The organism is Mesorhizobium waitakense (genome assembly GCF_056431085.1).
The window spans coordinates 1-55499 of record NZ_JBWKME010000182.1 but is presented as its reverse complement, the minus strand read 5'-3'; the positions used below and the strand labels follow the sequence as shown (position 1 = coordinate 55499).

The following is a 55499-nucleotide window of genomic DNA, read 5'->3' as shown; positions in this document are numbered from 1 at the left end:
CGACGGCGTCAAGTTCGTGGTCGGCCACTTCAACTCGGGCGTCTCGATCCCGGCATCCGAAGTCTATGCCGAAAACAACATTGTCGAGATCACACCGGCTGCCACCAACCCGCAGTTCACAGAGCGCGGCCTGTGGAACGTGTTCCGCACCTGCGGACGCGATGACCAGCAGGGTAGCATTGCCGGCGCTTATCTCGCCGCAAACTTCAAGGACGCCAAGATCGCCGTCGTGCACGACAAGACCACCTACGGCCAGGGCCTTGCCGACGAAACCAAGAAGGCGATGAACGCCAAGGGCGTGACGGAAGTCATGTATGAAGGCATCAATGTCGGCGACAAGGACTTCTCGGCGCTGATCGCCAAGATGAAGGAAGCCGGCGTTTCCATCATCTATTGGGGCGGCCTGCACACCGAAGCCGGCCTGATCATCCGCCAGGCGGCCGACCAGGGCCTCAAGGCGACGCTGATTTCCGGTGACGGCATCGTGTCGAACGAGCTGGCTTCGATCGCGGGTGACGCGGTTGCGGGCACGCTCAATACCTTCGGCCCGGATCCGCGCCTGATCCCCGCGAACAAGGAACTCGTCGAGAAGTTCCGTGCGCAGGGCTTCGAGCCGGAAGCCTACACGCTCTACGCATACGCTGCCGTGCAGGCGCTTTCGGAAGCAGCGGCCGCCGCCAAGTCGAACGACCCGCAGGAAGTTGCCAAGGCCCTGCATGCGAATGGCCCGTTCAAGACCGTGCTCGGCGACCTGTCCTATGACGCCAAGGGCGACCCGACGCTGCCCGGCTACGTCATGTACGAATGGAAGAAGGGCGACGACGGCAAGTACACTTACATCCAGAAGATGTAAGCCTGTCGGCCTCGATCTTTACGGAATGCCCGGCGCCTCGTGCCGGGCATTTTTCTTTTGAGCCTCGCTCCCTTCCGGAAGATCCGGCAAGCCGATACAGCCGGCCTTTAGCCGGAAAAATGATCCGGCCTTGAATGGCAGCGCCGGGCGCTTCTTGCGCCTTCGACCGAATGCGACCGACTTTGGCGCAAAGATTCCGTTTCAATCGATTTAATCCAGCATCAATTTTGTTTGCACTGCAGCATTTTCGGGCTAATCATGACGCCCAGTTTCGTCCCCGACACTGTCCGGAGTTCGTCCTTGGCCATTACGAAGATCCTCGTCGCCAACCGATCCGAAATCGCCATTCGCGTCTTTCGCGCTGCCAACGAACTTGGCCTCAAAACCGTGGCGATCTGGGCCGAGGAGGACAAGTACTCGCTGCATCGCTTCAAGGCCGACGAGAGCTACCAGGTCGGGCGCGGACCGCACCTGACCCGCGACATGGGACCGATCGAAAGCTACCTGTCGATCGAGGAGGTGATCCGCGTCGCCAGGCTTTCGGGCGCCGATGCCATTCATCCCGGCTACGGGCTTTTGTCGGAAAGTCCCGAATTCGCCGAAGCGTGCGCGGTCGCCGGCATTACCTTCATCGGCCCTAAGCCGGACACTATGCGCCGGCTCGGCAACAAGGTTGCCGCGCGCAATCTGGCGATCGAGGTCGGCGTGCCGGTGATCCCCGCCACCGATCCGCTGCCGGACGACATTGAGGCGGTCAAGAAACTGGCCAGGGAGATTGGCTATCCGGTCATGCTGAAGGCATCGTGGGGCGGCGGCGGGCGCGGCATGCGCGCCATCCGCTCCGAGGCCGATCTTGCCCGCGAGGTCATGGAAGGCAAGCGCGAGGCGAAAGCCGCCTTCGGCAAGGACGAGGTCTATCTCGAAAAGCTGATCGAGCGCGCCCGCCATGTCGAGGTGCAGGTGCTGGGCGACACGCATGGCAATGCGGTGCACCTGTTCGAGCGCGACTGCTCGATCCAGCGCCGCAACCAGAAGGTCGTCGAGCGGGCGCCGGCGCCCTATCTCGAAATGTCGCAACGCGAGGAGCTTTGCGGCTACGCGCTGAAGATTGCGCGCGAGACCAGCTATATCGGTGCCGGCACGGTCGAGTTCCTGCAGGATGCCGATACCGCCAAGTTCTATTTCATCGAGGTCAATCCGCGCATCCAGGTCGAGCACACCGTCACCGAGCAGGTGACCGGCATCGACATCGTCAAGGCGCAGATCCACATCCTCGACGGCTTCGCCATAGGCACGCCGGAATCGGGCGTGCCGGCGCAGAAGGACATCCGGCTGAACGGCCATGCCTTGCAGTGCCGCATCACCACCGAAGACCCCGAGCACAATTTCATTCCCGACTACGGTCGCATCACCGCTTATCGTGGCGCCACCGGCTTCGGCATCCGCCTCGACGGCGGCACCGCCTATTCCGGCGCGGTCATCACCCGCTTCTACGATCCGCTGCTAGAGAAGGTGACGGCCTGGGCGCCGACGCCGGCCGAGACCATCGCCCGCATGAACCGGGCCTTGCGTGAGTTCCGCATCCGCGGCGTCGCCACCAACCTCACCTTCCTCGAAGCGATCATCAACCACCCGAGCTTCGCCGATAATTCCTATACGACCAAGTTCATCGACACGACGCCGGAACTGTTCCAACAGGTCAAGCGCCAGGACCGCGCCACCAAGCTCATCAACTATCTCGCCGACGTGTCGGTCAACGGACATCCCGAGGCGCGCGGCCGGCCGCAGCCGAAGGCCGACGCGGCCGCACCCATCGTGCCCTACCTCAACGGCAATGTGCCGGGCGGCAGCAAGCAGAAACTGGACGTGCTCGGACCGGAAAAGTTCGCCGCCTGGATGCGCGACCAAAAGGAGGTGCTGGTCACCGACACGACGATGCGCGACGGCCATCAGTCGCTGCTGGCAACGCGTGTGCGCACGCATGACATCGCCGGCATCGCCGGCACCTATGCGCGCGCCCTGCCGCAGCTTCTGTCGCTCGAATGCTGGGGCGGCGCCACTTTCGACGTCGCCATGCGCTTCCTCACCGAGGACCCATGGGAGCGGCTGTCGCTGGTGCGCGAGGCAGCGCCCAATCTGTTGCTGCAGATGTTGCTGCGCGGCGCCAATGGCGTCGGCTACACCAATTATCCCGACAATGTCGTGCAGCATTTCGTCAAGCAGGCGGCCAGCGGCGGTATCGACCTGTTCCGCGTGTTCGACTGCCTGAACTGGGTCGAGAACATGCGCGTCGCCATGGACGCGGTCGGCGCCGAGGGCAAGCTGATCGAAGCGGCGATGTGTTACACCGGCGACATACTCGACCCGGCGCGAGCCAAATACGATCTCAAATACTATGTCGGCCTGGCCGGCGAATTGCAGGCTGCCGGCGCCCACATCATCGCCGTCAAGGACATGGCCGGCCTTTTGAAGCCTTCCGCCGCACGGGTGCTGTTCAAGGCGCTGCGCGAGGCGACCGACCTGCCGATCCATTTCCACACCCATGACACGTCAGGCCTCTCCGCAGCGACGGTGCTGGCTGCGGTGGAGAGCGGCGTCGACGCTATCGACGCGGCGATGGATGCCTTCTCCGGGAACACATCACAGCCTTGCCTTGGCTCGATCGTCGAGGCGCTGAAGGGCACCGAGCGCGACCCGGGCCTCGATCCGCAATGGATCCGCAAGATCTCGTTCTACTGGGAGGCGGTGCGCAACCAGTACGCCGCCTTCGAAAGCGACCTCAAGGGACCGGCCTCGGAAGTCTACCTGCATGAAATGCCGGGCGGACAGTTCACCAATCTCAAGGAACAGGCGCGCTCGCTCGGGCTTGAGACACGCTGGCACGAGGTGGCGCAGACCTATCACGACGTCAACCTGATGTTCGGCGACATCGTCAAGGTGACGCCGTCGTCCAAGGTCGTCGGCGACATGGCATTGATGATGGTCAGCCAGGACCTGACCGTCGCCGATGTCGAAAATCCGGCCAGGGACATCGCCTTTCCGGATTCGGTCGTCTCGATGCTGCGCGGCGATCTCGGCCAGTCGCCCGGCGGTTGGCCGGCAGCGCTGCAGAAGAAGGCGCTGAAGGGCGACAAGCCGATCACGGTGCGGCCGGGCTCGCTGCTCAAGCCGGCCGATCTCAAGGCCAGCCGCAAGGAGATCGAGGAGAAGCTCGAGCGCAAGCTCTCGGAGTTCGAATTCGCCTCTTGGCTGATGTATCCGAAAGTGTTTTCCGACTTCGCCGGCGCGCAGGAGACCTACGGCCCGGTCAGCGTCCTGCCGACGCCGACCTATTTCTACGGCATGAAGCCAGAGGACGAGATCTTCGTCGACATCGAGAAGGGCAAGACGCTGGTGGTGCGCTGTCTGGCCATCGGCGATGTCGACGACAAGGGCATGGTCACCGTGTTCTTCGAGCTCAACGGCCAGCCGCGCCGCGTCAAGGTGCCCGACAGGGCGCATGGCGCGTCCGCCGCCAAGGCCCGCCGCAAGGCCGAGCCGGGCAACGAGGCGCATGTCGGCGCGCCGATGCCAGGCGTCGTCTCGGCGCTTTCGGTTGCCGCTGGCCAGGCCGTGAAGGCCGGTGACGTGCTGCTTTCCATCGAGGCGATGAAGATGGAGACGGCGCTGCATGCCGAGCGCGACGGCACGGTCGCCGAGGTGCTGGTTAAGGCCGGCGACCAGATCGATGCCAAGGATCTGCTGATCGCCTTCAACTGAGGTGTGCTGATATTCAGGTGATGCCGGCCTGCAAACGCTGGCTTCCTGCGCTTCCGGTGCTCACGTACCAAAGTACGCTCCGCTCCGGTTCTCGGAAGCCACCGTTTTCGGCTCGGCCTGACCTGAATCTCAACACACCTCGGGGCGTGCGCAACCCTTCATGCCGCATCGATACTATCTTGACCCGCCGCGCTTGGTCGGGCATCGAACCGGCTCAAATCCGTCACGGTCGGTTTCCGAGTCGTGACGCATAAAAGACGCGGAGAAGAAAACATGGCCGACGATATCACCGAGACCAGCCAGACTGTTGCCGCCGGCCAGCTGCGTGCCTTCATCGAGCGCATAGAGCGGCTCGAGGAGGAGAAGAAGACCATTTCCGACGACATCAAGGAAGTGTTCGCCGAAGCCAAGGGGACCGGCTTCGACACCAAGGCGATGCGCACGATCATCCGGCTGCGCAAGAAGGACCAGGCAGAGCGGCAGGAGGAGGAAACTATCCTCGACCTGTACAAGGCCGCGCTCGGCATGGTGTAAGACTAACCGGCCCGGCGCCCCATGCGGTTGCCGGAGATACGGTTCGAACCATGAGCGAATTCGACTTCGGCGCCCGCCGCGCCTCTGAATTCCGCCAGCGCGGTTTCTGGACGCTGTTCGAGGAACGGCATCCGGAGGAAAAGGCTCTGCTGGCGAGGCGCGGACCCTGGTTCTGGCAGCGCGGGCTGCCCGACTTCGCATTGGTCCTTTCCATGTATGTCGCGCCGGCGCAGAACCATGTCGGCGTCTTCTTTGGGCGCAACGAGAAGTTCGGCGCCACGGGAGCGTGGTCACGGTTGAAGCCGTTCCAGTCGGCGATCGAAGGCAAGTTGAAGCTCAGGCCGGAGCAGAGTTGCCAGGGCCTTGGCATCAATTCGATGTGGCGGGTGAATTGCTTTGCCGAGGACAACTGGCCGGCGATGGCGGACTGGCTGGTGACGGAGGCCTCACGCATCGAGCGCGCGGTCACCGAGGTTCTGGCGGACGGCGACCAAGCCTGAGCGTGAAATTCGCGCCTGCCGGCCGGCGATGCGACGAGCGTTTTGTGATCAGTTCGACGTCGCCGTATCGCGGCCGATCTCGTCCAGATGATGCTGCAGGGGCATATGGTCGAGCGTGCCCACCGGCAGATTGACGAACAGCGAGATGCGATTGCTGAGCATGCGAAAGGCATCGGCGAAGGCGAGGTGCACCTCGGCGTCGGTGCCGTGGGCCTTGGCCGGATCCGGTAGGGCCCAAAGTGCCGTCATCGGATGGCCGGGCCATATGGGACAGGCTTCGTTCGCGGTGCTGTCGCAGACGGTGAAGACGAAGTTCATTTCCGGTGCGTCGGGCGCGGCGAATTCGTCCAAGCTTTTCGAGCGGGCGAAGCCGGTGTCGAAGCTGAGGGTTTCGAGCAGTTGAAGTGCGTAGGGATTGACCGTGCCCTTCGGTTGCGAGCCGGCGGAAAAGGCCCTGAACCTGCCGGCGCCGATCCGGTTGAGGATGGCTTCCCCCATGATGGATCGTGCCGAATTGGCGTTGCAGAGAAACAGCACATTGTAGAAATTGTCGCTCATCTCAAGACCTCCCTGGCAGGCGAGTGGATGATTGAGCGGCAAATTCCGTTGGGACGTCGCCGCTTGGCAAAAGTATATCGAAAAGAAGCGGCGTAGAAAGGTTTCGCGACCGTGTGATGACATCCGGTCAGGTCACGATGTCCATCGTCGCCTGGTGTTGACAGTTTGTTGCGTTTGACGTTCCTGCCGACGCCGAAGCGAGGGTTGCGCCGATGAATGTTTCAAAGCTTCCCGAAGACGAGAACGACACGGCAAGCCGGGGCTTCTTCCGCGCACGCTGGCAAGGCCTGGTGCCGCTCGATCGGCTGTTCTGGCGCGACCTCGTCCTTGTCGGCACGGCGATCAATGTCGCATCTTCGGTGGCCGCGATCGTCCTGCTCGGACTGAAGCTGCCGCTCGCGCTGGTTCTGGCGGTGCATTTCGCGCCGGTGCCCTACAACATCTTCCTGACCTTTGCCGTATGGCGAACCACGGAAAAGGCCACCGGCGCCAAGGCCTCGCTGATGACGCTCGGCGCCACATTGTGGCTGATCCTGGTGGTGGTGGTCTGACAGTGCGGATACGGGGGCACCTATCGCGCAATGAAAAAGGGCGGCCGCAGCCGCCCTTTCCATTCATCCGAGGGGTTAGGCCGTCGGCTCGAATTTCAGCGCCACGCCGTTGATGCAATAGCGCAGGCCGGTCGGCGGCGGACCGTCCTCGAAGACATGGCCGAGATGGCTGCCGCAGCGGGCGCAATGGCATTCGGTGCGGACCATGCCGTAGCTGCGATCGACGGTGTTCTCGACCGAACCCGGCACCGGGTCGTTGAAGCTCGGCCAGCCGGTGCCGCTCTCGAACTTCAGCTTGGATTCGAACAGCGGCTGGTCGCAGCCGACACAGGAAAACGTGCCGGCGCGCTTCTCGTAGAGCAAAGCGCAGCTTCCCGGCCGCTCGGTGCCGTGGCCGCGCATGACGGCATATTGCTCCGGCGTCAGCCGGGCGCGCCATTCGGCGTCGGTGCGGGTGACGGGGTAGGTGTGGGTGTCCATTTGATCTCCTCAGCCTTGCCGGCTCGTTGTTGATTGCAACCTCATATTCGCACCAAGATAGGCATTTGTTACGAGGTTTGCCCGCATTTTCGATCGTGCCTTCACGCGATGGCTGCAAGATAGCGTGCGACCGATGTACCGAATGCCGCTTTTGCGTCCCCAATGACATTCTGGTTCCACCATGCGCCGTAGATGTGGTTGAACTGGAAGGGCTCCAATGCCTTCGCGATGCGGCGGACGGCGGCTGCGTTGAGCGGGATATAGTTGGGATAGCTGTACATGAAGCTGAGATGGCGGCGTGTCGGCGTTACCTGCAATATGTCGCCGGACAGCAGGACGTTGCCGTCATCGCGTTCCCAATGGAGCACCTGGCCGCCGGCAAAGTGGCCACCGCAGCGTATAAGTGTCAGTGAGGGGTTGATAGGCAACGTCTCGCCCTCCCAACTGACGATCGCCTTGTGCGGCCGCATGATCCATTGGCGGTCATCGGCGTGGAGAAAGATCGGCACACCGCCAAAAGCCTCGCTCCACTCGACCATCACCGAGTAATAGTGGCAGTGCGAGATGGCGATGGCTGTCAGCCCGCCGCGGCGGTTGATCTCGGCCACCGCCTCGTCGCTGACCATCGAGATGCAATCCCACAGCACATTGCCGTGCGGCGTCTGCGCCAGCAACGCGCGCTGGCCGATGGCGAAGCGCGGCTCGATGCCGAAGGCGAGAACGCCGACGTCGTCCTTGACCACGACCCGGTGTCCGTCAGCGAGCTCTTCCGGTGTGATCCACGCCTGGCCTTCCCAGCGCACATATTGCCGCTCGTCCTCGCAGATCGGGCAGCGGTTCGGCGGTGCCTCCGTTGCGGCGAACTGGACGCCGCATTGCAGGCAGAGAAAGCAGGTCATCGTTTTTCCTGTCTGTTCAGTGCTTCCTTGAAAGCTGCCTGGTCGCGCCTTCGAGCCCGGCCAGCGTCAGCGGGAACATGCGGCCGCCGAAGACGTCGCGGATCATGGCAATCGAATGGGTATAGCCCCAGTTCTTCTCGTTCTCGGGGTTCAGCCATACCGCGTTGGGCCATTGCTGCAGCAGGCGGCCGAGCCAGACGGTCCCGGCCTCCGGGTTCCAGTGTTCGACCGAGCCGCCGGGTAGGGCGATCTCGTAAGGGCTCATCGAGGCATCGCCAACGACGATCACCTTGTAGTCCGGCCCATATTTATGGATCAGGTCGAAGGTCGGGATCGTCTCGGCATGCCTGCGGCGATTGTCTTTCCACACGCCCTCATAGACGCAGTTGTGAAAATAGAAATATTCGAGCTGGCGGAATTCGGCGCGCGCGGCCGAAAACAGCTCTTCGACGCTCTTGATGTGGTCGTCCATCGAGCCGCCGACATCGAAGAACATCAAGAGCTTCACCGCGTTGCGCCGTTCGGGCCGCGTCTGCACGTCGAGATAGCCGTGCTCGGCGGTGGCGTGGATGGTGCCCGGCAGGTCGAACTCCTCCTCGGCGCCCTCGCGCACCCAGCGGCGCAGGCGCTTCAGCGCGATTTTGATGTTGCGGGTGCCGAGTTCGACGGCATCATCGAAGTTCCTGAACTCGCGTCTGTCCCAGACCTTCACGGCCCGGCGGTTGCGGCTTTCGTGCTGGCCGATGCGCACGCCTTCGGGATTGTAGCCATAGGCGCCGAAGGGTGAGGTGCCGCCGGTGCCGATCCATTTCGAGCCGCCCTGGTGCCGGCCTTTCTGCTCCTCAAGCCGCTGTTTCAAGGTCTCCATCAGCTTTTCGAAACCGCCGAGCGCCTCGACCAGTTTTTTCTCTTCGTCGGTCAGGTGCTTCTCTGCGAGCCGGCGCAGCCATTCCTCGGGAATATTGGCGACATCGACAGCGTCCGGCCCACCCAGCGCCTCAACGCCCTTGAAGACATGGACAAACACCTGGTCGAAGCGGTCGATGTGGCGTTCGTCCTTCACCAGCGCGGTGCGGGCGAGATAGTAGAAACCCTCGACGTCGTAGTCGACCAACCCGGCTTCCAGCCCCTCCAGCAGCGACAGATATTCCCGCAGCGAGACGGGAACACGCGCCGCCTTCAGTTCGAGGAAGAAAGGGATGAACATCGTCTATCTACAGCAGATCATACTCGATGAAGCCGGTCCGGCGCGCCACATAGTCGTAGAGCTTGCGCGCGGTGGCGTTGGTCTCGTGCGTCATCCAGTAGACATTCTTGACACCGATTTTTGCGGCTTCCAGCTTCACCGCCTTGATCAGCTCAGCACCAATGCCCTTGCCGCGCACGTCCGGATCGGCGAACAGGTCCTGCAGGTAACAGTTGTTCTGCTCCGCCCAGCAGGAGCGGTGGTAGAGATAGTGGGTGAGGCCGACCGCCTTGCCGTCGAGCGTGGCGATGAAACCCTTCGGCTCGAACTCGCCTGCCGTGAACAGCCGCTTCCAGGTGACGGCGTAGACCTCTTCCGGCAGCTTGGTCTCGTAGAAGGTCAGATAGTCGGTCCACAGGCGCCGCCAGTCGGCATGGTCGGACTGCGCAAGCGGGCGGATAGTGATCTCGGACATCGAATGTTCTCCCTTTGCGCGCCAGCATCAGCAACGCTCGTCAGACCTGCAAGAGACCACGAGCTAACGACCTTCTGATCCTGCCTGATCGCTCGACAAGAATTGGCTTGCGAAGACTTCAAAGCGAGCGGTGTTCTCGAGGGATTCAACAGATGCGCCGTCATCCGTGTCGATCTCCGCAATCGATCGGCCTTCCTCGTCATAGGATCGTGACAACACCAGGCAACGCAGGCCGCCTTTGCGCGGATATGTACTTTGGGTGGGCTGTGGCTCGTCATCAACCCAGCGCGTGATGGATATTTCTATCTCAGCGTACTCTTTTGACACCTAGCCCTGCCTTCTGGCCATGAAAGCCAGCCGCTCGAACAGATGCACGTCCTGTTCGTTCTTCAGCAACGCACCGTGCAGCTTGGGCAATGCGTTCTTCGGGTCGGCGCGCAGGTCTTCCGGCGCGATGTCGTCGGCGACCAGCAGGCGGATCCAGTCGAGCGCTTCCGAGGTCGACGGCTTCTTCTTCAGGCCGGGTACCTCGCGGATCTCATAGAACTGGGTCAGCGCCGCGCGCACCAGGTTCTGCTTGATGCCGGGATAGTGCACGTCGACGATTTTGTGCAGCGTCTCGACGTCGGGAAAGCGGATGTAGTGGAAGAAGCAGCGGCGCAGGAAGGCGTCCGGCAGTTCCTTCTCGTTGTTGGAGGTGATGATGACGATCGGCCTGACCGCGGCGCGGATGGTCTCGCCGGTCTCGTAGACGAAGAACTCCATCCGATCGAGTTCCTGCAACAAATCGTTGGGGAACTCGATATCGGCCTTGTCGATCTCGTCGATCAAAAGCACGACCTTCTTGGTCGTGGCGAACGCCTCCCAAAGCTTACCGCGCTTGATGTAGTTCCTGATGTCGTTGAAGCGCTCGTCGCCGAGCTGGCTATCGCGCAGCCGCGACACGGCATCGTATTCGTAAAGGCCCTGCTGCGCCCTGGTGGTCGACTTGACGTGCCATTCTATCAGGTCGAGGCCAAGGGCTGCCGCAACTTGCCTGGCGAGTTCGGTCTTGCCGGTGCCGGGCTCGCCCTTGACCAGCAGGGGCCGTTCCAGCGCGATCGCGGCGTTGACCGCCACCATCAGATCCTTGTCGGCGACATAGGCCGCCGTGCCTTCGAAACGCATTTTTGCTCCCTGGTTGGTCATGACGACCGTAAGGACGCTGATCTGCCTGTGCAAGGGTGGCTTGTTGGCGGCGGCGAGGGGGTGGATCCGCCTAGGGAAAGAATGCCCGTCTCACTGGCGCTTAGCCGACCAGCAGCCTATATTGGTCGGGACGGTCTGCGCTTCCCGGCAGGAGAACATTTTCCCCGGGGCCTTAACGATCCTTAGGGAGCTGTCCCTGGGAAGACCCGTGGGTTTTCTCACACGGCGCCCACCTACTTTGTAGGTTCCCGGGATCGCTCTCTCCACCGGTTGTGTGGATCGTCACTTTTCGCAACGCATCCATGTCTTTCGGTGGATGATGCGGTAGAAAACGTCGCTCCTAAAACTCCACCCAAATCTGACTTTTTCTATCGTCCGCGCATGACATCCTCAAAACACCTGAAAAAGCAGCTTCGCCTCGAGGCACTCGGGCGCCGCGACGCGCTCGATGAATTCTGGCGGGTGGAGATCGCCCTCGAAATGGCCGAGACGGCACGCGATCACCTCGCTGTCGAGCCGGGTCAGATCGTCTCGGGCTTCTGGCCGATGCGCTCGGAAGTCGACGTCCGGCCGCTGATGTTCGCCTTGCGCGAGAAGGGAGCCAGGCTTTGCCTGCCGGCGATCCTCGACAAGACCACCATAGTCTTTCGCGAGCTCGTGCGGGGCGCTCCGATGGTCGAGATGGGCTTCGGCACGGTCGGCCCGCATGAGGAGGCCGAGGTGCTCGACCCCACGGTGATGCTGGTGCCGCTCGCCGCTTTCGACGCGCGCGGCCATCGCATCGGCTATGGTGCCGGCTACTACGACCGCGCCATCGCCAAGCTGGTCGACAAGGGGCTGCCGCCCAGATTGATCGGCATCGCCTTCGACTGCCAGGAGGTGGGGCTGGTGCCAGATGAGGACCACGACGTCATTATCGCGGAAATACTCACGGAGAGTGGGTTGCGCCGCTTCGCGCCAAAATTGTAAATAAGCACAATGGACGCATGATCTTTTCACAGATGTCATGCAGCTTTTGCTTCGCTGACATTCGGTGCGGGATCATATGAGACTTCTCTTCCTCGGCGATATGGTTGGAAAAACGGGACGCACGGCAGTGTGGGAACAACTGCCGGGACTGATCTCCGATTTCAAACTCGATTTCGTCATCGTCAATGGCGAGAACGCCGCCGGCGGTTTCGGCATCACCGAAGAGATCTTTCGCGAGACGATCGCGGCCGGCGCCGATGTTGTCACCACCGGCAACCATGTCTGGGATCAGCGCGACGCGCTGGCCTTCGCGCCGCGCGAAGAGCGCTTTCTGCGCCCCTCCAATTTTCCCAAGGGCACGCCCGGACGCGGCTCCGGCGTCTACATCGCCAGGAGCGGCGCGCGCGTGCTGGTCGCCAACATCATGGGCCGGGTGTTCATGCATCCCGAACTCGATGATCCGTTCCAGGCCGGCGAACGGGAGCTGGCCGCCTGTCCGCTCGGCGAGCAGGCGGATGCCGTCATCATCGACTTCCACGCCGAGGCAACCTCGGAAAAGATGTGCTTTGCGCATTTCGTCGATGGCCGCGCCAGTCTTGTCGTCGGCACCCACACGCACCAGCCGACCGGCGATCATCAGATCCTCAATGGCGGCACCGGCTATATTTCCGACGCCGGCATGTGCGGCGACTATGATTCCTCGCTCGGGATGGACAAGGAGGAACCGCTCAACCGGTTCCTGTCGAAAGTGCCGAAAGGGCGCTTCGAGGCAGCGACCGGACCGGCGACATTGTGCGGCGTCGGCGTCGATATTTCCGACCGCACCGGGCTGACCGAGCGGATAGCGCCGTTTCGTCGCGGGCCGCGGCTGGAGGAAACCGCGCCGTCCTTCTGGTCGTGACATTGATATGGACGCAAGCAGTACCTAATTGCCGGCGACACTGCTCTAGATCGTAGATGGGACGACCTCCATGCAGCTTATCGAATTCCTGGCGCCGCATTTTCACTTTGTCTCCGATCCAACGGCCTGGGTCGCGCTGCTGACGCTGGTGGTGCTGGAGATCGTGCTCGGCATCGATAATCTGATCTTCATCTCGATCCTGACCAACAAGCTGCCGGAAGCGCAAAGGGCGCGTGCCCGCCGGCTCGGCATCTCGGCGGCGCTGATCATGCGGCTGGTGCTGCTGGCCACGATTTCGATCATTGTCCAGCTGACGGCGCCGGTGTTCACCGCCTTGGGTCACGGGTTTTCCTGGCGCGACCTGATCCTGATTGCCGGTGGCCTGTTCCTGGTCTGGAAGGCGACCAAGGAAATCCATCACACGGTCGATCCCGACGATCACCGGGACACGATGCTGGGTGAGACCCTGCAGATCAGCCTCGCCGGCGCGATCTTCCAGATCCTGCTGCTCGACCTCGTCTTCTCCATCGATTCGATCATCACCGCCGTCGGCATGACCGACGAGATCGCCATCATGTACATTGCGGTGATCGTCGCGGTCAGCGTGATGATGCTGGCGGCCGGACCGCTGGCAAACTTCATCGCCAAGAACCCGAGCATCGTCATGCTGGCGCTGGGCTTCCTGCTGATGATCGGCATGACGCTGATCGCCGACGGCATGGGTTACCATGTGCCCAAGGGTTACATCTATGCGGCGATGGGTTTTTCGGCCTTGGTCGAAGGGCTCAACATGCTGGCGCGGCGACGGAGAAAAGCGAAGTCCGGCGAGGGGCATTGAGGTTGGCAAGAGCATAGCCGCGTCACGAGACCTTGGAATTTGTCGCTGTCGCGTAGGATCGCTGGATCAGCCAGTATGCCACCCATGCGATCGGCATCATCGACCGGCTGAAGTCCGACCTGAAGGCGTGAGCGATTGCAGCGGCCTCGCGGCTGGACGAATTGAGCCGATTTATCTATAAGCCGGCCATTCCGACAGAGAACGCCGTGCTTCCACGAGTTGCACCTGGGACGCTCTGAAATTTTGAATTCGAGCATTTTGCAGAAGACGAGGTGAGATCGCCTCGCTTCGGGTTGCTCTAGCCGAGAAGACGACAGGGGTGCCATGGCTGGCCATTCACAGTTCAAGAACATCATGCACCGCAAGGGCCGCCAGGATGCGGTGCGGTCGAAAATGTTTTCCAAGCTGGCGCGCGAAATCACCGTTGCCGCCAAAAGCGGGACGCCCGATCCATCGATGAACCCGCGCCTGCGCCTGGCCGTGCAGAACGCCAAGGCGGTGTCGATGCCGAAGGACAACATCCAGCGCGCCATCAACAAGGCCTCGATGGGCGATGCCGAGAACTACGAAGCCGTGCGCTATGAGGGCTACGGACCCGGCGGCGTCGCGGTCATCGTCGAAGCACTGACCGACAACCGCAACCGTTCGGCCTCGAACGTGCGCGCCGCCTTCACCAAGGCCGGCGGGGCGATGGGCGAAACCGGTTCGGTGTCGTTCATGTGGGATCGTGCCGGCGAGATCTATTATCCGGCATCGGCCGGCAGCGCCGACAAGGTGATGGACGCGGCGATTGAAGCCGGCGCCGATGACGTGGAATCCGATGAGGAAGGCCACACGATCTACTGCGCTTTCGAGAATCTCGGCGAAGTGTCGAAGGCGCTGGAAGCCTCGCTCGGTGAAGCTGAATCGGTGAAGCCGATCTGGAAGCCGCAGAACAGCGTTCCGGTCGACGAGGATCGGGCACAGTCGCTTGTGAAGCTGGTCGCCACGCTCGAGGATGACGATGACGTTCAAAGCGTCTACGCCAATTTCGAAGTCGACGACGAGACCATGGCCAAGCTCAGCGCGGCATGAGCGGAGCTCAGCCAGAGACATGAGCGAAGCTCAGCTTCCCGCCATCCGCATCACCTATTGCACGCAGTGCCAGTGGCTGCTGCGTGCCGGCTGGATGGCGCAGGAGCTGCTGTCGACCTTCGGCACCGATCTGGGCGAAGTGACGCTGGTGCCCGGCACCGGCGGCATCTTCACCATTTCCTGCAATGATACGCTGGTCTGGGACCGCAAGCGCGACGGCGGCTTTCCGGAAGCGGCCAAGCTCAAGCAACTGGTCCGCGATGTCATCGACCCAGATCGCGATCTCGGCCATTCCGACCGCAAGGGTCATACGCAAAAAGACCCCGCCTGAGCAGGATCTTTTGCATTTCGCAGAACGCTTCTCTCTTTGTCTCGACGCAAATCCGGACGGCCACGCACTTTTCCTGGAGTTGCTTAGAGCAATGAGAGAATGAAGCAGGCCATCGCCATGATGGCGGTGATGGTGCGGACGTGGTTCCACATCACCCATTGGCTCAGATGGTTCGCCCACACAGCGGCGCCGTTGCTGCTGGCCGGGTCGACGGCGGCGAGCGCATCGTTGAGCGGCACGTTGAAGATCATGGTCACGATCGGATTGCCGATCAGGTAGATCACCGCGCCGGCAAGCAACCAGTACGAGCCGGACTGGCTCCAGCCCATGATGGCGGCGGCGATAAGCACCAGACAGAGCAGGCCGGTACCGAAAAGCGCCGTCATGAAGGTCGGGGTGATCACTGTGACGTTGATCGAATTCATCGCCGCGATGCCGCTGGGGACGGGCAGTCGAGCAAGCGCCGCCATGACGAAATTGGAAAAGGCGAAAAACACGCCGCCGACGACGCCCGAGCCGATTGCGGCAATGATGGTAAGGGTGGGAAGAAGCTTGATCATGTCAGTTGCTCCAGATGCCGGTTGCTGCGGTTTCATTTGCGTAGGTGGAGAAGTCTCTTGGCTGGCGGCCAAGCACGCGCTGGACGCCGTCGGCTAGCGTCTCGTTGCGGCCGTCAAGCACTTCGGTGAACAGCTCGTTGAGCAACCAGGCGAATTCGGGCGGTAGGTCGTGCGCGGTCACGGCGGCGGTGAATTCGTCATGCGAAATCCTGACAAAGCGGATGTCGCGCCCGGCGGCCTTTCCGATCTCGGCGACGGCGTCGGCGAAGCTCAGCAGCCGCGGCCCGGTCAGTTCGTAGAGCTGGCCGGCATGCCCTGCCTCAGTCAGCACGGCAAAGGCGACGTCGGCGATGTCATCGGCATCGACAAACGGCTCGCCGACATTGCCGACCGGCAAAGCCACTTCGCCCTCAGCCAAGGGCTCGACAAGGAAGCCTTCGCTGAAGTTCTGCGAGAACCAGGCGCAGCGCAGGATCGTCCAGTCGGCGCCAGAGGCCTTCAGCATCTCTTCGGAACGCTGGGCTTCCATCTCGCCACGCCCGGACAGCAGCACCAGCCGGGTGATGCCGTTTTGTACGGCAAGCCTGGCGAAGGCGCCGATCACCTCGGCGGCACCCGGCACGGCCAGATCGGGATAGTAGCTGATGTATACGGCGCTGACGCCTTGCATTGCCGGGCCCCAGGTCGCGGGGACTTCCCAGTCGAAGCGCGGGGTGCCCGAGCGCGAGCCGATGCGCACCGGCAGGCCTTGCGCCGTCAACCGCTCGGCAAGGCGGCGGCCGGTCTTGCCGGTGCCGCCGAGGATCAGGATGGGGTTTGGTGTCGTGTTGTTCATGGCTGTTTTCCTCTGTTTCAAAACATGAGTAATCCTCACATTTGCAAAACGTGATAAACCCTCGTATTTTGCGAGTCAAGCGATTTTGTTGGCACTGGAGACAGACATGGAAGACACCGCGCCGGTTTCGCCACAGGAGCAGATTGCTTCGCCGCGCCGGGCGCCAAGCCAGCAGCGCAGCCGCGAGCGGGTCGAACGCATGCTCGCCGCTGCCTCGGCGCTGATTGCCGAGCAAGGCAGCGACGCCATGCGCATGGGCGAAGTGGCGGAACGGGCAGGGGTGTCGATCGGCTCGCTCTACCAGTTCTTTCCGGACAAGCGGGCGATCGTCTGGGCGCTGGCCGAGCGCTACACCGCCGAAAGCCAGGCGTGCATCTCGGCGGCACTCGCCGATGTCGGCGACGCCGAAAGCCTGAGCCAAGCGTTTTCGGAGCTGGTCGATATCTACTACGGGCTGTTCCTGGCCGAGCCGGTGATGCGCGACATCTGGTCAGGCACGCAGGCCGACAAGGCGCTTCGCCAGCTCGAACTCGCCGACAGCCGGGCCAACGCCGAATTCCTCACCGCGGTGCTGAAGCGGCTGCGGCCGGCAGCCGATCCGACGGCGCTGGAAACCACGGCGTTCCTGGTCTGGCAGATGGGCGAGGCCGCCGTCCGGCTGGCGATATCGGTCGAGAGCCAAGAGGGCGACAGACTGGTCTCGGCTTACAAGCGGATGGCGCTGCGGGAACTGTTGGCGGAGTAGGACGCGATGGAAGGTGAGGAACAAAAAACCCGCCACAAGGGCGGGTTTTTCCGATCTGCGAAAAAGGTCGTCGGGCTTAGAGGCCGAAACCTTCGAAACGCTTCTTGAACTTCGACAGACGGCCGCCGCGGTCGAGCAGGGTCTGCTGGCCGCCGGTCCAGGCCGGGTGGGTGGTCGGGTCGATATCGAGGTTCATCGTATCGCCTTCCTTGCCCCAGGTCGAACGGGTCATGTATTCGGTGCCGTCGGTCATGACGACCTTGATGGTGTGGTAATCGGGATGGATGTCGGTCTTCATGGTTCGGTTCCTGGCTTGCCGGCGCTGCCGACGGGCATAAGCCTGCGTCGATGCGCCCCTTTTTAAAACTCGAAGCCGCAGCTATTGAAGAGCCACGGCTTCTAAAACGGTCGGCGAGCCTATACATCAGCCGGAATTGAATCACAAGGCCGCGGCAAGCGCATATATTGAGGCGCATAGCCAGAGGCGGCTAGAGGAAACGCAGGAATGGCGCAAACCAGCAGCGCAGACGAGCGCCGGCGCTCGCTCAAGCCGCTCAGGCGCCTGTTCCCGTACATCACGCATTATCGCACGCTGGTCGTCGGCGCGCTCATTTCGCTGGTCATCGCCGCGGCAACGACGCTGGCGCTGCCGCTGGCCGTGCGGCGGATGATCGATCATGGGTTCTCGTCGGCCAACACCATCTTCATCGCCGAATATTTCGCAGCCCTGGTGGCGATGGCCGCCGTGCTGGCGGCCGCTTCGGCCAGCCGCTACTATTTCGTCATCACGCTCGGCGAGCGCGTCGTCGCCGATATCAGGCGCGATGTCTTTACCCATGTGACGACGCTGTCGCCGTCCTTTTTCGACACCGCCCAGTCGGGCGAGATCGTGTCGCGGCTCGCCGCAGACACCACGCAGGTCAAGTCGGCGGTCGGGGCGACGGCCTCGGTGGCGCTGCGCAACGTCATTCTCGGCCTTGGCGCGTTGGGGATGATGGTCGTCACCAGCCCGAAACTGTCCGGTTTGGTTATTGCCGCCATTCCGGTCATCGTGCTGCCGCTGGTCGCCTTCGGCCGCTCGGTGCGGCGCAAGTCGCGGCAGGCGCAGGATACGCTTGCCGATGCCACCGCCTATGCCAGCGAGCAGATCGGCGCGGTGCGCACCTTGCAGGCCTTCACCAATGAAAAGCTCGTCACCGGGCATTTCTCCGGTGCGGTGGAAGCCGCTTTCGAGGCGGCGCGCTCCTCGATCTTCGCGCGCTCCTTCCTCACCTTCTTTGCCATTTTCACGATCTTCTCGTCCGTCGTGGCGGTGCTGTGGTTCGGCTCGCGCGACGTGCTCGACGGCAATCTGTCGCCAGGCACGCTCGGCCAGTTCCTGCTCTATTCGGTGTTTGCCGCCGGTGCGCTCGGCGCGCTGTCGGAGGTCTGGGGCGAGCTTGCGCAAGCGGCGGGTGCTGCCGAACGGCTGACCGAGATCCTGGCCGAGAAGCCGGCAATCCAGGCGCCGGCCGATCCGAAGCCGCTGCCTGCAGTCGCCAAGGGCGCGATCGCCTTCGATGACGTCTCCTTCTCCTATCCGGCAAGGCCCGACCGCGCTGCCGTGCACGGCTTGAGCTTTCAGGTCATGCCCGGCGAGACGGTGGCGATCGTCGGCCCATCAGGGGCCGGCAAGAGCACGGTCTTTTCGCTGATCCTGCGCTTCTACGATCCTGAAACCGGCAAGATCCTGATCGATGGCGTCGATGTGCGCGAAGCCGATCCGGTCTCGGTCCGCGAGCGCATCGCCATCGTGCCGCAGGACGTCACCATTTTCGCGGCAAGCGCGCGCGACAATATCGGCTTTGGCCGGCCGGGCGCCAGCGAGGCCCAGATCGAGACGGCGGCGAAGGATGCGCTCGCCGACGAATTCATCCTCAAGCTCGAGAAAGGCTATGACAGCCAGGTCGGCGAGCGTGGGGTGACGCTGTCCGGCGGCCAGCGCCAACGGGTTGCGATCGCTCGCGCCATCCTGCGCGACGCGCCGATCCTGCTGCTCGACGAGGCGACCTCGGCGCTCGACGCCGAAAGCGAGACGCTGGTGCAGATGGCGCTGGAACGGCTGATGCAGGGCCGCACCACCATCGTCATCGCCCACCGGCTGGCGACGGTGCTGAAGGCCGACAGGATCCTGGTCATGGATGGCGGCCGCATCGTCGAGGAAGGCACGCATCAGAGCCTCGTCGCCAAGGGCGGCATCTACGCGCGGCTGGCCAAGCTGCAGTTCGAAACCGGCGCCAGCGCCTTCAGGGGCGCGGCGGAGTAGTCGCAAACATCTGCCCCCGGATGTGCCGACAGCCCTTACGCGGCTCCGTATCGCTGCTTCAGATGGTTGACGAAATAGCTGGCGTCGAGCTTTTCGCCGGTGGCGCGTTCGAGCAGGTCCGGTGTCGACCAGCGAGACCCCTGCGACCAGATTTTTTCGCGACGCCAGGCGTTGATTGACGCGAAATTGCCTTTGGCGAGATCGTCATCGGCAGCAGGATGCTCGCGTGTCAGCGCCGCCCATTGCTGCGCCGCCATCATCGCGCCCAGCGTGTAGGAGGGGAAATAGCCGAAGGCGGCACCCGGCCAGTGCACGTCCTGCATCGGCCCGTCGGCCGGATTGTCGATGGTCGAGAGGCCGAGATAGTCGCGCATCTTGGCGTCCCAGGCTTCGGGCAGTTCTGCCACCTCCAGCCTGCCCGAGACGAGCTCCTGCTCCAGCTCGTAGCGCAGGATGACATGCAGCGGGTAGGTCACCTCGTCGGCATCGACACGGATCAGGCCGCGCTCGACGTGATGCACATGCGGCAGGATGTCGTCGAGCGACCAGGCTTCGCCGAGATGCTTTTCGACCACCGGCAGCGCCCAGTGCCAGAAGGCCGGGTTGCGGCCGAGCTGCTTTTCGACGAACAGGCTCTGGCTTTCATGCACGGCCATGCCGCGCGCCTTGCCGAGCGGCCAGTGCGCCCATGCCTTCGGCAGGTTCTGTTCATACAGCGCATGGCCGGTCTCGTGCAGCACGCCCATCAATGCCGACAGGAAGTCCGAGGTTTTGTAGCGGGTGGTGATGCGCACGTCGCTCGGCACGCCGCCGCAGAAGGGATGGTGCGACACCGACAGCGACCCATGCGTCAAGTCGAAGCCGACCGCCGTCATCATGGCAAGGCCGAGCTCGCGTTGCCGGTCGATCGCATAGGTGCCCGAAAGCGGCTTCAGCGGGCGCTTGCGCAGCCGCGCTTCCTGTATCGCCAGCGCCTCCGGTACGAAGCCTTTCAGGAAAGCCTTGAGGTCGGTGAAGACAGGCGTGATGTCGGCGGCGCGGTTGCCGGGGTCGTATTGCTCCATGAGCGCGTCATAAGGGGCAAGACCGAGCACGTCGGCACGCAGCGCCGCCTCTTCGCGCACCAGCGCCACCACGCCCTCCAGCGCCGGCAGGAAACCCGCCCAATCGTTCTTGGCGCGCAGGTCGCGCCACAGCTGCTCGCAACGCATGCGCGCGGTGGTCTGACGTTCGACGAACTCGACCGGCAGGCAGGTCAGGTTGGTGTACTGCCGCCGCAATTCGGCGACCGCGGCCCGTTGCTCCTCACTCAACGCTTCCTGTTCGGCCGCGGCGAGCCAGTCGGCGATTTCCGGCGTCGTTGCCCTGGTGTGGTACATGCCGGCCAGCGCCGACATTGCCTCGGCGCGCTTCTCGCCGCCACCGACAGCCATATGGGTGGCCTCGTCGGCGCCGAGAATGGCCAGCGCATGCTCGAGCGCTTCGAGCTTGTGGCCGAGATCATCGAGTTTCTGAAAGGACATGGCGGGTTCCGTGATTGAGGACGGCGCGAAAAGATACCAACGCAAAAGCGTTTGCAACCCTGCGGCCCTGTGCGGCGGGTGCATCTTGCACAGGTGAGGTCACGCGTGAAATGCTGCCGGCGACGCATGAAGGGGGAACAACATGATCGGCAACATCCTGGTCGGACTGGTGGCCTTGATCCATGTCTACATCGTCTATCTCGAAATGGTGCTTTGGGACACGCCGCGCGGGCACAAGGCGTTCAATCTGAAGCCGGAATTCGCAAGCGCCTCGAAGGTGCTCGCTGCCAATCAGGGTCTTTACAATGGCTTCCTCGCCGCCGGCCTGATCTGGGGGCTTTACCTCGGGACAGCCGGTTTTCAGGTCAAGGTCTTCTTCCTGTTGTGCGTGGCCATTGCCGGCCTCTATGGCGCGGCAACGGTTGGCCGCAAGATCCTGTTCATTCAGACCGTGCCGGCGGTCGTCGCCCTGATTGCCGTCTGGCTTGGTTCGTAGGAAACTGAGCTGGTAGCAAGCTGGGCTGAGGGAAAAAGGACGCCCGCGGGAGAGGGGGCCCCGAGGGCGCCAGGTGGTCCTTTCCTGGCGCAGGATCTCGGAAGGAATCATGCGCGAGATCGAAGTGCTAGAGCTTGGCGTTCAAGCTTTCAGCCGTTCGGATAGTTTCCGCCGTCGGAGCCATCGCCCATCAGGAAATCGCTGCCAATACCGACCCTCAGACGCTGGTCGACATTGTCGAGACGGCGCAGCAGCTCATGGTATTGCGCGGCCGGTATCCTGCCGTGATCCGATGCCGCTATCTTCTCGGCCGCCTGACTGATGCGGACCGTCCGCATTTCCAGGCGTTCGGCGACGGCGGGCGTGATGTTGTTGGCCTGCCTTGCATCGACTATGCCCTGGCGGACGCCTTGAACCTGTTGGATGAGGCCTTCGACGCGCGGCCCCGTAAAGTCGGTCGGATCGCCGGCGTCCAGAGCGCCTCTGTGATGGCCCGCGGCATAGGCGCCGGCAAGCGGAACGGCGATGAGGACCGCCGTGAGTGTTGCAGTTCTAAGCGAGGTGCTGGGAATAAAAGAGCGCATCGTCGCGTTCTCCTCCTGAAGAGGAAGGCGGCGATTGTCTCGCCTGCCCTCCGGCTGCGGGCCGTCCGGTTCCGTCGCGTCGCGATGGGGTTCATCGCCGGCGGTTCTCGGCCCAGGCGGGGAAGCTAGGACCGCAATACGACGATGTGTAATTAAAAAAAGATAATCTTTTCAGGCCTTGCCGGCCTCGCTCTACGCCCTAGAGTTGAGCCGGCGAACAAATTCGCGTGATGCCGCGTGATGATGGATCAACGTTCGGTGAGCTTCAGTTCAATACGCCGGTTCTTGTTGCGCGCCTCTTCGGTGTCGGCGGGGTCGAGCGGCTGGAACTCGCCGAAGCCGGCGGCGACCAGGCGGTTGGCCGGCACGCCGTTCTCGATCAGGAACTTCACCACCGAGGTCGAACGCGCCGTCGACAGCTCCCAGTTGTCGCGGTAGCGGCCGGTGCCGGAGAGCGGCTTGTTGTCGGTATGGCCGTCGACGCGCAGCACCCAGTTGATCTCGGGCGGGATTTCCTTCTGCAATTCGATGATGGCGTCGGCAAGTTTCTTCATCTCCACCTTGCCGGCATCGTTGATCACTTCGGAGCCGGTCGGGAACAGCACTTCGGACTGGAAGACGAAGCGGTCGCCGACGATGCGGATGTTCTCGCGGTCGGCGAGGATCTCGCGCAAGCGGCCGAAGAAGTCGGAGCGGTAGCGGTTCAATTCCTGCACGCGCTGCGCCAGTGCGACGTTCAGGCGGCGGCCGAGATCGGCGATCTTGGTGTTGGAATCGCGGTCGCGGGTTTCGGAGACGTTGAGCGCATCCTCGAGCGCACCGATCTGCTTGCGAAGTGCTGCAATCTGCTGGTTGAGAATCTCGACCTGGCTCAGCGCCTGCTGACTGATCTGGCGCTGGCTGTCGAGTTCGCCCGAAAGTGCTACGGCACGCTGGTTGGCGGCGTCTCCGGCGCCGGCACCTTGCGCCAGCAATTGTTCGAGCCGGCTCTTTTCCGCTTCCGCCGCCGACAGCGATGCCTGCAGATTGGCGAGCGAATCTTCCTTGTCCTGCGCCGTCGAGCGCTCCAGCGCCAGAAGCTGGGTCAGCTCGTTGATCTGCGAATTGAGTCGCGAGAGCGCCGTATCCTTGCCGGAGATTTCGCGGCCCAGCAGGAACTGCGCCAGCACGAAGACGGTGAGCAGGAACATGATCGCCAGAAGCAGCGTCGACAGCGCGTCGACGAAGCCCGGCCAGTAATCGATACGGCGATCGGTGCGCCGTCCACGCGCCAGCGCCACGTCAATGCACCCCGGGCTTCTTCAGGGCGTCGGCAATCTTTTCCAGCGTGTTGCGCATCGCCTTCTGCTCGTCGGACTGGGCCTCGACCCAGTCGCGCATGATCTGCTGCTCCGAGCGCATGTTCTTGACCAGGCCGGAAATGCCGTCGGCGAGATTGGCCATGGCGGTGGCGACGCGCGGATTGGAGCCGCCGCCATTCTCCTGCATGCTTCGCAGCCTTTCCGACAAGACCCGGATCTCGTCCGAGGATTCGGTCTTGGCCTGGTCGGAGACGACGATGTCGGACGACAGATCGGTGACCGAGGACAGCCAGTTTTCCAGTTCGGTGTAGAAGCGCGTCTGGGCGCGGCCGGCCTGCAGGTCGAGGAAGCCGAGCACCAGCGAGCCGGACAGGCCGAACAGGGAGGACGAGAAGGCCGTGCCCATGCCGGCCAGCGGCGCCGAAAGGCCTTGCTTCAGCGAATCGAGCACCGCGGCGGCATCGCCGGTACCCGGATCGAGCGATTCAATGGTCTCGCGGATCGAGGCGATGGTGTTCAACAGACCCCAGAAGGTGCCGAGCAGGCCGAGGAACACCAGCAGGCCGACGAGATAGCGCGAGGTGTCACGGCTTTCGTCGAGCCGCGTGGCAATGGAATCGAGCATGGTGCGCATTGAACTGGTCGAGAAGGCCGTCGCCGAGGAGCGGCCGATCATCGCCTTCATCGGCGCCAGCAGAACCGGTTCGGTGGTTTCCGAGCCGGCACGGAACGAATTCACCCAGCGCACTTCACGAAACAGCCGTCCGACCTGGGCGAAGGCCAAGAGGATGCCGACCACCAGCACACCGACGATCAGGCCGTTGAGGCCGGGATTGCTGCCAAAGGCGGTCGAGATCTGGCGGGTCAGGATGGCGGCGATGAAGGCGACGATGACCAGGAAGATCATCATGGTCAGCAGAAAGACCTGCGGGCTCGACAGTTTATGCGGATCGTAGATCAGGACATCAGAGCGTCTGCCCATGCCGAAGGATCTGAGAAAAGCCATCCGTGCCCCGTTTCCGATGCCGCCGCCGATCACGTAGACCGCGACTCTAAACGGAATTGTGACCAAATTGAATGGCGCTTGGCAATATTGCCGCGTCTATAAGCCTGTGTCAGAGGCGATTGATGACCAGACAGTCGACCATGGCGGCCAGATGCAGGCCGGCGCCGGTGACGACGAAGCCGTGCCACAGCGCATTGTGGAAGCGCAATCCCTTCCAGGCAAAGAAGATGACGCCGCAGGAATAGACGATGCCGCCGGCAACGATCAGCGCGATCGACGTCGTCGGCAGGGTCTGGACAAGCGGCTTTACCAGGACGATGCCGCTCCAGCCGATGGCGAGATAGAAGACGATCGCCAGCCGGTCGAAACGGCCGGGAAAAAACACCTTGATGGCGATGCCCAGCGCTGCAGCGGCCCAGACGAGGACGATCATCCAGCGCGCCAGCGGCGAGCCTTCGAGCTGAGCCAGGAAAGGCGTGTAGGTCGCGGCGATCAGGAGATAGATTGCGGCGTGATCGAAGCGCCGCAAGATCCATTTCGCCGGCGACGACACCGGCCACAGATTGTAGGTCAGCGACACAGACAGCACGGTGAGCAGCGAAACCACATAGAAGGCAGCGGCGATGTATTCGCCCGGCCCGACGCGAAACGCCGCCAGCGCCAGCAGCGCCGAACCCGCCGAGATCGCCAGCACGATGCCGACCGCATGGACGATGCCGTCGGCGATCATCTCGGCGCGCGAATAGTGCCAGCGTCCGATGAACGGGATGTCGTGGTGGGGCTTGATGTCGTTCACTGCCGGGTTCCTGCGCCGCGCACTATGATCTGGGCGCTTGCCGGGCAGTATTTCAAGCTTCCATTGCGGTTTTGCGACTGCGGCGCATCAGCGCGGCGTGTCAGTCAGCGTGCCGAGAGCGGCTTCTTCACGGCCTTCAGCAAAGCGCGCTGGATGACCTCGTTGCCGGCGACCACCGAGCCGTTGTCGAGCATGTCCTGACCACCGTCCATATCCGAAACGAAGCCACCCGCCTCGCGGATCAGCAGCAGGCCGGCGGCGACGTCCCAAGCCGACAGGCCGGTTTCCCAAAACCCGTCCATGCGGCCGGCGGCGACATAGGCGAGATCGAGCGAGACGGCCCCCAAGCGGCGCACGCCGGAGACCTCCGCCATGACGTTGCGCAGTTCGACGAGGAAATTGCCGTGGTGGCCGCGGCCGAGATGCGGCACGCCGCAACCGATCACCGTGTCGACCAGCTTGATGCGGCCGGCGACGCGCAGCCGGCGGTCGTTCATGAAGGCGCCGCCGCCGCGTTCGGCGGTGTAGAGCTCGTCCATTGCCGGATTGTAGATGACGCCAGCAACGATCTGTCCCTGGCGTTCCAGGGCGATCGAAACGGCAAAGAGCGGGATGCCGTGCAGGAAGTTGGTGGTGCCGTCGAGCGGGTCGACGATCCAGCGGTGCTGGCTGTCGTCGCCTTCGACCACGCCGCGCTCCTCCATCAGGAAAGCGTAGCCCGGCCGTGCCTTCGACAGTTCGGCAAAGACGATCTCCTCGGCCTTGCGGTCGGCCTGGCTCACATAGTCGCCAGGGCCTTTCATCGAGACCTGCAGGTTCTGCACCTCGCCGAAGTCGCGCGACAGCGATCGGCCGGCTTTCATTGCGGCCTGGACCATAACGTTGAGAAGGGCTGAGCGTGCCATCGTGCTTCTTCCTGCTGCTGCGCTTCAAGCGCTGTCTTGATGCATGTCGGTGACCCAAAACCGGGGCCACTCTTGGGCGACATGCATCAGTCTGCGCGGCGCACGTAAGTGATTTCGTTGGTGTCGACGATGATGCGTTCGCCGGCGCCGATGAAGGGCGGTACCAGCACACGGATGCCGTTCTCCAGTACTGCCGGCTTGTAGGAGGACGCGGCCGTCTGCCCCTTCACCACGGGATCGGCCTCGGTGATGGTCAGCGTCACATAGTCGGGCAGAGAAATGCCGATCGGCCGCTCTTCATAAAGCTGGACCGTGACCATCATGCCGTCCTGCAGGAAGGCGGCGCGATCACCGACGAAGTCCTTCGCCAATTCGAGCTGCTCGTAGCTCTGGGTGTCCATGAACACCAGCGCGTCTTCCTGCGCGTAAAGGAAGGAAAAATCCTTGAGATCGAGCCGGATCTGCTCGACCGTCTCGGCCGAGCGGAAGCGCTCGTTGAGCTTGGTGCCGTTGATGAGGTTCTTCAGTTCGACCTGGTTGTAGGCGCCGCCCTTGCCTGGCTTGACGGTGTTGGTCCTGACCGCCACCCACAGGCCGCCGTCATGCTCGATGACGTAGCCGGGACGGATTTCGTTGCCATTGATCTTGGCCATAGTGATCTGATCCGGGAATGAGATGTTCGCTGGGAAAGCGATTTCGGGCTCCCAAGACCACAAATCGCCAGAAGAGGCAAGGGAGCGGGCAGGCTGGGGCCAAGCGGCAGCGACGAAACACCCGGGTCGGGTCGGTGCAATGGCATGCAGGGTCAGTCGCCCCGTTGATCACCGCGCCGACGGATTCAGCGATGGCATCGGCGACTTTTGTCAGTCGATGGATGTGCGGCGAACGCATGACGACGACCCGGATGGACAGGTCGAGATCGCCTGTCTCGATGAGCATCACGCCCTTTGGCAGATGGTGACGCAGAAGACGCATGGGCATCAGGCCGAGCCCGTGACCCAGGCGCACCCACTCCATCTGCATGGCCGGGGCCTGGATTCCCGGTCAGGGCAGGCGGTTCGCCTTCTGCAGCGCCTGCTTGGTCTGGTCGTCGTCCAACCCCTGCAGGAAGTCGTCCATCTGCGGGTCGATGAGACCGGCGCGGCGGGCGACGATGTACCAGGCCGCGGCGAGGACAAGATCCGGATCGGTGCCGATGCCTTGCATATAGAGCTTGGCAAGGCGGTTCTGCGCGGCGACATTGCCGCCCTCCGCCGCTTGCTTCATCCAGCCGAAGGCGGATTTCAGGTCACGGCCGCCACCGCGTCCCTCGATCATCCAGGCTGCGAGATCGATCTGCGCGGTGTCGTAATTCTGGCGTGCAGCCTGCGCCAGCAGGCGCCTTGCCTGCGCGTCGTCGCGCGGCTTGCCGGCGACGCCATTGGCATAGATCTGCGACATTGCATATTGCGCGTCGGCGAGGCCGGTGGCGGCGGCACGCTCGTAGTAGGAGACCGCTCTGGCGAGGCCGGCGTCGCCGGGGTCCTGCTGGACCAGCATCTGCGCGAAATTGAACTGCGCCAGCTGGTTGCCGGCTTCGGCGGCTGCCTGCATCAGCGCATAGGCCCCTTTCTCGTCCTTCTTGACGTAGCGGCCATCGAGCAGCATCAGCGCGTACTGGAACTGCGATTCCGGCACGCCCTGCTCGGCGGCAAGCGCGTACCATTTCGCCGCTTCCGCGGCATTGAGCGGTACTCCCAGCCCGCGCGACAGGATCTCGGCGACCAGCGTCTGCGCCGCCGGGTCGCCGTCTTGCGCGCGGATCAACGCGAGATTGTAGGCCGTCTTGTAGAGACCACGCTGGAAAGCGCCATAGGCGGCGTCGGCAGGCTTTGCGCCGAAGCGATCGGGGTTGATGGCATCGGCCGATGGCAGCGGCGCCGGCTCAGCCGTGGTGGCGGGTTGCGGCAGCGGCTTGTCGATCGGCTTGTCCGTATGCACGCCGGCTTCCGGTTTGGGTTGCGGTAGCGGGATGTTCTCCGCGGCCGCTGCCTGGACCATGAGCACCGCAAGTAAAGCCTGGAGGGGAAGCGTCGCCGAAGGCACGTCAGTCCTCGAAACGCGGCGCGGTCTCGTCGAGCAGCGCGTTGGCGCTGGCGACCGCTGCCTTGGGGTCGGCGGCGTCCGCGAACACGGCGCTCGACAGTGCCACGAATTCGGCGCCGGTGGCGCCCACCGCTTCCACCGAGGCGATGTCGGATCCGGCCATGACGATGCAAGGTATCTGGATCATGTCGGCCCACCATTTGCCGAGCGACAGGTTGCGCGGGTGCGGTTCGGGCTTGTTGTCGTAGCCGAAGCGGCCGAAGAAGATGTAGTCGGGCCGTGTCTCGCCAAGCTCGAGCGCGTCGTCGCGTGTCTTGGCGCCGCCGGCGCCGACCATCATCTTTGCCTGGAAATGTTCGATCGTCTCGGCGAGTTCGGCCTTGGAGACCTCGACATGGATACCGTCGGCCTGGACGCGGCCGGCTATGCGGGTGTCGCCGGCGATGACGACAGCGACGCCCGCGGCCTGCGCGGCCGGCACGATCTGTTCGGCGAAAGCCTGGAAGGAGGCCTCGTCCATGCCGTTCTCTGGCAGGATCAGCGAGGCGACATCGCCGCCTTCGAATGCCGCGGCGATACGGGCCGCCGGCACGCCGGGCGGCGCGATCAGCACGATGCGACAGCGGTTGGGGGGCGTTGCGTCATTCATGGTTCTTCGATCCCGCGTTTCGCCTATGCCGGGCGAAGATGGTTGCATTGCGGCATAGAGCAAAGTGCCCGCTTTGAACAGGCGGGCAGCCGGGATCGCGATTGTGACCCGCCGGGCCGCCGGCGGGCCTGTGTCACTTGATCGGGTGCGGGCTCGCGACGGGCGCCTTCGACTTCCACAGCGTCCAGCCGAGATTCATGCCGGCGGCGGCGATCAGGATGGCGGTGGCGCCGACAATCTGGCTCAGATGCAGCCGATGGCCGAAGGCCACGACATCGACCAGGATCGCCACCACCGGGTAGATGAAGGACAGCGACCCCTGCAGATGCGTCGGCAGCTTCTGGATAGCGCCGTACATCAGGATGTACATCAGGCCCGTGTGGACGATGCCGAGCGTCGCCAGCATGGCCCAACTCCACGCATCGGTGGGAAGCTGGGAAAGGTTGGCGAAGGGCGCCAGCATGACGACGCCAACGCAGACCTGGATCAGCGCGATCAGGTGCGGCGGCGTGCCCTTGAGCTTCTTGGTGACGATGGCGGCGACGGCCCAGAAGAAAGCCGCGCCCAACGCCATGACGATGCCGGTAAAGTAATCGGTGCCGACATCGCCGGCATCGGGGGCGGCCTGCACGATCAGCACCATGCCGGCGAAGGCGATGGCCAGCCAGGTCAGCTTGGTCAGGGTCAGCCGCTCGGCGAAGAACAGCGCGCCGAAGCCGACCAGCATGAAGGGCTGCGTGTTGTAGACGGCGGTGGCGATCGAGATCGACGCTCGCGAGAACGCGCTGAACAGCAGCAGCCAGTTGACGACGATGGCGACGCCGCCGAGCGCGGCGAAGCCGATGATGCGCAGCGACAAGCTGTTGCGCAGCAACCCCAGCCCGGCGCAGATGACAAGCAGCGTCAGCGCGCCGAACGCGCAACGCCAGAACACCACGTCCATGATCGGCTGGCCGGACATGACGACGAACCATCCGATCGTCCCCAGGATCGCCATTGCGGCGGACATTTCGACCGTACCGCGCACTGTATCGTTCACGACAAACCTCCGAACCCGTTGAGCCGGTATAATCTCATGCGGCAACGAAGCTTTCCATCTGATGAGAAAGGTAGTATAGGAAAATTACCTAATTATATTAGGCTTCGCCTCGAAATTTTCAGGAAATGTAAAATGCTTGACGACCTCGACCGGCGCCTCCTCGAAATTCTGATCAAGGACGCGCGGACCTCGCTGAAGGACCTAGCTGCCCAGGTCGGGCTGTCATCGCCGAGCGTCTCGGAACGGCTTCGACGGCTCGAGGAACGCGGCGTCATCCGGGCGTTCACCGTCGAGATCGATCCGGTGGCGCTCGGCTATACGTTGCAGGCTATCGTGCGCATCCGGCCTTTGCCGGGCAAGCTGCACATCGTCCAGAAGCTGATCGAGGAGATCCCCGAATTTGGCGAATGCGACAAAGTGACGGGCGATGACTGCTTCGTCGCCCGGCTGTTCGTACGCTCGATCGGCGATCTCGACGGCATTCTCGACCGCATCGCCGACAAGGCCGAGACGAGCACCGCCATCATCAAAGCGCAGCCGATCCGGCGGCGGCCGCCACCGCTCGACGCAACCGCCCCGCGTGACAGGGCAAAGATCTTGCAGGCTTCCTGATCACGCCGGGTGAAACGCCGGCGGCCGGTGGGGTATATTTGCTGTCGCTCCGCTGGGGAATCTGGGCTATTCAGGCGTCGATACGCTTCCCTCCAGCCCAGCCCCTCCCCATGTCAGGCCTACTTCTCGATCCGTGGTTCTACGCGGCCGCCATTCCAGCGGTCATTCTGGTCGGCCTGTCCAAGGGCGGCTTCGGCGGCGCCGTTGGTTTCGTCGGCGTGCCCTTGATGGCGCTGACCATGCCGCCGGTGCAGGCGGCGGCGATCCTCCTGCCGATCCTGTGCCTGATGGACATCGTGTCGGTGTGGACATGGTGGGGTGTCTACGACCGCAAGATGCTGGTCGACATGATGCCGGGCGCGGTCGTCGGCATCGGTCTCGGCTGGCTGACGGCAGCATTGGTCACCGAGGAGGCGGTACGGCTGATCGTCGGCGCCGTCGCCATCATCTTCGTCCTGCGCTGGCTCTATCTGCAGTTTCGCCATGGCGCCGACCACGCGGTCGCGCCGAATCGCATGGCTGCCGCCATCTGGGGAACGGTCGCCGGCTTCACCAGCTTCGTCGCCCATGTCGGCGGCCCGCCGTTCCAGGTCTATGCCTTGCCGATCCGGCTCGATCCCAAAATTCTGTCGGGCACCGCGGCGATCTTCTTTGCCGCAACCAATGCGCTGAAGCTCATTCCCTATTTCGCGCTCGGCCAGTTCGACACCGCCAACCTGACGGCGTCGGCGGTGCTGATGCCGCTGGCGCCGCTCTCGACCGTCGCCGGCGCCTGGCTGGTGCGGCGGATGCGCCCTGAAACCTTCTATCCCTTCACCTACGCAACCGTGGCGGTGGTGGCGCTGAAGCTGCTGTGGGACGGCATCGCCGGCCTTATGTAGGGGGCGGTCGTGCAGCCGCCCTCATCATCACGGCGGTGTCAGGCGGCGCTCGGCACGAGGCGACGGTCGACGCCAAGGGCCAGTGTGGCGCCGACCACGACGACCAGCACCATGCCAGCAAGAATACCGATGTCATGCACAGTCGGCTTGAGCACCATGTCGGCGATGACCACCAGCATCACTGCGTAGTCGAAGCGTGCGGCGCTCATCATGCGCTGGCCGATGGCCAGAACAGCAGGCGTGACACCATCCTTGGCGATCATCGATCCCATGCGCTCGCCCGTTGGCTTGAAGATGAACATGCCGATCGAAAAGGTCGTGGCGTAGCTGACCAGACCGATGATGATCCATAGATCCGAAAAGCCAACCCAGAAACTGCACATGATGAGGCCGAAGATCAGGGTCAGCATCGACATCGGAGCGAAGAAACGACCACCCAACTGTCCGCTGGCGCGCATCGCCTGCAACTTGTCCTCAATGTTGCCGGCGCGCTCGGCAAGCACGCCGAGGAGGAACAACACGAAGCCGCCTCCGACCCATAGAATGGCCGTGACGACATGAAGGAATTTTACGATCGAGTACCAGTCCATAGTTGCTCCTGGAGTGTTCTGGAGGGGATGCGGCAGGGGCGATTTGCGCCGGCCGTCAGAGGAGCGAGCGTTTAGCGCCGCGCCCGTTTCGGAACGATGTCGCGAAAAGCCGGTTCTGTTTCAGTTTGCAGCCAGCACACGAAGCCACTGAGATGGCGAATGCGCTTCCTGGTTTTCTGCTATTGGGAGAAGTGTCGGGAGGGGTTGGCGCGACATCGTCTGGAAACAGTGCCGATGCTAGTGCGCCAATGCCGGGAGCCCGGTGGCGACAAGATTCGCCTGACAACAACCCATTCCCGCACACGGGAAGAGGGAGGGGACATTATGCAAGGGGTAGCACGGAATTTCTTCACGCTGGCCATCATCTATTCGCTGTGCGGAATGGCGCTCGGCCTGCACATGGCGATCAGCCAGGACCATAGCCAGATGCCGACCCACGCCCACACGATGGTGGCCGGATGGCTGATGTCGGCGGTCTTCGCCTTCTTCTACCATCTATTTCCGGCAGTCGGACAAAAGATGCTCGCCACCATCCATTTCTGGCTGACGGCAATCAGCGGCATCGGCCTGTTGATCGGTCTCTATTTCCTGCTTGCCGGCAATGCCGCGATCGAACCGCTGGTCGGGATTTCTTCGATGGGCTTCTACGCGGCCATGCTGCTGTTTGCCTTCATCGCCTTGCCGGCCGTCTGGAAGAAAGCCTGAGCCGAGAGCCTGTCCGGAAACTCTACTCTGGCGGCCATCTGATGGGGTTTTCTGCGCCTCCGGTGCTCACGGACCAAATGTCCGCTCCGCTCCGGTTCTCGAAACCACCGCCATGTGACTCGCCAGAGCGAATTTCGAAACGGACTCTGGAGGTGAGGTTCGGGCTGTGCTGTTACGGCACAGGACAGCGGCGTTGGATCAAAAAACACGCGCGCCGTTAAGGCTTCATTAAGCTTTACAGGTGTTTACTATGTCCATCCAGTGATCTGGATTCTTACCGAGTGGTTGGAGCCACTTTGTTTGACGCCTCCCTGTTAAACTCCTGAGAGCCGCCTTATCCGCGGCTCTTTTTTTGTCTGGATTCCGGGGGCGTCCGATGTCGGCTCGCCGTTAACCTTCTGTTAAACATGTGCTTGCCATCGCGGGTGACGAAGCGCATTTTGAAGCTTCAGTCATATAGGCTGCCGGGTGTATCGGCAGTGAGCCGAATCAGCCGGCTGTAGGTGCAGGGGCGTAGCAATGAACGAGCCTTCGACGGGCAGTGCGAAAACCGTCAAGCTGGCGGAGCGCCGGGTTTTCACGCAATCCTTCAAGCCGCTTTACCAGGAAGGTATGGGCCTGGTCGAACAGGCGGCGGAGTATCTCGACGGCAAGGGCCGGGCCGAGGCAAAGAAATTGTCCAGGCTGGGGGCCACGCTCTATGCGGCCGAATCGATGCGGCTGACCACAAGGCTGATGCAGGTTGCCTCGTGGCTGCTTTTGCAGCGCGCCGCGAATTCCGGTGAGATGACCCGCGACCAGGTTGCGTCGGAGAAGTCCAAGGTGCGCCTTGACACCGCTTCCGCCCATGACGAAGCCGCGGGCTGGGCCGAACTGCCCGAGGATTTCCTCGACCTCGTCACCCGCTCGCTGCGCCTGCAGGCGCTGGTGCGCCGCATGGACGAGGAGATCTACGGCTCCGACGCCGTGGTCGACATGCAACCGGCGGCCCGCCGCCCCAATCCGGTTTCCGACCAGATCAGCCTGCTGAACACGGCTTTCGCTCGCGGCTAAACCTGGGCGGCCATTCGTTTCCGGTTTGTTCACATTTCGCTGGCATCGCTGTCCGTCGGAGGTAGACTGGCGGGATGGGGGAAGCGATTCGCATCATCGGTATCGATCCGGGGCTCAGGCGCACCGGCTGGGGCATCGTCGAGAGCCTTGGCAATTCATTGCGCTTCGTTGCCTCAGGCACCGTGCGTTCCGACGACAAGGCGGCACTGGCGACGCGGCTCTGCCAATTGCATGACGGGCTCGCCGAAATCCTGCACACCGCCATGCCGCACGAGGCCGCGGTCGAACAGACCTTCGTCAACAAGGACGCGGTGGCGACGCTGAAGCTCGGCCAGGCGCGCGGCATCGCCATGCTGGTGCCGGCGCGCGCGGGGCTCGTCGTTGCCGAATATGCGCCCAACGCCGTCAAGAAGGCGGTGATCGGCGTCGGCCATGGCGACAAGAAACAGATCCACATGATGGTGAAGGTGCTGTTGCCGAAGGCCACTTTCGACACCGAGCATGCCGCCGACGCTCTCGCCATCGCCATCTGCCATGCGCATCACCGGCAAAGCGTCGCCTATCGGATGGCACTCGCCGGGTAGCAATGTTCTTGACTTGTTCCCGTGCCTGCGATAAGTAATACTTCTGAGGTATTACCATGCGCGTGACCACCAAGGGGCAAGTCACAATCCCCAAACAGATAAGAGACCATCTGGGAATCGGCCCGGGCTCCGAGGTGGAGTTCGTGGCCACCGACGAGGGCGCTCGTCTTGTCGCCGTCAACGAAAACCTGTCCGAGGAAGAGGCATCCCGCAGGTTCAGTGATGTGCTTGACCGGATGGAGGGGACTCTGGATCTGGGAGGCATGACGACCGACGAATACATGGAGTGGTTGAGGGGGCCGCGTGAAGATCTCGACGTTGATTGACACAAATGTCCTGATCGACGTCTGGGGACCGGCCGGACCGCTGACAAAATGGTCGGCATCGGCGATTGTTTCCTGTCGCCGCGATGGAGCCTTGCTGATCAATACGATCATCTGGTCCGAGCTCGCGCCGCTGATAGCGACAGAGACGGCGCTTCGAAAAGCAGTCGACATGCTCGAGATGGATCTTGAGTTTCTGCCTTGGGACGCGGCATTCCTTGCAGGCGTTACGCATTCCCGCTATCGCCGTGCTGGCGGGGTTCGCGAGCGGACGTTGCCAGACTTTTTCATCGGAGCCCATGCGACCGTTGCCGGACATCGTCTGCTGACCCGCGACGCTGCCCGCTACCGCAGTTACTTCCCGGATCTCGACATCATCTCTCCTGAAACGCACCCATGAAGGCCCATCTTCCATGAAAGATCTGGCATGATCGGCAAACTCAAGGGCACGCTCGACGAGATCGACGAGGACCATTGCCTCGTCGATATCCATGGTGTCGGCTATGTCGCCTATTGCTCGGCGCGCACGCTGGCCGCGCTGCCGGCGCCGGGCGAAGCGGTGGTGCTGTTCATCGAGACCTACGTGCGCGAGGACATGCTGCGGCTCTACGGCTTCCGGTCGCAGCTGGAGCGCGAATGGTTCCGGCTGCTGATGAACAATGTGCCAGGCGTCGGCGCCAAGGTGGCGCTGGCCATCCTGTCGACATTGGCGCCGGCCGATCTCGCCAACGCCATTGCGCTGCGCGACATCGCCATGGTCTCTCGTGCGCCTGGCGTCGGCAAGAAGGTGGCCGAGCGCATCGTCACCGAGTTGAAGAACAAGGCGCCGGCCTATGCGGGCACCGCCTCGGGCACCATCGGCTTGAAGCAGGAACTCGGCGAAGGCGTTGCTCCGGCGCCGATCACCGACGCCGTCTCGGCGCTGGTCAATCTCGGCTATTCGCGCGACACAGCCGCCAATGCGGTGGCGGCGGCGCTCAAGACAGCGGGCGAGGATGCCGATGCACCGAAGCTGATCCGTTTCGGCCTGAAGGAACTGGCGCGGTGAGGCGTCGCTTGTTCAGGTCCTTGCCGCGTGCAAGGAAGGTGCCATGAGCCTGTCACCCCGCCTCATTACGCCCGAAAAACGCGGCGAGGATGCCGAGCAGACCTTGCGGCCGCAGACGCTTGACGATTTCGTTGGCCAGGCAGCGGTGCGGGCCAATCTCAAAGTGTTCATCGAGGCCGCCAAGGGCCGCAACGAGGCACTCGACCATGTGCTGTTCGTCGGGCCGCCGGGTCTCGGCAAGACGACGCTGGCGCAGATCATGGCGCGCGAACTCGGCGTCAATTTCCGCTCGACCTCCGGGCCGGTCATCGCCAAGGCCGGCGATCTCGCCGCCCTGCTCACCAATCTCGAAGAAGGCGACGTGCTGTTCATTGACGAGATCCACCGGCTGAGCCCGGCGGTGGAGGAAATCCTCTATCCGGCAATGGAGGATTTCCAGCTCGACCTGATCATCGGCGAGGGCCCGGCGGCGCGCTCGGTCAAGATCGACCTTGCTCGCTTTACGCTGGTCGCCGCCACCACGCGGCTTGGCCTGCTGACCAACCCGCTGCGCGACCGTTTCGGCATTCCGGTGCGGCTGAATTTCTATTCGGTCGAGGAACTGGAGCAGATCGTGCGGCGCGGTGCGCGCATCCTGCAAATGCCGCTTGGCGACGATGGCGCGCTGGAGATCGCGCGGCGCGCGCGGGGCACGCCCCGCATTGCCGGAAGGCTGTTGCGCCGGGTGCGCGATTTCGCCTCGGTCGCTGGCGATGGCCATGTCGATCGCCAGATTGCCGACGAGGCGCTCACCCGGCTGGAGGTCGACGCGCTCGGCCTCGACGCCCTCGACCGCCGGTATCTGTCGATGATCGCCCGCAATTTCGGCGGTGGCCCGGTCGGCATCGAGACGATCGCAGCCGGCCTGTCCGAGCCGCGCGACGCCATCGAGGACATCATCGAACCCTATCTGATCCAGCAGGGCTTCATCCAACGCACGCCGCGCGGCCGGATGCTGACGGCCAATGCCTGGCGGCACCTCGGCCTCGATGCGCCGAAGGATCTGGCGCAGCAGCAGATCAACCTGTTCCAAGAAGAGTAGCGGTCCGGACGATTGGACTGGGATCGGCGATCAAGGATCCGTGACCGTCCTTGCGCAAAATCTCCTCAGCTTCGCCGGTTTGCCGGCGCAATCATGGACTTTAACGCGGCCTTGGCGACTGTCGCCGCGATCTTGTCCGGAGCCGAGTATGATAACCAGACGCGGGTTCCTGCGCTTCGTCGGCGGGTCGTTTCTGTCGGTCGCCGCGCTCAGCGCCTATGCGGCCGGCATCGAACCGATGCTGCTGACGCATGTGAAGCGTTATGCGTTTGACGCCGCCGCATTGGCCGGCGGGATTGAAACTGCGCATCGTCGCACTTGCCGACATCCATGCCTGCCGGCCGTGGATGACACCGGAGCGGATCGCTTCGCTTGTCGAAGACGCGAATGCGCAGCAAGCGGACGTGATCGTCCTGCTTGGCGACTACATCGCTGGCATGCCCCTGGTGACCGGGCCGGTGGCGCCGTCGCAATGGGCATCCGCGCTGTCGGGCCTCAAGGCACCGCTCGGCGTGCTGTCGATCCTTGGCAACCACGACTGGTGGGGCGATGGCTTCGCGCAGCGCGCCGGCGTCGGCCCGACCATTGCACGTAAAGCCTTGGAGAAAGTCGGCATTCCGGTCCTGGAGAACGATGTCATGCGCCTGGAGAACGACGGGCATGGCGTCTGGATCGCCGGGCTCGCCGATCAGCTGGCCCTGCTGCCGATCAGGGCTCGCGCCGGCTTCAAGGGGCTTGACGATCTTGACGGCACGCTGGCCAAGGTCACCGATGCCGCGCCGGTCATCCTGCTCGCGCATGAGCCCGATATTTTTCCCACCGTACCGTCGCGGGTGTCGCTGACCCTGTCGGGCCACACCCATGGCGGACAGGTACGGCTGTTCGGCTACTCGCCGGTCGTGCCGTCGCGGTTCGGCAATCGCTATGCCTATGGCCATGTCGTCGAGAACGACTGCAATCTGATCGTCTCGGGCGGGCTTGGCTTCAGCATTGTGCCGGTGCGTTTCGGGATGCGCCCTGAAATCCTGTCGATCGACCTTGGTTGAGCGGTCAATGCAGGGCGCGGATCACATCCATCACCTCAGGCTCGGCTCTGTCGCCGTCGAAGGCATCGACGATGCCGAAGGCGCCGCCATAGCTCCACACCGACCATGAGAACCCGTGCGCCTCGGCTCGTGCGATCATGTCGCTGACATAGGCGGCGCGGTACGCGGCCGGCATCACATAGGCGTTGCCATATTCCTGGCGGATCATGCCGAACTCGCCCAGCGTGACGTTCTGCGGCTTGATGCCGTTGGCCTTCGCCCACACCTCGACTTGTCTGAATGGTGCATCCATGAGGCCGAGCAGCTTGTCGGGGCTGTCCATGCTGGCTACCTGTTCGTCGAGATAGGCAAGCAGGCCGCTCTGCCGTGTCCACGGCGCCTCTGCCTTGATCCTGGCGCGGATGGTGTCGAGCGTCACCTCGAGCTGTGCCTGTGGCACCGCGGTCAGCGGAAAGGGCAGGCCGGTCACATAGGGGATGAAGTCGCCGGCCCAGGTCGCGCCCTGATGGGTGAGCAGGAACGGATCGTAGGAGTGGAAGGTCCAGATGACATTGTCGTCAGGGATCGTCTTCGGATCGATTTTCTCCAGTGACGTCGCGGCCGAATAACAGGCGCCGGTCAGCACCAGGGTCAGTTTCGTCGCCGAGGAGCGCGCCGCCGCGAACAGTTTCTGCTGACGCTCAGGCCAAAGGCTGGTGCCGTCGCTGTCGCAGTCGACGATCGGCTCGTTCATGGGCTCGAAGGCGACCTTTTCGGGATCTTCGCCGGCCAGCGTGCGGGCCATCTCGCGCACCATGTCGACATAGGCGTCGAAGGTGCGCGGGTCATCCATCACTTCGGCCATGCCGATCTTGCGGCTGCCGCCGGCCGGGATCAGGTGCATGTCGACGATCACTTTCAGCCCAGCGCGGTTGATCATGCGCACAGAGTCCAGCACGCTGGCATAGAGGTCGTCGCGCAAGGCCACGGTCTGGCCGGACAGGAAAGGCGACGGATCGACCGGCATGCGCAGGAAATCGAAGCCTGCCTCCTTAAGCGCCTTGAGGTCCTCATCCCGAAGGAATTTGCGCCATTCCGGATAGGGCAGGATCGCCTTGGCATCGCCCCACTGGTCCTCGCCCGGCCATGTGGTCCACTGGTCGAGATTAAGGCCGCGCTTCATCGAGAAGGTGGCCGCCTGGCCGGGCAGCGACAGAGCCACCAGCACGAACAGCGCCGCCACCAAGGTCTTGATCATCGCCGTCAACAGTGCCATCCGATGCTATGTCGCGCGGAAAACACGTGCCCGGTCGGGACTGAAAAAGGAAGCGCAATGGACGATCATGGTGAATCGGAGGCGTTGCTGGCAGGGCTTTCCGGCGCGTTGACGGAATTCGGCCACCGGCTGATGGCGCGCGTCTATTACGCCGACACCGATTTCTCCGGCGTCGTCTACCATGCGCGCTATCTCGAATTCTTCGAACGCGGCCGCTCCGACTATCTCAGGCTGACCGGCGTGCACCACACCGAGCTCGCCGACGGCAAGCATGGCGAGAAGATCGTCTGGGTGGTGCGTCGTATGGAGATCAATTTTCGCGGCCCCGCCCGCATCGACGACATCCTGACGATCGAGACCCGCACCGAGGACATTTCCGGTGCGCGCATCTTTATGGCGCAGCAGCTCAAACGCGGCGACGAGGTGCTGGTCGAGGCCAACGTCGAGGCGGCTATCATCGGCGAGAATGGCAGGCCAAGGCGCTTTCCGAGGGAATGGATGGCGGCGTTCATGCCACGGGTGCGCTGATATTCAGGTGATGCCGGCCTGCAAACGGCGGTTTCCTACGCTTCCGGTGCTCACGTACTTCAAGTACGCTCCGCTCCGGTTCTCGGAAACCACCGTTTTCGGCTCGGTCTGACTCGGTCTGACCTGAATCTCAGCACACCCTGGTCCAGGCATCGAAGCGACGGCATTGCGATGGCGGGACGCGGCAATGCGCCGCGCCTTATGGACTAACCCATCCTTAACCATAACGGTTCATGAAGAGATTGGTGAAGATTGGCGTTATCAAGCGCCTTCCTTTCACCAATATTTGCCCCGAAAAGGCCACCAAAGGCACGGTTTGGGGTTGTTCCGGTAGCTGCGTGCGAACCGACCACAAGGGATGCCAGGGGCCAGCCGCCAGCTTCGCCCGGAAAATCTTAAGGACGTAACGATGGAAAATATCGCACTCGCCGAACCGGGCGCGCAATTGTCGATTTGGGCGCTGTTCATGCAGGCCAGCTGGGTGGTCAAGCTGGTCATGATCGGTTTGCTCTGCGCTTCGGTCTGGACCTGGGCAATCATCGTCGACAAGTTGGTTGCCTACGCCCGCATGCGGCTGTCACTCAACCGGTTCGAGCAGGTGTTCTGGTCCGGGCAGTCGCTGGAAGAACTTTACCGCACGCTCGCCGACCGCAAGACCACCGGCATGGGCGCCATTTTCGTGGCGGCGATGCGCGAATGGAAGAAAAGCTTCGAGAAGGGCGCCAAGTCGCCGCTCGGCCTGCAGACCCGCATCGACAAGGCGATGGACCTGGCGCTGACCCGCGAGATGGAAAAGCTGGAGGGGCGCCTGGGCTTCCTCGCCACCACCGGCTCGGCGGCACCCTTCATCGGCCTGTTCGGCACCGTCATCGGCATCATGACCTCGTTCCAGGCGATCGCCGGCTCCAAGAACACCAGTCTCGCGGTGGTCGCGCCCGGCATTGCCGAAGCGCTGCTGGCGACGGCCATCGGCCTGCTCGCCGCCATACCCGCCGTCATCGCCTACAACAAACTGTCGTCCGACGCGAGCAAGATAGCGGTGCGCATGGAAGGGTTCTCCGACGAGTTCTCCGCCATACTCTCGCGCCAAATCGATGAAAAAGTGGTCCCCAAGGCCTGAGGAGTAACTGATGGGTATGTCCGTTGGCATGGGAGGACGCGGTGGGCGCGGCCACAGGCGGCGCGGCCGTCACCATGCACTGATGTCTGAGATCAACGTCACGCCGATGGTCGACGTGATGCTGGTGCTGCTGATCATCTTCATGGTCGCGGCACCGATGCTGACGGTCGGCGTGCCGATCGACCTGCCGGACACGCAGGCCAAGGCGATGAACGCCGACACGCAGCCGATCACCGTGTCGATCAACGCCGGCGGCCAGATCTATCTGCAGGAAACCGAGATCCCGATCGAGGAACTGGTGGCCAAGCTGCAGGCGATCTCGAAGACCGGCTATGAAGAGCGCATCTTCATCCGTGGCGACAAGTCCACCGACTATGGCACGGCGATGAAGGTGATGGCCCGCATTTCGGCCGCTGGCTACAAGAATATCGGCCTGGTTTCACTGCAGGAACAGGATCAATAGACGCGAGATGAAGACCGGCCTCACCACATCGGTGATCTTGCATACGGCGGTGCTGGCCTTCGGCCTGTTCACGCTGTCGGCGCCGGCCGCACTCCCGTCCGCCGATGTCGAGTCGGTCGCGGTCGACATCGTGCCGATGGAAGCCATCGCGCAGACGTTGCAGGGCGACAAGAAGGCCGTGATGCATGAAAAGCCGGCCCCTGTGCCGACCCAGCGCCCGGATATCGTGCCGGTATCGCAGAAGGTCGGCGAGAACAGCGTCGACACCGACAAGCCGGTAACGCCGGAAGCCAAGCCGAAGCCGGTCGACATGACATCGGCTCCGCCGCCGGCGCCGACCCCGATCGAAAAGCCGAAGCCCGAGGACGTGCCCAAGCCGCAGGAAAAGCCGAAGCCCATTCCAGCAACGGAAGTGGCGCCTGCGCCGACACCCAAGGAAGAGGTGAAGCCCGAGCCGGTCAAGCAGGCGGACCCCAAGCCGACGCCGGCCAAGCCGGCGCCGACCCCGCCGCCGCAGGACAAGACCGCGGCCATCGATCCGACGCCCGAGGTCAAGCCTGACGCTGTCGCCGAAGCCATAGCCAAGGATCCGCCCACCGAAGAGACGCAACTGCCGAATTCGGCGCCCGCGCCGGAAGCGCGGCCGAAGCCGCAGCCGGCGCAGGCCGAAAGCGCCAAGGCGCCGGAACGCAAGGATGCCGACAAGCCGGTCAAGGAAGCCTCGTCGAAGCCGAAGTCCGAAGACAAGCAGTTCAACGCCGACGAAATCTCGGCTCTCCTCGACAAGCAGAAGCCGTCCGGCGGCGGCGCCAAGCGCTCGACCCAGCAGGCCTCGCTCGGCGGCGACAAGGACCAGGGCCAGAAGTTGTCGAAATCGGAAATGGGCGCCCTTGAGAGCCAGCTCGGCGGCTGCTGGACCCTTCCGGTTGGCCTTGAAGGTTCGGAAAACTTCGTCGTCGTCGTCCGCTTCAACCTGGACGCCTCCGGCAAGCTGGATGGCCGCCCGAATGTCGAAAAGTCGAGCGGAAACCGCCAGTTCGACGAAAGTGCCGTTCGCGCCGTGCAAAAATGCGATGTCACCGGCCTGCAGGTCCCCGCAGGCAAGCAGGACATCTGGGCCGACGTCCGCGTCACCTTCGATCCAAGGGAGATGCTGGGCCTGTAGGCCCGAGTATCCGAAAATCAGTACGAGAAGCGAGAAGACATGAAATCAATCCTCAAGCCGCTCCTGATGATCGCAGCTATGGCGATGGGCATGACTGCTGCCGGCACGTTGCCGGCCCTGGCGCTCGTCGAGCTCAACGTCAACAAGGGCAATGTCGAACCGCTGCCGATCGCCATCACCGATTTCCAGGGCGGCGACGCGCTTGGCGCCCAGATCTCCGAGATCGTCACCGCCGATCTGAAGCGCTCGGGACTGTTCGCGCCGATCGACAAGAGTGCCTTCATCGAGAAGATCTCCAATCCGGATGCAGCACCGCGCTTCGACGACTGGAAAGTGATCAATGCGCAGGCGCTGGTCACCGGCAGCGTCGGCAAGGAGGCTGACGGGCGCATTCGCGCCCAGTACCGGCTGTGGGACACCTTTGCGGGCCAGCAGATGTCGGGCGAGCAGTTCTTTGCCAACGACGCCAATACGAGGCGTGTCGCCCACATCATCGCCGACGCAATCTACGAGAGGCTGACCGGTGAGAAGGGGTATTTCGACACCCGCGTCGTCTTCATCGACGAATCCGGCGCCAAGAACGCGCGCAAGAAGCGCCTCGCCATCATGGATCAGGACGGCGCCAACGTCCGCTATCTCTCTGACGGCAAGTCGATCGTGCTGACGCCGCGCTTCTCGCCGAACCGGCAGGAAATCACCTACATGTCCTATGAAAGCGGTCAGCCGCGGGTCTACCTGCTGCAGATCGAGACCGGCCAGCGCGAACTGGTCGGCAATTTTCCCGGCATGACCTTTGCGCCCCGCTTTTCGCCCGACGGCCAGAAGGTGATCATGAGCCTGCTGCGCGACGACGGCAATTCCAATATCTTCGCCATGGACTTGCGGAGCCGTTCGACGACACGGCTGACCAATTCGACCGCCATCGACACGTCGCCGTCCTATTCGCCCGACGGCAGCCAGGTGGTGTTCACCTCCGATCGTGGCGGGCGCGCCCAGATCTATGTGATGGGCGCCGATGGCTCGGGCCAGAACCGCATCTCCTTCGGCGACGGCGTCTACTCGACGCCGGTGTGGTCTCCGCGCGGCGATCTCATCGCCTTCACCAAACAGACAGGCGGCGAATTCCAGATCGGCGTCATGAAGACCGATGGCTCGGGCGAGCGGATCCTGTCGTCCGGTTTCCAGCAGGAAGGGCCGACCTGGGCGCCGAACGGCCGCGTGCTGATGTTCTTCCGGGATTCCGCCGGCGGACCGAAGCTGGTCTCGGTCGACCTCACCGGCCGCAATGAACAGTCGATCCCGACGACGAATTTTGCTTCGGACCCGGCTTGGTCGCCGTTGCTGGAATAAAGCTGGGCTTGAGCATGCCTTGCTCCAGCATCCCGCGCGGCACTGCTGAAAGAGGCCCAACAGGGCCTCTTTTCACGTCACGGTCGCGTTTTGGCCGCATTTACGCCTACGGTCCGCGCGAAATGTGGCTTTGCCAAACGGCTGCGGACGGGCAGTCTAAACCAGATTTTAACCGTGTTTCTTGAATGCCGGTTAACCCAAACGTGGTTACTGGGTGATCAACGAAATCACTCGAAACGCGAAGGAGAGGCGGCATGGGCCGTATCGCAGCACTTACCAGAAACCCGGTCATGATCGCGCTGGTGGCGATGCTCGCCATCGCCGGTTGCGCCTCGAAGAAGACGCCTAACAATGCCGCCGACCTTGGCCTCAACGGCGCCGGCGCGGCAACGCCCGGCTCGGCGAAGGACTTTACCGTCAACATCGGCGACCGCATCTTCTTCGATACGGACTCGACCTCGATCCGTGCCGATGCGCAGACGACGCTTTCGCGCCAGGCGCAGTGGCTGAACCAGTACAAGCAGTATGCCATCGTCATCGAAGGCCATGCCGATGAACGCGGCACGCGCGAGTACAATCTGGCGCTCGGCGCCCGCCGCGCCGCCGCCACCCGCGACTTCCTCGTCGCCAAGGGCGTTTCGGCGAGCCGCCTGAAGACGATTTCCTACGGCAAGGAGCGTCCGGTCGCGGTGTGCGACGACATCTCCTGCTGGTCGCAGAACCGGCGTGCGGTCACCACGCTCAGCGGCGCGGGTTCCTGAGCCGTCGTGCTGCCGACCGGAGCGTCAAGGAGGCGCGACGGTCTAGCGGCAAAAATGCCACACACCCTTGCGAAAGGCGGCCCCAGGGCCGCCTTTTTCATATCCGGATGCCCGAAACAAAATTTGGCCGAAGTCTCGGCTCCTGCTATGAGCCGAGGGCGCTTGGCTGGTCCCACTCTGATTGGAAGGCGCGAACGAGCTAACGAAATCACGGCGAGAGGCACATGCATTTGAGATCGGTTCTAAGCGGCACCCTTGCGCTGTTGCTCCTATCAGGCGTCACCGCCCTGGCGGGCACAGGGCAATCGACCGACAGCGGCTTTTCCTTCCATCTGCCCAGCATCGAATTGCCCGGCATTTTCGGCCAGAAGAAGAAACCGGATCAGGTTCAGCTGGTGCAGTCCGACGGTACCGCCGTGACCGGGCTGGAAGAGCAGCTGCGGCAGATGAACGGCAAGATCGAGGAACTCAATTTCCAGGTCCTGCAGATGCAGGAGCAGATCCGCAAGCAGCAGGAAGACAACGAGTTCCGCTTCCAGCAGCTTGAAGGCGGCACGCAAGGCGGGCAGCCGCCGGCACAGAAGAAATCGGACGCCACCACCACTACGGATAGCAACACCGATGTGGCAGCGGCACCGGCAACGCAGGCGCCGGCCGATGCGGGCACCGCGCCCGCCGCCGGCCAGGAGGTCATCGTCGAATCGCCCAATGGCGACCCCGGCAAGGTGATTCCAGGAACGGGAGCGCCGGAAAAGACTTTCGGCACCATCACCGTCGACAAGAACGGCAATGTCATCGATGCCGGCGGCAGCACCCAGGCGACCGCGCCGGTGCAGGACACCGCGCCAGCGAGCGGCGCTCCGGCCAAGGCCGGCAAGTCCGACGGCACGGTGGTGGCGGCATTGCCCGCCACCAACGACCCCGAGGAACTCTACCGCAACTCCTATCAGTTCATCCTCTCGGGCGACTACAGCACCGCCGAGCAGGGTTTTCGCGATCATATCTCCCGCTTCCCCAAGGATGCGAAGGCGGCGGATGCGCATTACTGGCTTGGCGAGTCTTTGCTCGGCCAGCAGAAATATCGCGACGCGGCCGAGACTTTCCTTTCCGCCAGCAAGGACTATCCCAAGGCCAAGAAAGCTCCCGACATGTTGCTGAAGCTCGGCGTGTCGCTGGTCGGCCTCAAGCAGCATGACGTGGCCTGCGCCACCTTCAGCGAGATCGGCAAGCGCTACCCCGACATCTCCGGTGCGCTCAAGGAACGCGTCAAGCAGGAAAAGGCGCTGGCGGCGTGCTGATCCTTTCCGTGCATGTCGTTGCCCCGAAACAGGGACCTTCTTTGGGCGACATGCATTGATGCTCGATATCGAGCCTGACCTCTCGAAGAGCCTTTTTTCGCATATCGATTTTACCAGCGGCGCCGTTGCGGCCGTGTCCGGCGGCAGCGACTCGACCGCCCTGCTCCTCCTTCTCAAACACCATCTCGACCGCACTGCGCCGGCAACGAAGCTGCTGGCAGTGACGATCGACCACGATTTGCGGCCCGGTTCGGCAGCGGACGCGCAGGGGATGGCGAGGCTGTGCGCCAAGCACGCCATTGCGCATCGCATCCTGACATGGTCCGGCCCCAAGCCATCGACCGGTCTGCCCGCCGCGGCCCGGGAAGCGCGTTACCGGCTGCTGGCCGAGGCGGCACTGGCGCAAGGCATCGGCCTGATCCTGACCGGCCATACCGCCGACGACCAAGCGGAAACGGTATTGATGCGGCAGGTCCGTGATGAGGGCGGGAGCCATGCCGACACGGCGGGCCGCGGGCTTGCCGGCATGGCGCCGGCCACCTTGTATGACTGGCGCAGCTGGATCGTGCGGCCGCTTCTCGGCACGCGGCGCGCGGCGTTGCGCGACGTCCTGCGGCGTCAACATGTCGACTGGGCCGACGACCCGACCAATGTCGACGAGGCTTTCGAGCGGCCGCGCCTGCGCGCTACGCTCGCCGACGGCGACGGCGTGCAGCGCATCGACGATGCGCTGGCGCTGGCCGCGCATGAAGGCAGCGCGCGCCGGCAGCTCGGCCTGGTTGCCGCGGACCTGATCCGCTGTTTCGCGACCCAGCCGGCGGCCGGGCTCATTCGTCTTGATCCTGGCTTTCTGACCGCCGGGGAGGAGCATGCGGCCGTCTACGCACTGCGCCTGCTGCTGGCCACGACCGGCGGGATTGCCTTTCTGCCGGACCAGGCCCGCAGCGAGGCGCTGTTTGGCCGGCTGAAGGCCGGATTTCTTTGCGCCACATTGTCGCGGACGGTGGTCGATTCCCGGCGCGCCGGCATCTTCCTGCGCCGCGAGGCGCGCGGCCTGCCGCCCGCCTCCGCAGTCGCCAAGGGCACCCTCTGGGATGGCCGCCGGCGCATCACATTGAACGACAGCAGCGGCGCATTGTTGATGGCCCCGTTCGGGACAGCAGCGATGCGTGCGGCGATCGGCGAGGGGGAAGCCCCAGCAAGCCTGATGCGCGCCGCGCTCGCCGCCGAGCCGGCGCTATGGCAAGCCGGTGAATGCCTTGGTTTGCCGGGGAGCATCCGGGCGCCTGCTCTGGTCGAGGCACGGCCGGCCGTTGCCCCCTTTGCCCGCTTCCTGCCGTCCTTCGACCTGGCGCCGGCGCGGGCTGTCGCAGGGCTGATTGGCGCGGCCCCGCTTCCCGCCTTGCCTTTCCGTGGCCACAGTGCCGGTTGATGTTGGGCGAAAGCTTAACCCAGACCTGCTGTTCTGCTTGGCAAGGGGAGGCGCTCTCCCTATGTTAGGCGCAAGTTTCCTCTCATGACGTGTGTCCGACGCGCGGACGCCAACGGGACAATTGATGAATCCGAACTATCGCAACCTCGCGCTCTGGGCGATCATAGCGGTCTTGCTCATCGCCCTGTTCAATCTGTTCCAGACGCCGCAGACGCGAGGGGCTTCCAGCGATGTGCCTTATTCGCAGTTCCTGCAGGACGTCGCGGCCGGCCGGGTCAAGACGGTGACCATTGCGGGCGCTCGCATCACCGGCACCTACACCGACAATGCCAGCGGCTTCCAGACCTATTCGCCCGGCGATCCGTCGCTGGTCTCGCGGCTCCAGGACAAGAACGTCACCATCAATGCGCGGCCTGAGAGCGACGGTTCCAATTCGCTGTTCGGCTATCTGATCTCGTGGCTGCCGATGATCCTCATCCTCGGCGTCTGGATATTCTTCATGCGCCAGATGCAGTCCGGCTCCGGACGAGCCATGGGCTTCGGCAAGTCGAAGGCCAAGCTTTTGACCGAGGCGCATGGCCGCGTCACCTTCCAGGACGTTGCCGGCGTCGATGAAGCCAAGGAAGATCTGGAAGAGATCGTCGAGTTCCTGCGCGATCCGCAGAAGTTCCAGCGGCTCGGCGGCAAGATCCCGCGCGGCGTGCTGCTTGTCGGTCCTCCGGGAACCGGCAAGACGCTGCTCGCCCGCTCGGTTGCCGGCGAAGCCAATGTGCCGTTCTTCACCATCTCCGGTTCGGACTTCGTCGAGATGTTCGTCGGCGTCGGCGCCAGCCGCGTCCGCGACATGTTCGACCAGGCCAAGAAGAACGCGCCCTGCATCATCTTCATCGACGAAATCGATGCCGTCGGCCGCCATCGCGGCGCCGGTCTCGGCGGCGGTAATGACGAGCGCGAGCAGACGCTGAACCAGCTGCTGGTCGAGATGGACGGCTTCGAGTCCAACGAAAGCATCATCCTGATCGCTGCCACCAACCGGCCCGACGTGCTTGACCCGGCGCTGCTGCGGCCAGGCCGCTTCGACCGCCAGGTGGTGGTGCCGAACCCCGACATCGTCGGCCGCGAGAAGATCCTCAAGGTGCATGTGCGCAACGTGCCACTGGCACCCAATGTCGACCTCAAGGTCGTCGCTCGCGGCACGCCGGGCTTCTCCGGTGCTGACCTGATGAACCTCGTCAACGAATCGGCGCTGATGGCCGCGCGGCGCAACAAGCGCCTGGTGACTATGGCCGAGTTCGAGGACGCCAAGGACAAGATCATGATGGGCGCCGAGCGTCGCTCGTCGGCGATGACCCAGGCCGAGAAGGCGCTGACCGCCTATCACGAGGCCGGCCACGCCATCCTGGCGCTCAACGTGCCGTCGGCCGATCCGCTGCACAAGGCCACCATCATCCCGCGTGGCCGGGCGCTCGGCATGGTCATGCAGTTGCCGGAAGGCGACCGCTACTCGATGAGCTACAAATACATGATCTCGCGCCTCGCCATCATGATGGGCGGCCGTGTCGCCGAGGAGTTCAAGTTCGGCAAGGAAAACATCACCTCGGGCGCCTCCTCGGACATCGAGCAGGCGACCAAGCTGGCGCGCGCCATGGTCACGCGCTGGGGCTTTTCCGACAAGCTCGGTCACGTCGCCTATGGTGACAACCAGGAAGAAGTGTTCCTCGGTCATTCGGTGGCGCGCACGCAGAACGTCTCGGAAGAGACCGCGCAGATCATCGACGCCGAAGTGCGCCGCCTGATCGACGAGGCCTATTCAACGGCAAAATCCATCCTGACCAAGAAGAAGAAGGAATGGATCGCACTGGCGGAAGGGCTGCTCGAATACGAGACGCTGTCGGGCGAAGAGATCAAGCAGTTGATCGCCGGACAGAAGCCTTCGCGCGACCTCGGCGACGACACACCGCCAAGCCGTGGCTCGGCGGTGCCGAAGTCCGGCGGCCGCCGCAAGAAGGGGCCGGAGCCCGAAGGCGGCATGGAACCGCAGCCGTCAAGCTGACAGGGGCCACTCATTTCAGAGAAACAAAACGCCGCGGCTTCAACCCGCGGCGTTTTGCTATTCGGCGTTGGTCACAGGCCGTGCGGTGCGAGCACGCTTGCTTTGCCGGGGCGTTGCCCGTCGGACCGGCCGGCATGCTGCTTGCCCCATCTGGCGAGCGGGATCAGGGCATTGTCCAGCTCGATACCGAATTCGGTGATCGAGTATTCGACCCAGGCGGAACTTCGGGGAAGACCTCGCGGTGAACGATGCCGTCGGCCTCCATTTCGCGTAGCTGCTGGATCAACATCTTTTCACTGATGTCGGGCACCAGCCGCTTCAGTTCACCGAAGCGCGCCGGCGCCTTGTGGATCTGCCAGAGCAGCAAAGCTTTCCATTTGCCGCCGATCACCTCCAGCGCCGGTCCCAATCCGCAACTATCTGGCTGTTTCTTTCCCATATTTCATCCAATTCTGAGCAATCGGTGGGTGGCTTACATTTTTGTCGGTACTTGAGAAAAACCAAGCCGGTCCATAACTTCAAAGCAGATCGCCGGCACCGGCGAACAGCACAACAACATATCGGTACCTTGCTTCGGCCTGCAAAGGCCGTCGGTGGTCGAATTTTGGCGAAAGGGATGGATCATGACACGATACGCAAACAAGAAGGCCGTGGTGATCGGCGGAACGCACGGCATGGGGCGTGCCGTGGCGGAGGCGCTGGTCGAAGGCGGCGCCGAAGTGCTGGTCACCGGCCGCGATCACCGCAACATCGAAGCCGCCCGCACGAAGTTGTTTTCGCGCGCCCATGTCGTGCAGTCGGACATCGGCGACATGGCCGATATCGTCACGCTAGGGGCCGAAGTGGGCCAGAAGCTCGGCCAGATCGACTTCCTCCACATCAATGCCGGGGTTGCCTATCTCGAGCCGGTGGAGCGGGTCACCGCGGACAGCTACGACCGCATCTTCAGCGTCAACACGAAAGGCGCCTTCTTCACCGCACAGCGCCTGCTGCCGCTCATCAAGGATGGTGGTGCCATCGTCTTCACCTCATCGATCGCCGATGAATCCGGTAACGGCGGAATGAGCGTCTATTCCGGGTCGAAGGCAGCACTTCGCGCTTTCGCCAAGGTTCTCGCCGCCGAGCTCCTGCCGCGCCGGATCCGCGTGAATGTGGTCAGCCCCGGCTTCATCGATACGCCGACAATGGGCGTGGCGAGCGCTTCCGCCGAGGAGCGGGCGGCCTTCATGGCGATCGGCGACGCGGTCACGCCGATGAAGCGTCACGGCACCATCGATGAGGTGGCGCATGCGGTGCTGTTCCTGGCTTTCGACGCAACCTTCACCACAGGCGCGCGGCTGACCGTCGATGGCGGCCTTGGCCAGGACCTGAGCCCCTTGCCGGCTTGACCTTCCAAACCCGAACCACGGAGAGACACAAGATGAGTGATATAACTGTAATCGGCCTTGGCGCCATGGGCACTGCCCTCACCGGGGCGTTCCTCGACAAAGGCCAATTGGTGACCGTGTGGAACCGTTCTCCGGCAAAGGCGCAGGCTTTGGCGGCCAAGGGTGCCATCGTGGCTGCCAGCGTCGAGGACGCCGTCAGATCGAGCCCGGTGATCGTGGTGTGTCTTCTCGTCTACGACACGGTCCACGAGGCCCTTGCTCCCGCGCGGGAAGCGCTGTCTGGCCGCACACTGGTCAATCTCACCAACGGCACGCCCGAGCAGGCGCGGGCGATGTCGCAGTGGGCCGTCACGCACGGCGCCAACTATGTCGATGGCGGCATCATGGCGGTGCCCCCGATGATCGGCGGGCGGCACGCCCTGGTCCTCTACAGCGGCTCCAAGCAGGGGTTCGACATGCACTCGGAACAACTCGATGCGCTCGGCACCAGAAAATATCTGGGCGAGGATGCCGGCCTGGCGCCGCTTCACGATATCGCGCTGCTGGCGGGCATGTATGGCCTGTTCGGGGGTGTGATGCAGGCGCTGGCGCTGACGGGATCGGCGGGAATTCCAGCCGGCGAATTCATGCCGCTGCTGATGTCATGGCTGCAAGCGATGCAAGGTGGGTTGCCGAAATGGGCCGAGCAGATCGACGCCGGCGACCACACCAGGAATGTCGCCTCCAATCTCGGCATGCAGGCCGAGGCCTATGTCAATCTGATCGATGCCAGCAAGGCGGCGGGCATCGGCACCGAACTCATACTGCCGATGCAAAGCCTGATGAAGCGCGGCGTAGCGGCCGGCAAGGCTAACGCCGATCTCACCAGCCTGGTCGAGCTTCTGCGGTCAGCGAAAGAGGTCGATTGAGACTGTTTGAACGTAACAAAAGGCCCGCGAAGCTGACGCCTCGCGGGCCTTTGTGTTTGTCGAGCTATGTGGCGCTCAGGTCTTCAGTTTGGCGTTGCACAGGCTGTAGAAGCCGCCGCCCTTCTGGATCCACTTGAGGCCGCCAAGCGCGTTGGCGTCCTTGAGGGCATAGTACTGGTCGAGACAGGTATGCATGCGGCCCTTTCCGGGGGTCTCGCTGGCGTATTTCGGCGAGATCGCCGACGGGAAAGTGACGCCCTTCGGCGCAGCCGTCGTCGGCTTTGCCGGCTCTTTGGTGTAGTTTGCCTCGCTCGGAGCCGGCACCGTGTCGTCATCCGACGCGGCGGCACCGCATTCGGTCTTGCGGAAGTCGTTCCACTTCATGCCTTTCAGCGTATTGGCCGTCTTGGCAGCCTGATACTTGGTGCTGCATTCGGCCATGGTCAGGCCCTTGCTGTCGGCAGGAGCCGCGGCAGCCTTGGTGGTTGCCGGCTTGGTGTCGGCGGCGGCAGACGCGCCGGCGGCGCATTCGGCCTTGCGGAAGTCGTTCCACTTCATGCCGTTCAGGGTGCCGGCAGCCTTCGCCGCCTTGTACTTGGCGCTGCATTCCTTAGCCGTCAGACCCTTGGCGGTGCTGTCTGTTGCCGCGGCGGTGGTCGTCTTGGCTGCCTTGGCCGGCTTCGTTTCAGCTGCCTTCTTGGTGTCAGCTGGCTTGGTATCGGTGGTCGCGGCGGCATCGGTGCCGCACTGCGCCTTTCGGAACTGGTTCCAGGTCGCCCCGGCGAGTGTCCCCGCGTCCTTGGCGGCGTTATACTTCGTGCTGCACTCGGCCATCGTCAGCGCGTTGGCTGGCGAAGCCAGGAACAAGGTCGCGACGGCGAGGCCGGTCAAAGTGGCAAGTCGGTGGATGAGCATAGCGTTTCTCCGTTGCAGCAGCCCATGGTACGTCCCTGCAAATCAATAACGCTCAACGGTCGGTTGCGCCAGATGCTAAGTGGCGTATATACCGCCCAAAGCTGGCTCCTCCCGACAAGGTGATGAAATTGTTGCCTGTTGCTGGATTGCGAGCAAGATTTTTCCAGGTGCATCCGCGCTGAAATGCTCGCATGACTGGTATATTGCAGCGTGGCAGTCTCAGCAATTGGGTTGCAGTCATGTTGTGTGCAGTGCACAACAATGATTTTCTAAGGATTGGTAACATACAATCACACAATGTGATCATGGCGCCCTGGCCAATTGTGGCATGACGTGCCGGCAAAGAACTGTCGAGGAATCTGGTAAGCATGGCAGGGAATTATTTCGGCACGGACGGCATTCGCGGGCGCGCCAACAAGTTTCCGATGACCGCTGAAATCGCGATGCGGGTCGGCATGGCCGCCGGCCTCTCGTTCCAGCGCGGCAGTCATCGTCATCGCGTCGTGCTCGGCAAGGATACCAGGCTTTCGGGCTACATGATCGAGAATGCGATGGTGTCCGGCCTGTGCGCCGCCGGCATGGACGTGTTCCTTCTCGGCCCGATCCCGACGCCAGCCGTCGCCATGCTGGTGCGTTCGCTGCGCGCCGATATCGGCGTCATGATCTCGGCCTCGCACAATCCCTATTACGACAACGGCATCAAGCTGTTCGGCCCTGACGGCTACAAGCTCTCCGACGAGATCGAAGAGCGCATCGAGGGCATGCTCGACAAGGACATCGAACTGACGCTCGCCGATTCAGACGGGCTTGGCCGAGCCAAGCGCGTCGATGGCGTGCATGACCGCTACATCGAATTCGCCAAACGCACCTTGCCGCGCTCGATGTCGCTTTCGGGCCTCAGGATCGTCGTCGACTGCGCCAATGGCGCCGCCTACAAGGTGGCGCCCGAGGCACTGTGGGAACTGGGTGCCGAAGTCGTCGCCATCAATGTCGAACCCAACGGCTTCAACATCAACAAGGAATGCGGTTCGACCCATCCCGCGGGTCTGCAGAAGAAAGTGCACGAAGTGCGCGCCGACATCGGCATCGCGCTCGACGGCGATGCCGACCGTGTGGTCATTGTCGATGAGAACGGGGCGATCGTCGATGGCGATCAGATCATGGCGCTGATCGCGGAATCCTGGCACCAGAGCGGGCGGCTTGCCGGCGGCGGCGTCGTGTCGACGGTCATGTCCAATCTCGGGCTCGAACGTTTCCTCGGCGACATGAAGCTGCAATTGCACCGCACCAAGGTCGGCGACCGCTATGTCGTGGAGCATATGCGCGCGCATGGGCTCAATGTCGGCGGCGAACAGTCGGGCCATATCGTGCTGTCGGATTTCTCGACCACCGGCGACGGCCTCGTTTCGGCGCTGCAGGTGCTGGCCTGCATCAAACGGCAGGGTCGGCCGGTCAGCGAGCTGTCGAAGAAATTCGAACCGGTGCCGCAGCTTCTAAAGAACGTCCATATTTCCGGCGGCAAGCCGCTCGAGGAAGCGCCCGTCAAGGCAGCCATCGAGGACGCCCGTCACCGCCTGGGCAAGGCCGGGCGGCTGGTCATCCGGCCATCCGGCACCGAGCCGCTGATCCGCGTCATGGCCGAGGGCGACGACCCGCAACTGGTCGAGGCGGTCGTCAACGACATCGTCGAAGTCATCTCGGAAACACGCAGCGCCGCCTGATCCCCAGCGCGCCCAAAGGGCGTCGCCCAGCGCCCACGCAGGCGTCGCGCCTCAGCATATCCACCCGCAAAAAGGCCCGCCCTTCTGGCGGGCTTTTTGTTGGCCAGCAGTCGCTCCCGGTCTCGAAAATCGCGCCCTGATTCCTCGAAGTGTAGAGATTCGTGGTTAAGCAACAGGGTTAAACGCCTTTTAACCTTTGCAATTCATTATCCACGACTGAAAGCAATCGCATTTCGGACACGATCGCCGTTCCGAACTTCCTAGGGGTGACAAGCATGTTCAATACAGCAAGAAAGGCCCTGCTCGCTGCGCTGTTCGCGGGGCTGACCGGACCGGTTTTCGCAGCCGACCTCCCGGCGGTCGAACAGGCTCCGCCGCCGGTTTACGAGCAGCCGGCCGAAATCGGCGGCTGGTATATTCGTGGCGACCTCGACTATCACAAGTCGGACGTGCGCGGCATCGACTATACGACCTACACCCTCGATCCCTGCAACTGCTCGGTCACGCCTGGCAGCAGGAGTTTCGATTTCGGCGAGCTCAAGGGTGGTTTCTCACTTGGCGCCGGTGTCGGGTACAGGGTCAACGACTACTTCCGTACGGATCTGACCGCCGACTACTGGTTCAAGTCGGACTTCGACGGCGGAACCTCGGATGCCCTCTCGACATCGACCGAGGTGTCGAACATGAGCGCCCTGCTGCTGCTTGCCAATGCCTACGCCGATCTCGGCACTTATGACGGCATTACGCCTTATGTCGGCGCCGGCATCGGCGGCGCGCGGGTCAAATGGGACGATCTCCGGGATCCGAACACCACCGAGTTCAACCCCGGAGCGTCCAGCTGGCGTTTCGCCTATGCTCTAATGGCGGGTGCTTCTTACTGCCTGACCGACAAGGTGATTTTGGATGCGGGCTACCGCTTCAGCCATATCCAGGGCGGCCGGATGTTCGACTTCGATGCGAGCAGCGCCGGCCCTGGCTTCGATGGCGGCATCAACACCCACGAGGTGCGCGGTGGCCTGCGCTATCAGTTCGGCGGCAACAACGGTTGCGCCGCGCCGGTGGTTGCCTATCAGCCCGAACCCGAGCCGGTCTACACCAAGTAACGCTTGCATTCCTTGCAAGTTCGCGAACCGCCCGGCATCGACCGGGCGGTTTTCGTTTGAGCGGTTCTGCGTTTCATGGAAACGCCGAACCGCTCTATCTCTTTGTTTTGACGCAATTCCGGACGGAAACCGTTTCACACTTTTCCTGGAATTGCTTGTCTTATGACATTGGCGCCGAACGGGTCAGAAAG

The 55499-nt window shown here is 63.1% G+C and carries 60 protein-coding genes, 1 other RNA gene and 1 pseudogene (1 of these 62 running past the window's edge); 37 read left to right on the top strand and 25 right to left on the bottom strand.

All coding sequences use genetic code 11. The features are described 5' to 3' along the window. From AC07FD_RS33140 to AC07FD_RS33125, 4 genes are all read left to right on the top strand, one after another. Nucleotides 1-853, top strand: partial view of a branched-chain amino acid ABC transporter substrate-binding protein gene (locus AC07FD_RS33140; RefSeq protein ID WP_478353264.1) — the 3' portion only. The gene continues 266 nt to the left of window position 1, outside the view; only the last 853 of its 1119 coding nucleotides appear in the window; the start codon falls outside the window, past its left edge; the stop codon is at nt 851-853. Between the two features lie 300 nt (nt 854-1153). Further along, on the top strand, nt 1154-4612 hold the full coding sequence (gene pyc, locus AC07FD_RS33135; RefSeq protein ID WP_478353263.1) for a pyruvate carboxylase: 3459 nt from the start codon (nt 1154-1156) through the stop codon (nt 4610-4612). A gap of 273 nt (nt 4613-4885) precedes the next feature. After that, nucleotides 4886-5146: a DUF2312 domain-containing protein gene (locus tag AC07FD_RS33130; RefSeq protein WP_027027312.1), complete on the top strand. Its 261-nt coding sequence runs from the start codon at nt 4886-4888 to the stop codon at nt 5144-5146. A 50-nt stretch (nt 5147-5196) separates the two neighbouring features. After that, on the top strand, nt 5197-5646 hold the full coding sequence (locus AC07FD_RS33125) for a hypothetical protein (RefSeq protein ID WP_478353262.1): 450 nt from the start codon (nt 5197-5199) through the stop codon (nt 5644-5646). Nucleotides 5647-5694: 48 nt separating this feature from the next. Here the strand turns inward: AC07FD_RS33125 and AC07FD_RS33120 are convergent, their stop codons facing one another. Continuing rightward, a complete protein-coding gene (locus AC07FD_RS33120; protein ID WP_478353261.1) occupies nt 5695-6204 on the bottom strand; it encodes an arsenate reductase ArsC in 510 nt (169 codons plus the stop codon). A 212-nt stretch (nt 6205-6416) separates the two neighbouring features. On the opposite strand from AC07FD_RS33120, the gene AC07FD_RS33115 reads away from it, so the two are divergent. After that, complete coding sequence (locus AC07FD_RS33115) at nt 6417-6755, top strand: hypothetical protein (RefSeq protein WP_478353260.1); 339 nt, start codon at nt 6417-6419, stop codon at nt 6753-6755. A gap of 75 nt (nt 6756-6830) precedes the next feature. Here AC07FD_RS33115 and msrB read toward each other — a convergent pair whose 3' ends face one another. From msrB to AC07FD_RS33085, 6 genes are all read right to left on the bottom strand, one after another. Beyond that, the gene (gene msrB, locus AC07FD_RS33110) at nt 6831-7235 is read right to left on the bottom strand and encodes a peptide-methionine (R)-S-oxide reductase MsrB (protein WP_023688927.1); all 405 of its coding nucleotides are present in this window, start codon (nt 7233-7235) and stop codon (nt 6831-6833) included. 101 nt (nt 7236-7336) lie between these two features. Further along, nucleotides 7337-8134, bottom strand: coding sequence for an MBL fold metallo-hydrolase (locus AC07FD_RS33105; RefSeq protein WP_478353259.1), 798 nt, complete (start codon nt 8132-8134; stop codon nt 7337-7339). Nucleotides 8135-8150: 16 nt separating this feature from the next. Beyond that, a complete protein-coding gene (locus AC07FD_RS33100) occupies nt 8151-9341 on the bottom strand; it encodes a vWA domain-containing protein (RefSeq protein ID WP_478353258.1) in 1191 nt (396 codons plus the stop codon). A 7-nt stretch (nt 9342-9348) separates the two neighbouring features. After that, complete coding sequence (locus tag AC07FD_RS33095; protein WP_478353257.1) at nt 9349-9795, bottom strand: N-acetyltransferase family protein; 447 nt, start codon at nt 9793-9795, stop codon at nt 9349-9351. Nucleotides 9796-9858: 63 nt separating this feature from the next. Continuing rightward, nucleotides 9859-10122, bottom strand: a complete 264-nt coding sequence (locus tag AC07FD_RS33090; protein ID WP_478353256.1) for a hypothetical protein — start codon at nt 10120-10122, stop codon at nt 9859-9861. After that, nucleotides 10123-10962, bottom strand: a complete 840-nt coding sequence (locus tag AC07FD_RS33085) for an AAA family ATPase (RefSeq protein ID WP_478353255.1) — start codon at nt 10960-10962, stop codon at nt 10123-10125. It abuts the gene before it with no gap. Nucleotides 10963-11112: 150 nt separating this feature from the next. Here AC07FD_RS33085 and ssrS point away from each other — a divergent pair. From ssrS to AC07FD_RS33055, 6 genes are all read left to right on the top strand, one after another. Further along, nucleotides 11113-11268, top strand: a non-coding RNA gene (ssrS, locus tag AC07FD_RS33080) — 6S RNA. Nucleotides 11269-11364: 96 nt separating this feature from the next. After that, on the top strand, nt 11365-11952 hold the full coding sequence (locus AC07FD_RS33075) for a 5-formyltetrahydrofolate cyclo-ligase (protein WP_478353254.1): 588 nt from the start codon (nt 11365-11367) through the stop codon (nt 11950-11952). A 76-nt stretch (nt 11953-12028) separates the two neighbouring features. After that, on the top strand, nt 12029-12853 hold the full coding sequence (locus AC07FD_RS33070) for a TIGR00282 family metallophosphoesterase (RefSeq protein WP_095084226.1): 825 nt from the start codon (nt 12029-12031) through the stop codon (nt 12851-12853). A gap of 70 nt (nt 12854-12923) precedes the next feature. After that, the gene (locus AC07FD_RS33065; RefSeq protein WP_478353253.1) at nt 12924-13691 is read left to right on the top strand and encodes a TerC family protein; all 768 of its coding nucleotides are present in this window, start codon (nt 12924-12926) and stop codon (nt 13689-13691) included. A 324-nt stretch (nt 13692-14015) separates the two neighbouring features. After that, nucleotides 14016-14765 (top strand): YebC/PmpR family DNA-binding transcriptional regulator, encoded by a 750-nt coding sequence (locus AC07FD_RS33060; protein WP_478353252.1) that lies wholly within the window; start codon nt 14016-14018, stop codon nt 14763-14765. Between the two features lie 19 nt (nt 14766-14784). After that, on the top strand, nt 14785-15096 hold the full coding sequence (locus tag AC07FD_RS33055; RefSeq protein ID WP_477396249.1) for an Rdx family protein: 312 nt from the start codon (nt 14785-14787) through the stop codon (nt 15094-15096). Between the two features lie 83 nt (nt 15097-15179). Here AC07FD_RS33055 and AC07FD_RS33050 read toward each other — a convergent pair whose 3' ends face one another. Together AC07FD_RS33050 and AC07FD_RS33045 are read right to left on the bottom strand one after the other, a co-directional pair. After that, nucleotides 15180-15656: an anthrone oxygenase family protein gene (locus tag AC07FD_RS33050; protein WP_477227675.1), complete on the bottom strand. Its 477-nt coding sequence runs from the start codon at nt 15654-15656 to the stop codon at nt 15180-15182. Between the two features lies 1 nt (nt 15657). Further along, nucleotides 15658-16491 (bottom strand): NAD(P)H-binding protein, encoded by an 834-nt coding sequence (locus AC07FD_RS33045; protein ID WP_478353251.1) that lies wholly within the window; start codon nt 16489-16491, stop codon nt 15658-15660. A 106-nt stretch (nt 16492-16597) separates the two neighbouring features. Between AC07FD_RS33045 and AC07FD_RS33040 the strand changes: the two genes are divergently transcribed. Next, nucleotides 16598-17236 carry a TetR family transcriptional regulator gene (locus AC07FD_RS33040; protein ID WP_478353250.1) on the top strand — a complete coding sequence of 213 codons (639 nt, stop codon included), beginning with the start codon at nt 16598-16600 and terminating at the stop codon, nt 17234-17236. A 76-nt stretch (nt 17237-17312) separates the two neighbouring features. On the opposite strand, the gene rpmE is transcribed toward AC07FD_RS33040, so the two are convergent. Further along, nucleotides 17313-17534 (bottom strand): 50S ribosomal protein L31, encoded by a 222-nt coding sequence (gene rpmE / locus AC07FD_RS33035; protein ID WP_006327661.1) that lies wholly within the window; start codon nt 17532-17534, stop codon nt 17313-17315. A gap of 207 nt (nt 17535-17741) precedes the next feature. On the opposite strand from rpmE, the gene AC07FD_RS33030 reads away from it, so the two are divergent. Further along, nucleotides 17742-19541, top strand: a complete 1800-nt coding sequence (locus AC07FD_RS33030; RefSeq protein WP_478353249.1) for an ABC transporter transmembrane domain-containing protein — start codon at nt 17742-17744, stop codon at nt 19539-19541. A 35-nt stretch (nt 19542-19576) separates the two neighbouring features. On the opposite strand, the gene AC07FD_RS33025 is transcribed toward AC07FD_RS33030, so the two are convergent. Next, nucleotides 19577-21064, bottom strand: coding sequence for a carboxypeptidase M32 (locus AC07FD_RS33025; RefSeq protein WP_478353248.1), 1488 nt, complete (start codon nt 21062-21064; stop codon nt 19577-19579). 142 nt (nt 21065-21206) lie between these two features. On the opposite strand from AC07FD_RS33025, the gene AC07FD_RS33020 reads away from it, so the two are divergent. Next, complete coding sequence (locus tag AC07FD_RS33020) at nt 21207-21560, top strand: DUF1304 domain-containing protein (protein WP_478353247.1); 354 nt, start codon at nt 21207-21209, stop codon at nt 21558-21560. 149 nt (nt 21561-21709) lie between these two features. Here the strand turns inward: AC07FD_RS33020 and AC07FD_RS33015 are convergent, their stop codons facing one another. From AC07FD_RS33015 to AC07FD_RS32970, 10 genes are all read right to left on the bottom strand, one after another. Beyond that, complete coding sequence (locus AC07FD_RS33015; RefSeq protein WP_095084235.1) at nt 21710-22144, bottom strand: hypothetical protein; 435 nt, start codon at nt 22142-22144, stop codon at nt 21710-21712. 248 nt (nt 22145-22392) lie between these two features. Then, the gene (locus AC07FD_RS33010; protein WP_095084236.1) at nt 22393-23424 is read right to left on the bottom strand and encodes a peptidoglycan -binding protein; all 1032 of its coding nucleotides are present in this window, start codon (nt 23422-23424) and stop codon (nt 22393-22395) included. A 1-nt stretch (nt 23425) separates the two neighbouring features. Continuing rightward, nucleotides 23426-24451: a MotA/TolQ/ExbB proton channel family protein gene (locus AC07FD_RS33005; protein WP_095084237.1), complete on the bottom strand. Its 1026-nt coding sequence runs from the start codon at nt 24449-24451 to the stop codon at nt 23426-23428. 109 nt (nt 24452-24560) lie between these two features. Beyond that, entirely contained in the window at nt 24561-25247 is a 687-nt protein-coding gene (trhA, locus tag AC07FD_RS33000; protein WP_095084238.1) for a PAQR family membrane homeostasis protein TrhA, read from the bottom strand. A gap of 104 nt (nt 25248-25351) precedes the next feature. Then, a complete protein-coding gene (locus tag AC07FD_RS32995) occupies nt 25352-26152 on the bottom strand; it encodes an inositol monophosphatase family protein (RefSeq protein WP_477300018.1) in 801 nt (266 codons plus the stop codon). 86 nt (nt 26153-26238) lie between these two features. Then, on the bottom strand, nt 26239-26805 hold the full coding sequence (efp, locus tag AC07FD_RS32990) for an elongation factor P (protein ID WP_095084240.1): 567 nt from the start codon (nt 26803-26805) through the stop codon (nt 26239-26241). Beyond that, complete coding sequence (locus AC07FD_RS32985; protein WP_478353246.1) at nt 26753-27175, bottom strand: hypothetical protein; 423 nt, start codon at nt 27173-27175, stop codon at nt 26753-26755. The genes efp and AC07FD_RS32985 overlap by 53 nt, the downstream gene beginning before the upstream one ends. A gap of 21 nt (nt 27176-27196) precedes the next feature. Further along, a complete protein-coding gene (locus AC07FD_RS32980; protein WP_478353245.1) occupies nt 27197-28192 on the bottom strand; it encodes a tetratricopeptide repeat protein in 996 nt (331 codons plus the stop codon). A gap of 46 nt (nt 28193-28238) precedes the next feature. Continuing rightward, on the bottom strand, nt 28239-28886 hold the full coding sequence (locus AC07FD_RS32975) for a thiamine phosphate synthase (protein WP_477284861.1): 648 nt from the start codon (nt 28884-28886) through the stop codon (nt 28239-28241). A gap of 133 nt (nt 28887-29019) precedes the next feature. Next, nucleotides 29020-29925 carry a DMT family transporter gene (locus tag AC07FD_RS32970; protein WP_478353244.1) on the bottom strand — a complete coding sequence of 302 codons (906 nt, stop codon included), beginning with the start codon at nt 29923-29925 and terminating at the stop codon, nt 29020-29022. A 132-nt stretch (nt 29926-30057) separates the two neighbouring features. Here AC07FD_RS32970 and AC07FD_RS32965 point away from each other — a divergent pair, with 132 nt between their 5' ends. Next, nucleotides 30058-30537 carry an Lrp/AsnC family transcriptional regulator gene (locus AC07FD_RS32965; RefSeq protein ID WP_478353243.1) on the top strand — a complete coding sequence of 160 codons (480 nt, stop codon included), beginning with the start codon at nt 30058-30060 and terminating at the stop codon, nt 30535-30537. A gap of 110 nt (nt 30538-30647) precedes the next feature. Continuing rightward, nucleotides 30648-31418 carry a sulfite exporter TauE/SafE family protein gene (locus tag AC07FD_RS32960; protein ID WP_478353242.1) on the top strand — a complete coding sequence of 257 codons (771 nt, stop codon included), beginning with the start codon at nt 30648-30650 and terminating at the stop codon, nt 31416-31418. 38 nt (nt 31419-31456) lie between these two features. Here AC07FD_RS32960 and AC07FD_RS32955 read toward each other — a convergent pair whose 3' ends face one another. Continuing rightward, nucleotides 31457-32008, bottom strand: a complete 552-nt coding sequence (locus tag AC07FD_RS32955) for a DUF2269 family protein (protein WP_478353241.1) — start codon at nt 32006-32008, stop codon at nt 31457-31459. A gap of 324 nt (nt 32009-32332) precedes the next feature. On the opposite strand from AC07FD_RS32955, the gene AC07FD_RS32950 reads away from it, so the two are divergent. The 8 genes and pseudogenes from AC07FD_RS32950 to AC07FD_RS32915 all read left to right on the top strand — a co-directional run bounded on the left by AC07FD_RS32950 (nt 32333) and on the right by AC07FD_RS32915 (nt 37848). Beyond that, nucleotides 32333-32713 carry a hypothetical protein gene (locus AC07FD_RS32950; protein ID WP_457150855.1) on the top strand — a complete coding sequence of 127 codons (381 nt, stop codon included), beginning with the start codon at nt 32333-32335 and terminating at the stop codon, nt 32711-32713. A 519-nt stretch (nt 32714-33232) separates the two neighbouring features. Then, nucleotides 33233-33766 (top strand): protease adaptor protein RcdA, encoded by a 534-nt coding sequence (rcdA, locus tag AC07FD_RS32945; RefSeq protein ID WP_095089536.1) that lies wholly within the window; start codon nt 33233-33235, stop codon nt 33764-33766. Between the two features lie 74 nt (nt 33767-33840). Further along, entirely contained in the window at nt 33841-34350 is a 510-nt protein-coding gene (gene ruvC, locus AC07FD_RS32940; protein ID WP_095089535.1) for a crossover junction endodeoxyribonuclease RuvC, read from the top strand. Nucleotides 34351-34406: 56 nt separating this feature from the next. Next, nucleotides 34407-34676 carry an AbrB/MazE/SpoVT family DNA-binding domain-containing protein gene (locus AC07FD_RS32935; protein WP_478353240.1) on the top strand — a complete coding sequence of 90 codons (270 nt, stop codon included), beginning with the start codon at nt 34407-34409 and terminating at the stop codon, nt 34674-34676. After that, nucleotides 34654-35073, top strand: coding sequence for a type II toxin-antitoxin system VapC family toxin (locus AC07FD_RS32930; RefSeq protein WP_478353239.1), 420 nt, complete (start codon nt 34654-34656; stop codon nt 35071-35073). The genes AC07FD_RS32935 and AC07FD_RS32930 overlap by 23 nt, the downstream gene beginning before the upstream one ends. 27 nt (nt 35074-35100) lie before the next feature. Beyond that, entirely contained in the window at nt 35101-35721 is a 621-nt protein-coding gene (gene ruvA, locus AC07FD_RS32925; RefSeq protein WP_478353238.1) for a Holliday junction branch migration protein RuvA, read from the top strand. Nucleotides 35722-35764: 43 nt separating this feature from the next. Continuing rightward, complete coding sequence (ruvB, locus tag AC07FD_RS32920; protein ID WP_111548320.1) at nt 35765-36802, top strand: Holliday junction branch migration DNA helicase RuvB; 1038 nt, start codon at nt 35765-35767, stop codon at nt 36800-36802. 148 nt (nt 36803-36950) lie between these two features. Continuing rightward, nucleotides 36951-37848, top strand: a pseudogene (locus tag AC07FD_RS32915) (metallophosphoesterase). A 4-nt stretch (nt 37849-37852) separates the two neighbouring features. Here the strand turns inward: AC07FD_RS32915 and AC07FD_RS32910 are convergent. Next, nucleotides 37853-39103, bottom strand: coding sequence for a glycoside hydrolase family 5 protein (locus tag AC07FD_RS32910; protein WP_478353237.1), 1251 nt, complete (start codon nt 39101-39103; stop codon nt 37853-37855). Nucleotides 39104-39160: 57 nt separating this feature from the next. Here AC07FD_RS32910 and ybgC point away from each other — a divergent pair, with 57 nt between their 5' ends. From ybgC to ftsH, 9 genes are all read left to right on the top strand, one after another. Then, nucleotides 39161-39631 (top strand): tol-pal system-associated acyl-CoA thioesterase, encoded by a 471-nt coding sequence (gene ybgC, locus AC07FD_RS32905; protein ID WP_478353236.1) that lies wholly within the window; start codon nt 39161-39163, stop codon nt 39629-39631. A 409-nt stretch (nt 39632-40040) separates the two neighbouring features. Further along, entirely contained in the window at nt 40041-40751 is a 711-nt protein-coding gene (tolQ, locus tag AC07FD_RS32900) for a protein TolQ (RefSeq protein ID WP_478353235.1), read from the top strand. A 10-nt stretch (nt 40752-40761) separates the two neighbouring features. Next, complete coding sequence (gene tolR, locus AC07FD_RS32895; RefSeq protein ID WP_478353234.1) at nt 40762-41214, top strand: protein TolR; 453 nt, start codon at nt 40762-40764, stop codon at nt 41212-41214. A gap of 7 nt (nt 41215-41221) precedes the next feature. Beyond that, nucleotides 41222-42379 (top strand): TonB family protein, encoded by a 1158-nt coding sequence (locus tag AC07FD_RS32890; protein ID WP_095089515.1) that lies wholly within the window; start codon nt 41222-41224, stop codon nt 42377-42379. 66 nt (nt 42380-42445) lie between these two features. After that, nucleotides 42446-43729 (top strand): Tol-Pal system beta propeller repeat protein TolB, encoded by a 1284-nt coding sequence (gene tolB / locus AC07FD_RS32885; RefSeq protein ID WP_245331229.1) that lies wholly within the window; start codon nt 42446-42448, stop codon nt 43727-43729. 254 nt (nt 43730-43983) lie between these two features. Then, on the top strand, nt 43984-44490 hold the full coding sequence (pal, locus tag AC07FD_RS32880; protein ID WP_095089511.1) for a peptidoglycan-associated lipoprotein Pal: 507 nt from the start codon (nt 43984-43986) through the stop codon (nt 44488-44490). A gap of 224 nt (nt 44491-44714) precedes the next feature. Further along, the gene (gene ybgF / locus AC07FD_RS32875; protein ID WP_478353233.1) at nt 44715-45788 is read left to right on the top strand and encodes a tol-pal system protein YbgF; all 1074 of its coding nucleotides are present in this window, start codon (nt 44715-44717) and stop codon (nt 45786-45788) included. A gap of 58 nt (nt 45789-45846) precedes the next feature. Continuing rightward, nucleotides 45847-47220: a tRNA lysidine(34) synthetase TilS gene (gene tilS / locus AC07FD_RS32870; RefSeq protein WP_478353232.1), complete on the top strand. Its 1374-nt coding sequence runs from the start codon at nt 45847-45849 to the stop codon at nt 47218-47220. A gap of 124 nt (nt 47221-47344) precedes the next feature. Beyond that, nucleotides 47345-49273, top strand: coding sequence for an ATP-dependent zinc metalloprotease FtsH (gene ftsH, locus AC07FD_RS32865; RefSeq protein ID WP_095089505.1), 1929 nt, complete (start codon nt 47345-47347; stop codon nt 49271-49273). A gap of 163 nt (nt 49274-49436) precedes the next feature. On the opposite strand, the gene AC07FD_RS32860 is transcribed toward ftsH, so the two are convergent. Further along, nucleotides 49437-49712, bottom strand: a complete 276-nt coding sequence (locus AC07FD_RS32860) for a winged helix-turn-helix transcriptional regulator (RefSeq protein ID WP_478353231.1) — start codon at nt 49710-49712, stop codon at nt 49437-49439. Nucleotides 49713-49896: 184 nt separating this feature from the next. On the opposite strand from AC07FD_RS32860, the gene AC07FD_RS32855 reads away from it, so the two are divergent. Together AC07FD_RS32855 and AC07FD_RS32850 are read left to right on the top strand one after the other, a co-directional pair. After that, on the top strand, nt 49897-50661 hold the full coding sequence (locus AC07FD_RS32855; protein WP_478353230.1) for an SDR family oxidoreductase: 765 nt from the start codon (nt 49897-49899) through the stop codon (nt 50659-50661). Then, entirely contained in the window at nt 50658-51569 is a 912-nt protein-coding gene (locus AC07FD_RS32850; protein ID WP_478353229.1) for an NAD(P)-dependent oxidoreductase, read from the top strand. The genes AC07FD_RS32855 and AC07FD_RS32850 overlap by 4 nt, the downstream gene beginning before the upstream one ends. A gap of 75 nt (nt 51570-51644) precedes the next feature. Here the strand turns inward: AC07FD_RS32850 and AC07FD_RS32845 are convergent, their stop codons facing one another. Then, complete coding sequence (locus tag AC07FD_RS32845) at nt 51645-52484, bottom strand: hypothetical protein (protein WP_478353228.1); 840 nt, start codon at nt 52482-52484, stop codon at nt 51645-51647. Between the two features lie 368 nt (nt 52485-52852). Between AC07FD_RS32845 and glmM the strand changes: the two genes are divergently transcribed. Together glmM and AC07FD_RS32835 are read left to right on the top strand one after the other, a co-directional pair. Continuing rightward, a complete protein-coding gene (gene glmM / locus AC07FD_RS32840) occupies nt 52853-54205 on the top strand; it encodes a phosphoglucosamine mutase (protein WP_184872352.1) in 1353 nt (450 codons plus the stop codon). A 275-nt stretch (nt 54206-54480) separates the two neighbouring features. Continuing rightward, on the top strand, nt 54481-55308 hold the full coding sequence (locus AC07FD_RS32835) for an outer membrane protein (protein ID WP_478353227.1): 828 nt from the start codon (nt 54481-54483) through the stop codon (nt 55306-55308). The last annotated feature ends 191 nt before the right edge of the window (nt 55309-55499 follow it).

Bases quoted from the DNA above. Each gene is read 5' to 3' on its own strand.
- AC07FD_RS33130 (WP_027027312.1), top strand. From the start codon at position 4,886: ATGGCCGACGATATCACCGAGACCAGCCAGACTGTTGCCGCCGGCCAG.
- AC07FD_RS33125 (WP_478353262.1), top strand. From the start codon at position 5,197: ATGAGCGAATTCGACTTCGGCGCCCGCCGCGCCTCTGAATTCCGCCAG.
- AC07FD_RS33120 (WP_478353261.1), bottom strand. From the start codon at position 6,204: ATGAGCGACAATTTCTACAATGTGCTGTTTCTCTGCAACGCCAATTCG.
- AC07FD_RS33115 (WP_478353260.1), top strand. From the start codon at position 6,417: ATGAATGTTTCAAAGCTTCCCGAAGACGAGAACGACACGGCAAGCCGG.
- msrB (WP_023688927.1), bottom strand. From the start codon at position 7,235: ATGGACACCCACACCTACCCCGTCACCCGCACCGACGCCGAATGGCGC.
- AC07FD_RS33105 (WP_478353259.1), bottom strand. From the start codon at position 8,134: ATGACCTGCTTTCTCTGCCTGCAATGCGGCGTCCAGTTCGCCGCAACG.
- AC07FD_RS33100 (WP_478353258.1), bottom strand. From the start codon at position 9,341: ATGTTCATCCCTTTCTTCCTCGAACTGAAGGCGGCGCGTGTTCCCGTC.
- AC07FD_RS33095 (WP_478353257.1), bottom strand. From the start codon at position 9,795: ATGTCCGAGATCACTATCCGCCCGCTTGCGCAGTCCGACCATGCCGAC.
- AC07FD_RS33085 (WP_478353255.1), bottom strand. From the start codon at position 10,962: ATGCGTTTCGAAGGCACGGCGGCCTATGTCGCCGACAAGGATCTGATG.
- AC07FD_RS33075 (WP_478353254.1), top strand. From the start codon at position 11,365: ATGACATCCTCAAAACACCTGAAAAAGCAGCTTCGCCTCGAGGCACTC.
- AC07FD_RS33070 (WP_095084226.1), top strand. From the start codon at position 12,029: ATGAGACTTCTCTTCCTCGGCGATATGGTTGGAAAAACGGGACGCACG.
- AC07FD_RS33065 (WP_478353253.1), top strand. From the start codon at position 12,924: ATGCAGCTTATCGAATTCCTGGCGCCGCATTTTCACTTTGTCTCCGAT.
- AC07FD_RS33060 (WP_478353252.1), top strand. From the start codon at position 14,016: ATGGCTGGCCATTCACAGTTCAAGAACATCATGCACCGCAAGGGCCGC.
- AC07FD_RS33055 (WP_477396249.1), top strand. From the start codon at position 14,785: ATGAGCGAAGCTCAGCTTCCCGCCATCCGCATCACCTATTGCACGCAG.
- AC07FD_RS33050 (WP_477227675.1), bottom strand. From the start codon at position 15,656: ATGATCAAGCTTCTTCCCACCCTTACCATCATTGCCGCAATCGGCTCG.
- AC07FD_RS33045 (WP_478353251.1), bottom strand. From the start codon at position 16,491: ATGAACAACACGACACCAAACCCCATCCTGATCCTCGGCGGCACCGGC.
- AC07FD_RS33040 (WP_478353250.1), top strand. From the start codon at position 16,598: ATGGAAGACACCGCGCCGGTTTCGCCACAGGAGCAGATTGCTTCGCCG.
- rpmE (WP_006327661.1), bottom strand. From the start codon at position 17,534: ATGAAGACCGACATCCATCCCGATTACCACACCATCAAGGTCGTCATG.
- AC07FD_RS33030 (WP_478353249.1), top strand. From the start codon at position 17,742: ATGGCGCAAACCAGCAGCGCAGACGAGCGCCGGCGCTCGCTCAAGCCG.
- AC07FD_RS33025 (WP_478353248.1), bottom strand. From the start codon at position 21,064: ATGTCCTTTCAGAAACTCGATGATCTCGGCCACAAGCTCGAAGCGCTC.
- AC07FD_RS33020 (WP_478353247.1), top strand. From the start codon at position 21,207: ATGATCGGCAACATCCTGGTCGGACTGGTGGCCTTGATCCATGTCTAC.
- AC07FD_RS33015 (WP_095084235.1), bottom strand. From the start codon at position 22,144: ATGCGCTCTTTTATTCCCAGCACCTCGCTTAGAACTGCAACACTCACG.
- AC07FD_RS33005 (WP_095084237.1), bottom strand. From the start codon at position 24,451: ATGGCTTTTCTCAGATCCTTCGGCATGGGCAGACGCTCTGATGTCCTG.
- AC07FD_RS32995 (WP_477300018.1), bottom strand. From the start codon at position 26,152: ATGGCACGCTCAGCCCTTCTCAACGTTATGGTCCAGGCCGCAATGAAA.
- efp (WP_095084240.1), bottom strand. From the start codon at position 26,805: ATGGCCAAGATCAATGGCAACGAAATCCGTCCCGGCTACGTCATCGAG.
- AC07FD_RS32985 (WP_478353246.1), bottom strand. From the start codon at position 27,175: ATGCAGATGGAGTGGGTGCGCCTGGGTCACGGGCTCGGCCTGATGCCC.
- AC07FD_RS32980 (WP_478353245.1), bottom strand. From the start codon at position 28,192: ATGGTCCAGGCAGCGGCCGCGGAGAACATCCCGCTACCGCAACCCAAA.
- AC07FD_RS32975 (WP_477284861.1), bottom strand. From the start codon at position 28,886: ATGAATGACGCAACGCCCCCCAACCGCTGTCGCATCGTGCTGATCGCG.
- AC07FD_RS32965 (WP_478353243.1), top strand. From the start codon at position 30,058: ATGCTTGACGACCTCGACCGGCGCCTCCTCGAAATTCTGATCAAGGAC.
- AC07FD_RS32960 (WP_478353242.1), top strand. From the start codon at position 30,648: ATGTCAGGCCTACTTCTCGATCCGTGGTTCTACGCGGCCGCCATTCCA.
- AC07FD_RS32955 (WP_478353241.1), bottom strand. From the start codon at position 32,008: ATGGACTGGTACTCGATCGTAAAATTCCTTCATGTCGTCACGGCCATT.
- AC07FD_RS32950 (WP_457150855.1), top strand. From the start codon at position 32,333: ATGCAAGGGGTAGCACGGAATTTCTTCACGCTGGCCATCATCTATTCG.
- rcdA (WP_095089536.1), top strand. From the start codon at position 33,233: ATGAACGAGCCTTCGACGGGCAGTGCGAAAACCGTCAAGCTGGCGGAG.
- ruvC (WP_095089535.1), top strand. From the start codon at position 33,841: ATGGGGGAAGCGATTCGCATCATCGGTATCGATCCGGGGCTCAGGCGC.
- AC07FD_RS32935 (WP_478353240.1), top strand. From the start codon at position 34,407: ATGCGCGTGACCACCAAGGGGCAAGTCACAATCCCCAAACAGATAAGA.
- ruvA (WP_478353238.1), top strand. From the start codon at position 35,101: ATGATCGGCAAACTCAAGGGCACGCTCGACGAGATCGACGAGGACCAT.
- ruvB (WP_111548320.1), top strand. From the start codon at position 35,765: ATGAGCCTGTCACCCCGCCTCATTACGCCCGAAAAACGCGGCGAGGAT.
- AC07FD_RS32910 (WP_478353237.1), bottom strand. From the start codon at position 39,103: ATGGCACTGTTGACGGCGATGATCAAGACCTTGGTGGCGGCGCTGTTC.
- ybgC (WP_478353236.1), top strand. From the start codon at position 39,161: ATGGACGATCATGGTGAATCGGAGGCGTTGCTGGCAGGGCTTTCCGGC.
- tolQ (WP_478353235.1), top strand. From the start codon at position 40,041: ATGGAAAATATCGCACTCGCCGAACCGGGCGCGCAATTGTCGATTTGG.
- tolR (WP_478353234.1), top strand. From the start codon at position 40,762: ATGGGTATGTCCGTTGGCATGGGAGGACGCGGTGGGCGCGGCCACAGG.
- AC07FD_RS32890 (WP_095089515.1), top strand. From the start codon at position 41,222: ATGAAGACCGGCCTCACCACATCGGTGATCTTGCATACGGCGGTGCTG.
- tolB (WP_245331229.1), top strand. From the start codon at position 42,446: ATGATCGCAGCTATGGCGATGGGCATGACTGCTGCCGGCACGTTGCCG.
- pal (WP_095089511.1), top strand. From the start codon at position 43,984: ATGGGCCGTATCGCAGCACTTACCAGAAACCCGGTCATGATCGCGCTG.
- ybgF (WP_478353233.1), top strand. From the start codon at position 44,715: ATGCATTTGAGATCGGTTCTAAGCGGCACCCTTGCGCTGTTGCTCCTA.
- tilS (WP_478353232.1), top strand. From the start codon at position 45,847: ATGCTCGATATCGAGCCTGACCTCTCGAAGAGCCTTTTTTCGCATATC.
- ftsH (WP_095089505.1), top strand. From the start codon at position 47,345: ATGAATCCGAACTATCGCAACCTCGCGCTCTGGGCGATCATAGCGGTC.
- AC07FD_RS32860 (WP_478353231.1), bottom strand. From the start codon at position 49,712: ATGGGAAAGAAACAGCCAGATAGTTGCGGATTGGGACCGGCGCTGGAG.
- AC07FD_RS32855 (WP_478353230.1), top strand. From the start codon at position 49,897: ATGACACGATACGCAAACAAGAAGGCCGTGGTGATCGGCGGAACGCAC.
- AC07FD_RS32845 (WP_478353228.1), bottom strand. From the start codon at position 52,484: ATGCTCATCCACCGACTTGCCACTTTGACCGGCCTCGCCGTCGCGACC.
- glmM (WP_184872352.1), top strand. From the start codon at position 52,853: ATGGCAGGGAATTATTTCGGCACGGACGGCATTCGCGGGCGCGCCAAC.
- AC07FD_RS32835 (WP_478353227.1), top strand. From the start codon at position 54,481: ATGTTCAATACAGCAAGAAAGGCCCTGCTCGCTGCGCTGTTCGCGGGG.